General features: G+C 66.8%; 49 protein-coding genes and 1 pseudogene (2 of these 50 cut by a window edge). 29 read left to right on the top strand and 21 right to left on the bottom strand.

Annotated features, from left to right (window positions below; all coding sequences use genetic code 11):
- A protein-coding gene (locus GGC47_RS18150; protein ID WP_142023194.1) for an FAD-binding oxidoreductase crosses the window boundary here: on the top strand, positions 1 to 387 show its 3' end. 1035 nt of this gene lie to the left of the window's left edge; 387 of the gene's 1422 nt are visible here — the last part of the coding sequence; the start codon falls outside the window, past its left edge; the stop codon is at positions 385 to 387.
- Positions 388 to 461: 74 nt separating this feature from the next.
- On the opposite strand, the gene GGC47_RS18145 is transcribed toward GGC47_RS18150, so the two are convergent.
- From GGC47_RS18145 to GGC47_RS18120, 6 genes are all read right to left on the bottom strand, one after another.
- Positions 462 to 1745 (bottom strand): cytochrome c, encoded by a 1284-nt coding sequence (locus GGC47_RS18145; RefSeq protein ID WP_142023193.1) that lies wholly within the window; start codon positions 1743 to 1745, stop codon positions 462 to 464.
- An 11-nt stretch (positions 1746 to 1756) separates the two neighbouring features.
- Positions 1757 to 2299, bottom strand: coding sequence for a (2Fe-2S)-binding protein (locus tag GGC47_RS18140; RefSeq protein WP_038363401.1), 543 nt, complete (start codon positions 2297 to 2299; stop codon positions 1757 to 1759).
- Complete coding sequence (locus GGC47_RS18135; RefSeq protein ID WP_113252944.1) at positions 2296 to 5121, bottom strand: xanthine dehydrogenase family protein molybdopterin-binding subunit; 2826 nt, start codon at positions 5119 to 5121, stop codon at positions 2296 to 2298. The genes GGC47_RS18140 and GGC47_RS18135 overlap by 4 nt, the downstream gene beginning before the upstream one ends.
- A gap of 87 nt (positions 5122 to 5208) precedes the next feature.
- Positions 5209 to 6399, bottom strand: coding sequence for a hypothetical protein (locus GGC47_RS18130; RefSeq protein WP_142023192.1), 1191 nt, complete (start codon positions 6397 to 6399; stop codon positions 5209 to 5211).
- A 43-nt stretch (positions 6400 to 6442) separates the two neighbouring features.
- Complete coding sequence (locus GGC47_RS18125) at positions 6443 to 7342, bottom strand: DUF1989 domain-containing protein (RefSeq protein ID WP_142023191.1); 900 nt, start codon at positions 7340 to 7342, stop codon at positions 6443 to 6445.
- 14 nt (positions 7343 to 7356) lie between these two features.
- A complete protein-coding gene (locus GGC47_RS18120; RefSeq protein WP_038363396.1) occupies positions 7357 to 7539 on the bottom strand; it encodes a ribbon-helix-helix domain-containing protein in 183 nt (60 codons plus the stop codon).
- Positions 7540 to 7691: 152 nt separating this feature from the next.
- On the opposite strand from GGC47_RS18120, the gene GGC47_RS18115 reads away from it, so the two are divergent.
- The 6 genes from GGC47_RS18115 to GGC47_RS18090 all read left to right on the top strand — a co-directional run bounded on the left by GGC47_RS18115 (position 7692) and on the right by GGC47_RS18090 (position 14313).
- Positions 7692 to 8381: a GntR family transcriptional regulator gene (locus tag GGC47_RS18115; protein WP_038363394.1), complete on the top strand. Its 690-nt coding sequence runs from the start codon at positions 7692 to 7694 to the stop codon at positions 8379 to 8381.
- A 320-nt stretch (positions 8382 to 8701) separates the two neighbouring features.
- A complete protein-coding gene (locus GGC47_RS18110) occupies positions 8702 to 9376 on the top strand; it encodes a flavin reductase family protein (protein ID WP_142023190.1) in 675 nt (224 codons plus the stop codon).
- Between the two features lie 126 nt (positions 9377 to 9502).
- Positions 9503 to 10621, top strand: a complete 1119-nt coding sequence (locus tag GGC47_RS18105) for a BMP family ABC transporter substrate-binding protein (protein ID WP_142023189.1) — start codon at positions 9503 to 9505, stop codon at positions 10619 to 10621.
- 134 nt (positions 10622 to 10755) lie between these two features.
- Complete coding sequence (locus GGC47_RS18100) at positions 10756 to 11826, top strand: ABC transporter permease (RefSeq protein ID WP_248311171.1); 1071 nt, start codon at positions 10756 to 10758, stop codon at positions 11824 to 11826.
- Complete coding sequence (locus GGC47_RS18095) at positions 11823 to 12743, top strand: ABC transporter permease (RefSeq protein WP_142023188.1); 921 nt, start codon at positions 11823 to 11825, stop codon at positions 12741 to 12743. The genes GGC47_RS18100 and GGC47_RS18095 overlap by 4 nt, the downstream gene beginning before the upstream one ends.
- Before the next feature lie 7 nt (positions 12744 to 12750).
- Complete coding sequence (locus tag GGC47_RS18090) at positions 12751 to 14313, top strand: ABC transporter ATP-binding protein (RefSeq protein ID WP_429068583.1); 1563 nt, start codon at positions 12751 to 12753, stop codon at positions 14311 to 14313.
- 93 nt (positions 14314 to 14406) lie between these two features.
- Here GGC47_RS18090 and GGC47_RS18085 read toward each other — a convergent pair whose 3' ends face one another.
- Positions 14407 to 15312 carry a LysR family transcriptional regulator gene (locus GGC47_RS18085; protein WP_429068582.1) on the bottom strand — a complete coding sequence of 302 codons (906 nt, stop codon included), beginning with the start codon at positions 15310 to 15312 and terminating at the stop codon, positions 14407 to 14409.
- A 132-nt stretch (positions 15313 to 15444) separates the two neighbouring features.
- Here GGC47_RS18085 and GGC47_RS18080 point away from each other — a divergent pair, with 132 nt between their 5' ends.
- Both GGC47_RS18080 and GGC47_RS18075 read left to right on the top strand, forming a co-directional pair.
- The gene (locus tag GGC47_RS18080) at positions 15445 to 16632 is read left to right on the top strand and encodes an MFS transporter (RefSeq protein WP_142023186.1); all 1188 of its coding nucleotides are present in this window, start codon (positions 15445 to 15447) and stop codon (positions 16630 to 16632) included.
- Positions 16633 to 16655: 23 nt separating this feature from the next.
- Complete coding sequence (locus tag GGC47_RS18075; RefSeq protein ID WP_142023185.1) at positions 16656 to 17744, top strand: alpha/beta hydrolase; 1089 nt, start codon at positions 16656 to 16658, stop codon at positions 17742 to 17744.
- Between the two features lie 210 nt (positions 17745 to 17954).
- Here GGC47_RS18075 and GGC47_RS18070 read toward each other — a convergent pair whose 3' ends face one another.
- The 5 genes from GGC47_RS18070 to GGC47_RS18050 all read right to left on the bottom strand — a co-directional run bounded on the left by GGC47_RS18070 (position 17955) and on the right by GGC47_RS18050 (position 22696).
- On the bottom strand, positions 17955 to 18686 hold the full coding sequence (locus tag GGC47_RS18070; protein ID WP_142023184.1) for a DUF108 domain-containing protein: 732 nt from the start codon (positions 18684 to 18686) through the stop codon (positions 17955 to 17957).
- Between the two features lie 91 nt (positions 18687 to 18777).
- Complete coding sequence (locus tag GGC47_RS18065; RefSeq protein WP_038363377.1) at positions 18778 to 19173, bottom strand: carboxymuconolactone decarboxylase family protein; 396 nt, start codon at positions 19171 to 19173, stop codon at positions 18778 to 18780.
- Positions 19174 to 19219: 46 nt separating this feature from the next.
- Positions 19220 to 19567: a RidA family protein gene (locus tag GGC47_RS18060; protein ID WP_133560792.1), complete on the bottom strand. Its 348-nt coding sequence runs from the start codon at positions 19565 to 19567 to the stop codon at positions 19220 to 19222.
- Between the two features lie 26 nt (positions 19568 to 19593).
- Entirely contained in the window at positions 19594 to 21915 is a 2322-nt protein-coding gene (locus GGC47_RS18055; RefSeq protein WP_142023183.1) for a molybdopterin-dependent oxidoreductase, read from the bottom strand.
- Positions 21916 to 21949: 34 nt separating this feature from the next.
- Positions 21950 to 22696, bottom strand: a complete 747-nt coding sequence (locus GGC47_RS18050; protein ID WP_185748055.1) for a GntR family transcriptional regulator — start codon at positions 22694 to 22696, stop codon at positions 21950 to 21952.
- A gap of 607 nt (positions 22697 to 23303) precedes the next feature.
- Here GGC47_RS18050 and GGC47_RS18045 point away from each other — a divergent pair.
- The 7 genes from GGC47_RS18045 (at position 23304) to GGC47_RS18015 (ending at position 30889) form a co-directional block, all read left to right on the top strand.
- Positions 23304 to 24368, top strand: a complete 1065-nt coding sequence (locus tag GGC47_RS18045) for an ABC transporter substrate-binding protein (protein ID WP_142023181.1) — start codon at positions 23304 to 23306, stop codon at positions 24366 to 24368.
- A gap of 12 nt (positions 24369 to 24380) precedes the next feature.
- A complete protein-coding gene (locus tag GGC47_RS18040; protein ID WP_142023180.1) occupies positions 24381 to 25457 on the top strand; it encodes an ABC transporter ATP-binding protein in 1077 nt (358 codons plus the stop codon).
- A gap of 1 nt (position 25458) precedes the next feature.
- Positions 25459 to 27285 (top strand): ABC transporter permease subunit, encoded by a 1827-nt coding sequence (locus GGC47_RS18035; protein ID WP_429068581.1) that lies wholly within the window; start codon positions 25459 to 25461, stop codon positions 27283 to 27285.
- 30 nt (positions 27286 to 27315) lie between these two features.
- Positions 27316 to 28038 carry an aspartate/glutamate racemase family protein gene (locus GGC47_RS18030; protein ID WP_142023179.1) on the top strand — a complete coding sequence of 241 codons (723 nt, stop codon included), beginning with the start codon at positions 27316 to 27318 and terminating at the stop codon, positions 28036 to 28038.
- Between the two features lie 64 nt (positions 28039 to 28102).
- The gene (locus GGC47_RS18025) at positions 28103 to 29218 is read left to right on the top strand and encodes an NAD(P)/FAD-dependent oxidoreductase (protein ID WP_142023178.1); all 1116 of its coding nucleotides are present in this window, start codon (positions 28103 to 28105) and stop codon (positions 29216 to 29218) included.
- The gene (locus tag GGC47_RS18020) at positions 29202 to 29495 is read left to right on the top strand and encodes a (2Fe-2S)-binding protein (protein ID WP_112763725.1); all 294 of its coding nucleotides are present in this window, start codon (positions 29202 to 29204) and stop codon (positions 29493 to 29495) included. The genes GGC47_RS18025 and GGC47_RS18020 overlap by 17 nt, the downstream gene beginning before the upstream one ends.
- Positions 29492 to 30889 carry an FAD/NAD(P)-dependent oxidoreductase gene (locus tag GGC47_RS18015; RefSeq protein WP_370955028.1) on the top strand — a complete coding sequence of 466 codons (1398 nt, stop codon included), beginning with the start codon at positions 29492 to 29494 and terminating at the stop codon, positions 30887 to 30889. The genes GGC47_RS18020 and GGC47_RS18015 overlap by 4 nt, the downstream gene beginning before the upstream one ends.
- Before the next feature lie 319 nt (positions 30890 to 31208).
- Here the strand turns inward: GGC47_RS18015 and GGC47_RS18010 are convergent, their stop codons facing one another.
- Complete coding sequence (locus tag GGC47_RS18010; protein ID WP_429068585.1) at positions 31209 to 31523, bottom strand: MarR family winged helix-turn-helix transcriptional regulator; 315 nt, start codon at positions 31521 to 31523, stop codon at positions 31209 to 31211.
- Positions 31524 to 31654: 131 nt separating this feature from the next.
- Between GGC47_RS18010 and GGC47_RS18005 the strand changes: the two genes are divergently transcribed.
- Positions 31655 to 32851 (top strand): FUSC family protein, encoded by a 1197-nt coding sequence (locus tag GGC47_RS18005; RefSeq protein WP_142023175.1) that lies wholly within the window; start codon positions 31655 to 31657, stop codon positions 32849 to 32851.
- On the opposite strand, the pseudogene GGC47_RS18000 reads toward GGC47_RS18005, so the two are convergent.
- From GGC47_RS18000 to GGC47_RS17970, 7 genes and pseudogenes are all read right to left on the bottom strand, one after another.
- A pseudogene (locus tag GGC47_RS18000) lies at positions 32842 to 33508 on the bottom strand (transposase); the annotation flags it as partial. The gene GGC47_RS18005 and the pseudogene GGC47_RS18000 sit on opposite strands and share 10 nt — an antisense overlap.
- 11 nt (positions 33509 to 33519) lie before the next feature.
- Entirely contained in the window at positions 33520 to 34482 is a 963-nt protein-coding gene (locus GGC47_RS17995; protein ID WP_185748052.1) for a M14 family metallopeptidase, read from the bottom strand.
- 73 nt (positions 34483 to 34555) lie between these two features.
- Positions 34556 to 35761, bottom strand: a complete 1206-nt coding sequence (locus tag GGC47_RS17990) for an NAD(P)/FAD-dependent oxidoreductase (RefSeq protein ID WP_142023173.1) — start codon at positions 35759 to 35761, stop codon at positions 34556 to 34558.
- Between the two features lie 19 nt (positions 35762 to 35780).
- Positions 35781 to 36881, bottom strand: a complete 1101-nt coding sequence (locus GGC47_RS17985) for an ABC transporter ATP-binding protein (RefSeq protein ID WP_142023172.1) — start codon at positions 36879 to 36881, stop codon at positions 35781 to 35783.
- Positions 36878 to 38836, bottom strand: a complete 1959-nt coding sequence (locus tag GGC47_RS17980) for a dipeptide/oligopeptide/nickel ABC transporter permease/ATP-binding protein (protein WP_429068580.1) — start codon at positions 38834 to 38836, stop codon at positions 36878 to 36880. Before GGC47_RS17980 ends, GGC47_RS17985 begins: the two co-directional genes overlap by 4 nt.
- A complete protein-coding gene (locus GGC47_RS17975) occupies positions 38833 to 39759 on the bottom strand; it encodes an ABC transporter permease (RefSeq protein ID WP_038363357.1) in 927 nt (308 codons plus the stop codon). The genes GGC47_RS17980 and GGC47_RS17975 overlap by 4 nt, the downstream gene beginning before the upstream one ends.
- 127 nt (positions 39760 to 39886) lie before the next feature.
- Entirely contained in the window at positions 39887 to 41419 is a 1533-nt protein-coding gene (locus GGC47_RS17970; RefSeq protein WP_038363356.1) for an ABC transporter substrate-binding protein, read from the bottom strand.
- 231 nt (positions 41420 to 41650) lie between these two features.
- Between GGC47_RS17970 and GGC47_RS17965 the strand changes: the two genes are divergently transcribed.
- The 10 genes from GGC47_RS17965 (at position 41651) to GGC47_RS17920 (ending at position 53095) form a co-directional block, all read left to right on the top strand.
- Complete coding sequence (locus GGC47_RS17965; protein ID WP_038363354.1) at positions 41651 to 42547, top strand: LysR family transcriptional regulator; 897 nt, start codon at positions 41651 to 41653, stop codon at positions 42545 to 42547.
- A gap of 150 nt (positions 42548 to 42697) precedes the next feature.
- Entirely contained in the window at positions 42698 to 43603 is a 906-nt protein-coding gene (locus tag GGC47_RS17960; protein WP_429068579.1) for a LysR substrate-binding domain-containing protein, read from the top strand.
- Between the two features lie 219 nt (positions 43604 to 43822).
- On the top strand, positions 43823 to 44791 hold the full coding sequence (locus GGC47_RS17955) for an ABC transporter permease (RefSeq protein ID WP_370955032.1): 969 nt from the start codon (positions 43823 to 43825) through the stop codon (positions 44789 to 44791).
- Between the two features lie 5 nt (positions 44792 to 44796).
- Positions 44797 to 45741 carry an ABC transporter permease gene (locus GGC47_RS17950; protein WP_142023167.1) on the top strand — a complete coding sequence of 315 codons (945 nt, stop codon included), beginning with the start codon at positions 44797 to 44799 and terminating at the stop codon, positions 45739 to 45741.
- Positions 45741 to 46823, top strand: coding sequence for an ABC transporter ATP-binding protein (locus tag GGC47_RS17945; RefSeq protein WP_370955033.1), 1083 nt, complete (start codon positions 45741 to 45743; stop codon positions 46821 to 46823). The genes GGC47_RS17950 and GGC47_RS17945 overlap by 1 nt, the downstream gene beginning before the upstream one ends.
- Positions 46816 to 47850 carry an ABC transporter ATP-binding protein gene (locus GGC47_RS17940; protein ID WP_370955034.1) on the top strand — a complete coding sequence of 345 codons (1035 nt, stop codon included), beginning with the start codon at positions 46816 to 46818 and terminating at the stop codon, positions 47848 to 47850. The genes GGC47_RS17945 and GGC47_RS17940 overlap by 8 nt, the downstream gene beginning before the upstream one ends.
- A gap of 26 nt (positions 47851 to 47876) precedes the next feature.
- Positions 47877 to 48989 carry an NAD(P)/FAD-dependent oxidoreductase gene (locus tag GGC47_RS17935; protein ID WP_185748049.1) on the top strand — a complete coding sequence of 371 codons (1113 nt, stop codon included), beginning with the start codon at positions 47877 to 47879 and terminating at the stop codon, positions 48987 to 48989.
- A 47-nt stretch (positions 48990 to 49036) separates the two neighbouring features.
- Positions 49037 to 50779 (top strand): ABC transporter substrate-binding protein, encoded by a 1743-nt coding sequence (locus tag GGC47_RS17930; RefSeq protein WP_038363347.1) that lies wholly within the window; start codon positions 49037 to 49039, stop codon positions 50777 to 50779.
- An 84-nt stretch (positions 50780 to 50863) separates the two neighbouring features.
- Positions 50864 to 51952: an NAD/NADP octopine/nopaline dehydrogenase family protein gene (locus GGC47_RS17925; protein WP_142023163.1), complete on the top strand. Its 1089-nt coding sequence runs from the start codon at positions 50864 to 50866 to the stop codon at positions 51950 to 51952.
- A gap of 39 nt (positions 51953 to 51991) precedes the next feature.
- Complete coding sequence (locus GGC47_RS17920) at positions 51992 to 53095, top strand: NAD(P)/FAD-dependent oxidoreductase (protein WP_133560831.1); 1104 nt, start codon at positions 51992 to 51994, stop codon at positions 53093 to 53095.
- Between the two features lie 477 nt (positions 53096 to 53572).
- Here GGC47_RS17920 and GGC47_RS17915 read toward each other — a convergent pair whose 3' ends face one another.
- Positions 53573 to 54622 carry a LacI family DNA-binding transcriptional regulator gene (locus GGC47_RS17915; protein ID WP_370955035.1) on the bottom strand — a complete coding sequence of 350 codons (1050 nt, stop codon included), beginning with the start codon at positions 54620 to 54622 and terminating at the stop codon, positions 53573 to 53575.
- A gap of 141 nt (positions 54623 to 54763) precedes the next feature.
- On the opposite strand from GGC47_RS17915, the gene GGC47_RS17910 reads away from it, so the two are divergent.
- Positions 54764 to 55780, top strand: coding sequence for a TRAP transporter substrate-binding protein (locus tag GGC47_RS17910; RefSeq protein WP_142023161.1), 1017 nt, complete (start codon positions 54764 to 54766; stop codon positions 55778 to 55780).
- 29 nt (positions 55781 to 55809) lie between these two features.
- Positions 55810 to 56995, top strand: partial view of a TRAP transporter large permease gene (locus GGC47_RS17905; protein WP_142023160.1) — the 5' portion only. It continues 701 nt past the right edge of the window; the window shows 1186 of its 1887 coding nt (coding positions 1–1186); its start codon is at positions 55810 to 55812; its stop codon lies beyond the right edge, outside the window.

The following is a 56995-nucleotide window of genomic DNA, read 5'->3' as shown; positions in this document are numbered from 1 at the left end:
AGCGTGAAGCATGACGTATCCGTGCCGATCAACCGCATCCCCGATTTCATTCGCGATGCCACGAGCGCCCTGCACAATGCCTTCGACGGGCTACAGCTCGTCGTGTTCGGCCATGTCGGGGACGGGAACGTCCATTTCAACGTGCTTGGCGCTGCAGTCGAAGCCAAGGCGGCCATCAACCGTACCGTCCATGACGTCGTGGCCGGACATCAGGGCAGCATTTCCGCCGAACACGGAATTGGCAGCTACCGGGTTTCCGAACTTGCTCACTACAAGCAACCGAGCCAGCTCACATTGATGAGGACGTTGAAGCGCGCGCTAGATCCCTTCAACGTCTTCAATCCCGGAAAAGTCCTCAATGACGGAAGGTCGTTTTCCGAGAAGTGATGCTTGCCGTCGACCTCGATGACGATGCGCCGACGGCTGGGAAGGAGATTACCGGGCCGCGAGGCGAGCTGACCTCACCGCAACTTCGCAATCTCCTCATCCGTCACGATCGGCTGCCGCCCGCCCCAGCGAGCCCGCATCCAGTTCGTCAGGTCGGCGAGCGCCTTGTCATCGAGCAGCTCGGTGAAGGCCGGCATCGCCTCCATGCGCTCCAGCCCAGGAAAGCGCTGGGCGGGAATGCCGTGGAGCACGGCGCGGACGAAGTTCCGCGGGCTCGCGAGCCGCAGCGAGGCGTTGGTCGACAGCGGGATTGCGACATGCGGGATGCCCTGGCCGTCGGCGCCGTGGCAGCCAGCGCAAAGGTTGAGATAGGTGCCGCGCCCCGCCGCAGCGACGGGTGCCGGAACCTCCACGGGCGCGGGAGCCGGCGGCGGAACCGGCGTTGCGGGCAAAGCGTCGAGGTCGAAGAGATAGGCGGCCATCGCCTGGAGATCGCCCTCACTCATGTACTGCGTGGAGAAATGGACGACCTCGAACATCTGGTGCGTCATCGAGCCCTGTGCCGACAGGCCCGACTTCATGAAACGGGCGAGCGTCAACGGGTCGAACCCCATCCGCGCGAGGCCTTCCTTCGTGATGTCAGGCGCCTCGACCCCTTCGATCACGGCGCCCTTCAGATAGGCGCCGGATTCCATCCCCTGGAGCAGGTTGCGCGGCGTGTGGCATTCACCGCAATGACCCAGCGCATCGACGACGTAGCGGCCGCGGTTCCAGGCTTCGGATCGCGCGGCGTTCGCGGCGAAGCCCTCTCGCCGCAGGTTGAAGAGGTTCCAGAAGGTGAGGGACTGGCGGATGTTGAACGGGAAGGAGAGCTCATTCTCCCGGCTCGGCACCCGCATCGGCTCGCGGGTCATCAGATAGGCGTAGACGGCGTCGACGTCCTCCTCGCTCATCTCGCGATAGGAGGCATAGGGCATGGCCGGGTAGAGGTGCCGCCCGCCCTTGCCGACGCCGTCCCTGACCGAGCGATGGAACTCCGCCCGGGTCCAGGCGCCGATGCCGAATTCCTTGTCCGGCGAGATGTTGGTGGCGTAGAGCGTGCCGAAAGGCGTCTCGAAGGGCAGCCCGCCCGCCCAGGCGGCGCCGTCCTTGGCGGTATGGCAGGCATAGCAGTCGGCGGCGACCGCGACATAGGCGCCGCGCTCGGCGAGCCGCTTCATCTCGTCGGCGCCGAGAGGGCGCTCGACGGCCTTGGAGACCACGCTGGTCTCGAGCGCGCCGAAGAACACGCTGCCGGCGACGGCAGCCCCGGCGAGGATCACGGCTGCGGCGGCGAGCAGGAGAGTCCGTTTCTTCATCGCCGGCCCCGTCACCCGCTGACCAGGCCGGGCGTGGCGAGGATGAGGTCGCGTACGGCCGTATGGTAGCGCACATAGCCGGTACACCGGCAGATGTGCTTGTCGAGCGCTTCGGTCACGACCTGTTCCAGTTCCGCACGGGCGACCGGCTTGCGCTTCAGCCGGTCGATCAGGACGGTCGCGCCCGTGACGAAGCCCGGCGTGCAATAGCCGCACTGGAAGGCGAAGTGCTCGATGAAGGCCTGCTGGACCGGCGACAGGACGATCTCGCCCTTCGCGTCATGCCTGGCGTGCCCCTCGACGGTCACGACCGTCCTGCCGGCGAACCAGTGCGCGCCGGTGATACAGGTGCGCATCTCCCTGAGCGCGCCGCCCTCGCCTTCGACGATGACGGTGCAGGCGTGGCAGATACCTTGGCCGCAGCCCATGCGGGAGCCGGTGAGGTTCAGGTACTCGTGCAGGAAGTCCTGCATCATCAGCCCTTCCGGCACGTCGACGGGGCCGACCGGCCTGCCGTTGACGGTGAGGGCGAGCGGTTTCGTCTCGGTCGTCATGACAGGGCCTCCCGGATCTTCTCGGGCGTGATCGGCAGGTCGTGGAAGCGCTTGCCGATCGCATGCGTGACGGCATTGGCGATGGCCGGCACCACGGCGATCATCACCACCTCGGCGATGCCCTTCGGCGGGTCGCTGTCGGAAAGCGGGGGCAGCACCTCCGCCGTCTGCGACCAGAGGGCGACGTCCTTCGCGCGTGGCAGCTCGTAGCGGTTCCAGTTCCAGGTACCGTCGCCGGGACCGTCCTCGTAGAGCGGCAGATACTCCTTGAGGGCGTGCCCGATGCCCATGGCGATGCCGCCCTGGATCTGGCCGGAGACCAGCTCGGGCACGACCTGCCGGCCGCATTCGAGGATGGAGTGGTGGGAAAGCAGGGTAACGGTGCCGCTGCCGATATCGACCGAGACTTCGGCGAGGGTCGCCATCGGCGCGTAATAGGTGACGCCGGCATTGTTGCGTTGGGCAGGCGGATAGGACACTGCGGCCCGCTCGATGAAATGCCAGCCACCCGTCGTCATCGACCGCTTGTGCTCCTCCGGCGCCCCTTCGCCGTAGCGCAGGGCGAGCGCATCGATCGACAGCCGCAGGCGGCCGCGCTCGGGCACGTCGAACTCGGCTTCCGTCCATTGCCAGCGGTTGAAGGTATGAACCGTCACGCCGGTCGGCAGGCCGAGGCGATGCGCTTCCGCCGCCACCGCCTCGAAGGCGAGCGGGGGCATACCGCCTGCGTTGATCATGCCGCCCCCGAGCCGCAGATCCTCGCGGCGCACGTCGTAGGGCGCGAGCGCGCCGCCGCCGGTCCCGCGTGACCAGAGCGACCTGGCCGCCGGCCAGAGCGCGAGGTCGACCAGGATTCGGGCCGCCTCGCGCGTCGCATGGCCGAGATAGTAAACGCTGTTGGTCGCGCTCATCGGCGAGGTGATGCGGGGTGTCCAGCGCGGGTTCTGCTTGCGCCGGTCTTCCTCGTCCTGGCTCAGCGTATAGGGCTCGTCCGTCGTCTCGAGCGGCATCTGCGGCCAGCGCACGACGCCGTACTCGGTCTCGTCCGGCACGCGTCCCAGAATCTCGCCGACCATGATCGCCTGCGAGGTCGTGACGCCGGGCCCCATCTCGTGGGCGACGTGGCGGAAGCTGATCCGGCCGCGCGGGTCGAATTCGAGCGAGGCGAGCGCGGCTTCCGCGCCGGTGCCGTAGTCCTTCTGCACATGGCCATAGCCGACACCGTATTTCTTGCCCGGATTGGCCGCCTCGAACGTCTTCTTCTTCTGCGCGCGCTCGCTCCAGAGCGGATGCGCCCTGGCCTTGAGCAGGATCTCCTCATTACGCAGCGCGCCCGCCGGAATGGCGCCCTGGGTGTTCTTCATGCCGGAGCGGAAGACGTTCCTCAGCCGGAGCTCGATCGGATCGATCCCGAGCAGCTCCGCCGCCTCGTCGACCATCATTTCGGTCGCCGACATCGACTGGAGCGTGCCGTAGCCGCGCGTGGAACCGGCCTCGACCGCCCGCGACGCGAAGGCGGCGGCCGAGAAGTCGCTCTGCGGCAGATAGTAGATCGACTGTGCTGCCGTGGCGCCGACGAAGGCGACGGAGAAGGAGTAGTTCGCCCGCCCGCCGCCATCGGTCCTGAAATGCCCGGTCATGATGCGGAATTTGCCGGTGCCGCGGTCGACGACCAGCGTGTTGTCCATCCAGAAGGCATGCCGCTTGAGGCCCGTCTGGAACTGCTCGAAGCGGTCGTTGGCGAGCCGCACCGGCCGTCCCTCGCCATAGAGGCCGGCGAGCACGCAGAAGAGCGGGAAGATGTAGTGGTCCTTCGTCCCGTAGCCGACGGTGTAGCCGACCTTGAGGTCGACCTCCTTCAGCGGGAATTTCGACGTCGACACCAGCTCGGCCGAGACCTCCGCCACCTCATAGGGCGACTGCGAGGCGGCCATGACGTGGAGCACGCCGGTCGCGGCGTCGTACCAGACATTGCCGTTGTCGGCCTCCATGGCGGAGGCGTCGATCGACTGCGAGAAATAGCTCCGCTTCAGGACGAGCGCGTCGCTGCCGGCTGCGGCGATGTCCTGCTCGATCTGCGCTGCGGCGGCCATGCCGCGCGCCATGGCATCGCCCTCGCCGGGGCTCGGCCAGACGGCCTTGTCGCCGGAGAACTTGCCGAAGATGACGCTGTCCTTGAACGGCGAATAGCGGTCCTCGGCCTCGGGCGAGCCGCCGTCGATGCGCACATAGCGCGAGGCGCCGTAATGCGGCGGCTGGTTGTAGGGGGTCGCCGCGCCGTAGCGCACGACGCTGTCGTCGAAGCGGACCTTGCGCTTGGCGGCGTCGTAGCGGGCGAAATCGCGATAGATCAGCAGCGCGACCGGCTGGCCGAGCAGGCGCGGCGTCTCGCCCTTCGGCACCAGGAAGACGTCGCCGAAGAAGTCGGGATGGGGCACCTTGATGCCGTCCGCGACGAGATCCTCGTGCAGCACGATCCGGTCGGGCTTCAGCGCCTCGCCGAGAACCGTCAGGTCGATGCCCTCGAAGCTCCTGTCGGCCTTGGTCGCGTGGAGAAGGAAGGCGTGCGACTGCTCGCGCGGCCAGCCGGGAAGGTCCGCGGCGCGATAGTCGCGCGCGAAGGTCTTGGCTCCGGTGACCTTGGCGATGGCATCGAGGCGATAGCGCGGCCGGCCGGCGGGCGTGAGCCAGTCCGGGCCGGGCCGCGGCGGCGTCTCGATCAGCCGGGCCCCGGCCGGCGGCGCGAGGAAGGAGACGTTGAGCGCGACGCCCGCCGCCGCTCCAGCCCGCAGGAACCCTCTGCGTGAAATGCCGGCTCCCATTCTTCTCCTCCCGCCCTGCGTATCCGCGCTAACGGCGCCGCCCGCCGATCTGCGCCTGTCGTTGAGTCGAGGGCGCCAACGCGCCCGTCACTTCCAGTCGATCTGGCTCGGGCCCTGCGCGTACTCGGTGCTCGTCTGCCACGGCCAGGCATTGCTCAGGAACGGCGCGAGAGGCGGCAGCATCACCTGTTCGCCGGCTTGGGCCGCCAGATCGGCCATCGCCTTGCGCGTGCCGTCGGTGAGCAGCTCGGAATCCATCAGGTAGTAGTCGTTGAAGAACACCTTGCCGAGCGCGCGATCCGCCACGATGCGGGCGAGCAACTCCAGCATCTGCTGCGGCTTCGTCGTGAAGGCGGAGGTCTCCAGCAGCAGCAGGCGGGTGTTGATCGCCTCCCGTCCCATCTGCTGGGCGAGCAGCGTGAACAGGATGTTGTTGCGCCGGGTGACGTAGAGGGTGTTGGTGGCGGCATAGGTCCGCTCCCAATCGGCCCCCAGCATGCGCCGCCAGTCCTTCAGAACCGTGGTCCAGTGCTGGACCTGGGCAAGGCCGGCGATCTCGGTGGTCTTGCCGATCAGCGGGCGCAGCCCCTGCGCGAAGGCTTCCAGCTCCGGATAGGTGAAGCTGCCCTTGGAGAGGCAGGCGTCGAGGAAGGCGATGTTGCGCGTGATGAGATCGCGCAGCACCGTGCGCTGCTCCGGCGTAAGCTCGATGGCATCGAGGCTGCCGAGCGCCTCGTTCAGACTGGCCCGATAGGCCGTCGCCGGAGCGCGCCAGGACGTGTCCCCGGCCGGATCGCGCACGGCGGTCGCGACGAGCTGGAAGATCGCCATGGAGCTGTGCGAGACCGACTTGACCAGCCGGTAGACCGGCGCCACCGGCGGCGCGACGATCGGCGCCTTCCCCGGCGGGTACAGGATCATCGAGCCGCCATCGCCGTTGAAGAGACCGATGATGATCGGGCTCTGCTCCCGCAGGTTGCGGATGAACTTCCTGAGATTGTTGTCGTAGATGCCGAACATGACGTTGTTCAGCTCTATGACCTTCCTTTCGGCGGCCGTCGCCTCCCGGCGCACCATGCCGTCGCCCAGAGCCTCGTCCAGCCGGCCGACATCGCCGGCCTGTGGCTGGCTGGGAGCGCCGGCCACGACGTCCATGAATCCCGGGACCTCCTGCGCGACCGCCGCGCCGGGGGCCGACGCGGAGAGCAGCGCCGCAAGCAGCATGGCCGGATAATGGCGCGCACGGAGCGCTTTCGCAGCGCATGTCATCTCGGTCATCCCCTCTTCGACTTGGTATCATGAAGGTTATTAAGATTCGAAATCAGCGGGCGAGCTGTTCTTCCTCCCACCAGCTGAAGAGGATGTCGCGCAGCGCTGCGCCATCGTCGTCATAGAGATCGCTGCGCTTGAGCTGGTCGAGCAGGGCCTGCTCGTCTTCGTCGAGCGGCACTTCGACGGTGGTGGTCCGGATCGGAGCGTTCACGAACTCGGCGACATAGGTGGAATCGCGCCGCAATTCCCTGTCGGCCTTGATCCTCTGCTGCCTGAAGTCCGCGACGGTCCGTTGCGTGCGCCAGACGGGCAGGACGGGGACCGCGTCGAGATCGGCCTCCGTCGCCTGAAGAATGCTGATCCTGGCCGGCTTCAGCGAGAAATTGCTGGTGCGCATCACGTCGGCCCCGCAAATATTGGGCACGGCCAGCACGTCCATCAGGGCGAGGAAGTCGACATGGTCACCCGGCTTCGACGTCTGCCGGGTGATGTAGGGCCGCCCAGCGTCGTCAACGCCCGTCTCCATGAAGAGGTTGAAGGAGTCGTGGACGTCGTCTGGGGTCAAGCCGTATTCGCGCTGCGCCTCCGCCTGGATATCCTGACAGTTGGTGTGCGTGCAGTACCCGTAGACGGACTCGTAGAGATTGGCGCTGCAGCGCGGGAAGAGCACGTCGTTGGCCCCGGCCGTGTCCGCGGCGATGAACATCATCGCCCGTTCGCGCGGCGGCGCGGACCACAGGAAGTCGCCCTTCGTCGGATGCAGCCCGTGCAGCGTGCGGGTCCGACCGGCGTGGAAATATTCCTTGTAGTCGTGCAGATTGAAGCAGTTGAAATCGAGGCATTGGCCGCCGTCGATCTGCTCCAGGCGCAGGATCTGGCCCTTGCGGACCTCGAGCGCCTTGCCCGTGCCCGGCTCAAGGACGAAGTCGAGAAGAATCTCTCGCGTCATCGGCTGCCCTCTGCTCAACCGACGGCCAGGCTCGGGCGAGTTGCCGCGCCCTGCTCCGGCAGGTGGCGGGCCGCATAGCGCCTCAGCGCATGCCGGATGAGGGCGGCACGATCCTCCGCGAGGCCTTTGGCCAGGGTCCGATCGACGAGTTCGAGCTGCTGCTGGTTCAGCGCGATTGTGACAATGCGTGTTGCCATCCGGGATGCTCCTGCCTGCCTCGCGTTGAGGACCTATTCATGTATACGTGATTAAGGATCAGATTGGCAATCATGAATTCGTTGCATGCGCGCGGACGGCGATGCTGCGCATACTTGCGCCTCGAGCGACTCTTGCGATATCCCCGTGACCCATGGAAATCTCGTCGCGGTCCGACATTGCCTATCAGGCGCTCAGGCGCGCCATCATCGAGCAGGCGCTCGCGCCGGGAACCAAGCTGCGCGAGGACGAGATCGGCGCGCATTTCGGGATCAGCCGGACGCTGGTCAGGGCGGCCCTGATGCGGCTCAGCCAGGAGGGGCTGGTTGAGATCAAGCGCAAGCGGACGGCAACCGTCGCCATCCCGAGCCTCGACGAGGCGCGGGAAATCTTCGAAGTCCGGCATTGCCTGGAGCAACAGATCGTCCAGCGCCTGACCGCCCATTGGCGGCCCGAGATGGGCGAGACGCTCGAGGCCCATGTGAACGAGGAGGAGGCCGCGGCCCAGCGCGGCGACACCGCCTCGGCAAGCCGGCTCGCGGGCGAATTCCATATCGTCCTCGCGCGCCTCGCCGGCAATGCGCTGCTTGCGCGCTATCTTTCCGAGGTGGTCTCGCGCTGCTCCCTGATCCTCGCCGTCTATGGGCGACCGCATGTCGCCGAATGCGCGACCGCCGAGCACAGGAACGTGATCGCGGCGCTGCGCGCGCGCGATGCTGCGGCGTCCATCAGCATCATGAACGAGCATCTTCACGCCGTTGAGGCGCGGGCGCTGCCCAGGCCTCAGGAGGCCGAGGACGTCAGGATCTCCGATATTCTGGCGCGCTACAGCACGGCCGGGTGAGGCGCCCTTCCCTGGCTCGACGCCGGCGAGATGACGCGTCGCCGGGCTTCTCGCCGCCTTTCATGCCTCTCTCCTGATCTCACCGAAGCTCGGGCGGCGCATGGCGCCTCTCCGCATCCGGCCGACGATGCTCCCGGTCGCACTCCCGGCGTGTTTCGTGCATCGACGCGAAATCGGTGCCGATGCTTTTATGTGCATTTTCGGCAACGCGATGCACATATTGTATTCTTGAATATCAGAATCATGCATACGAGAATGTTCGTCATTCAACGGAAGTTGTGCGCGACATCGCGGGCATCTTCCCGTCCAATCGAGGGGCAATGACCAGCTCGCACACCCTCTTCGATTTCGCGGCGCTTACCGCCCGCCAACGTTACAAGCTGCTGATCGGCACCGTCGTGCCGCGCCCGATCGCGCTCGTCACCACGGTCGACGAGGAGGGGCGGGTGAACGCCGCGCCCTACAGCTTCTTCAATTGCCTCTCGGCCGATCCCGCGATCGTCGCGCTCGGGGTCGAGAACAAGCCGGACATGGCGTTCAAGGACACGGCGCGAAATATCCGGATGACCGAGGAATTCACGGTCAACATCGTGTCGGATGCCCTGGTCGAGCGCATGAACGTCTGCGCGGTCCCGTTTCCCGCGACGGTGGACGAACTCGCGCAGGCGGGCCTCACCGCCGTTCCCGGCTCACAGATCAAATGTCCGCGGATCGGCGAGGCGCCGGCAAGCCTGGAATGCCGCCGCTACGTCACGCTCGAACTCGGCCGCTCCCGCGAGATCATTCTCGGTCAGGTGGTCGCGGCCCATATCCGCGAGGACGCCGTCGATCCCGAGAACCATTACGTGGATCAGGCGGCGATCGACGCGATCGGCCGCATGGGTGGGCACGGCTATGTACGGACCCGCGACTATTTCGACCTCCGCACGATGACGGCGGAGGATTGGGACAAGGCGCCGCCGCCGGTGCGGACGCCCGTCCCCGCGGAAGCCTGATGGATACGGCTCGCGCGGCGCATGGCCGCTTCCGGGGAGGGCCCGGCGATGCCGAAACGCAAGAATGACTCGCAAGGCGAAGAGCCAGCGAGGGCGGCGGTTTCCGGTCAGAGGGGAGTGACGAACATGACGGCAGCAGGGATCTCGCGGCGGAGCCTCGTCTTGGGGGCCACGACGGGCGCTGCGGCGCTCGCCTCGGCCGGATGGCCCGGCGCGGCCGGCGCGGCAGACAAGCTCGTCGTCGGCGTCATCTATGTCGGCACGCGCGGCGATTTCGGCTGGAACCAGTCGCACGCCACGGCGGTCGAGGCCCTGAAGACGGTTCCGGGCGTTTCCGTCGTCGAAGAGGAGAACGTGCCCGAGACGCTCGCCGTGGCGAACACCATGAAGTCGATGATCGAGCTCGACGGCGCGAAGCTGATCTTCGGCACCTCATTCGGCTATTTCAATCCGTTCATGGTCGATATCGCCAGGCAGTACCCGGATGTGCAGCTCCGCCATCCCACGACGCTCTGGTCGGCCGACAAGCATCCCGCCAATCTCGGCGGCTATTTCGCCTATATGGACCAGGCGCATTACGTGAACGGCGTCGCCGCCGGGCTGTCCTCCAAGACCGGCAAGATCGGCTACGTGGCGGCGAAGCCCATCAGTCTCGTCCTGCGGACCATCAACAGCTTCATGCTGGGCGTGCGCAAGGGAAACCCTGGCGCGACCGTCAAGCTCATCTTCACCGGCGACTGGTCCCTGCCGGTGCGGGAGGCCGAGGCCGCGAACGCGCTCGCGAGCGCGGGCTGCGACGTCGTCGCCTGCCATGTCGACAGCCCCAAGGTCATCGTCGAGACGCTGGAGCGGCGCGGCGTGAAGAGCTGCGGCCACAACACCTCGCAGGCTGCCCTCGCACCCAAGGGCTTCATCACCGGCGCCGAAACCAAGTACGAGACGATCTACAAGGGCTTCGCGGAGCTGCTCGCCAGAGGCGAACCGCTGCCGAACGTCGCGATCGGCGGGTACGACAAGGACATGGTGACCAGCACGCCCTTCGGCGCGGGCGCGAGCGAGGAGGCACGCCGTGCCGCCACGGAAGCGATCGCGGGCCTGAGGGCGGGGCAGCCGATGTTTGCCGGCCCGATCAGGGACAACAAGGGCAACGTGATCGTCGCCCCAGGCAGCGCGCTGGGCAATTACGCGCCCGAGCTCGAGACCGCGAATTATCTCGTCGAGGGCATCGAGGGATCGGTCACCTGAGGTCAGCCGGACCGGAAGGCGGCCCGCTCTGCCTCCGCCCGGCTCCGCAAGGCAACGTCTGGAGCTATGGCGGCGAGATGGAAAGACCTGCGGTTTCCGGAGATCAAGCGACGCATGGCTCGGCGGGCTTCGCGATGCGGGGAGCGGACGAGCTCCGCCGGGCTGCCGAGTTCGTCGTCGTTCCCGCGCTCGCGCTCGCCATCTCGGCCGCGATCTTCTCGGCGATCCTGCTCGCCATGGGACAGTCGCCCGCCGCCTTCTTCCAGCTGCTCTGGCGGGGCGCATTCGGCACGGCCTTTTCCTGGCAGAACACGCTTCAGCGCGCAGCGCCACTGATCCTGACCGCGCTCTGCGTTGCGCTTCCCGCCCGCGCCGGTCTCATGATCATCGGTGGGGAGGGAGCTTTCGTCATGGGCGGGCTCGCCGCCGCAACCGCCGCCCTGCCGCTCCTCGGCTGGGCGCCCGCCCCTCTCGTCCTCCTGCTGATGGCGATCGCCGGAACGGCGGCCGGCGCGCTCTGGATCGGGCTGGTGGGCGTGCTCCGCCATCGGCGCGGCGTCAACGAGACCATCGCGAGCCTGCTCCTCGCCTATATCGCGGTCGCCGTGCTCTCCTTCCTGGTCGAAGGTCCGCTGCGCGATCCAGCCTCGCCCAACAAGCCGTCGACCCATCCGATCGGGGCAGAAACCATGCTCGGTCCGATCCCGGGCACCTCGGTGCACTGGGGTCTGGTGGCCGGCCTCATCGCGTGCCTAGCGGCCCATGTGCTGATCAGCCGGACGACAACCGGCTTCGCCATCCGGATCGCGGGCGGCAATCCGCACGCCGCGCTCGGCCAGGGACTGCCGGTCGGGCGCCTGCTCGTGCTCTGCTGCCTGCTCGCGGGGGCGGCCGCCGGCCTTGCCGGCTTCTTCGACGTGGCGACGGTCCACGGTGCCGCCAATGTCTCTCTGGTGGCGGGCTACGGCTTCACCGGCATCCTCGTCTCGTTCCTCGCCCGCCACAACGCGCTCGCAATCCCGCCGGTCGCGATCCTCTTCGGCGGGCTCAGCGCCGCAGGAGGCCTGATCCAGCGGCGGCTCGGCCTCCCCGACGCGACGGTCGCGCTCCTCGAAGGCGTGATCTTCGTGACCCTCCTGACCAGCGAGACGCTCTATGGGCGCTTTGCGATCTTCCAGCCTCGCGGCGCGAGGCAGCGGCCATGACCGATGCCGGCCTTTTCGCGGTCCTCGTGGCCATGGTCGCCGGCGCGATCCGCGTGTCGACGCCCTTTCTCTTCGTCTCGCTCGGCGAATGCCTCACCGAGAAGTCGGGACGTGTGAATCTCGGGCTCGAGGGAACCCTCGTGCTCGGCGCGATGGTCGCCTTCGCCGTCTCCTACCATAGCGGCAATCCCTGGCTGGGCGTGGCTGCCGCTGCGGCGGCCGGCTTCGCCCTTGGTGCGCTCCACGGCGCGATCTGCCGCCTGCCGCGCGTCAACGATGTCGCAATCGGCATCGCGATGATGTCGTTCGGCACCGGTCTCGCCGTCTTCCTGGGCAAGCCCTACATCCAGCCGACTGCGCCCCGGCTTCCCTCACTCCCGCTTGGCGATTGGCTGGGCATCCCGTCGCTCGCTCTCGCGCTCGACGTCAGCCCGCTCTTTCTCCTGGGCATCGCGCTGGCCTTTCTGCTCGACTGGGCGTTTCGCAACACCCGCGCCGGCCTCGTCGTCAGGGTCACGGGGGACGACGCGGCCGCGGCCCGCGCACTCGGCATCGCCGTCGACCGCGTGCGCCTCATCGCGACTGCGCTGGGCGGGGCGAGTGCCGGCATCGGCGGGGCCTTCCTGTCGCTCTTCTATCCCGGAAGCTGGAACGAGGGGCTGTCGTCGGGACAGGGGCTGATGGCGGTCGCGCTCGTGATCTTCGCCCGCTGGCAGCCGCGGCGCTGCCTCGCCGCCTCGCTTCTCTTCGGCGCGGCCGGCGCGCTCGGACCGGCGCTCCAGTCGATCGGCGTCACCGCGGGCTATTATTTCTTCAACGCAGCTCCCTACATCCTGACCCTCCTCGTCATGGCCGGCACGGGCAGTGCCCGTCGCGCCGCCCGGCACGCGCCGGGCGAGCTCTCGATCACCCGGTGAGGGAGGCATGATGCCCGAGGCGCTCACCATTCCAGCCGCAAGGGGCGCAGCCCTCGAAGCCATCGGCCTTTCGAAGCGGTTCGGCGCGTTCCAGGCGCTCGACCGCGTCTCGCTCAAGGTCCCGGCCGGCGAGTTCCATGCGCTTTTGGGCGAGAACGGCGCCGGCAAGTCGACGCTCGTCAAATGCCTGATGGGCTTCCACCGCGCCGATGAAGGGGAGGTGCTGCTCGACGGCCGCGAGGCCCGGATCCGCAATCCGCGCGAGGCGCAGGCGCTCGGCCTCGGCATGGTCTACCAGCACTTCACGCTGGTGCCCTCGCTGACGGGTGCCGAGAATCTCGTCATCGCGCGGCGCAACGCGCCCGCCGTCATCGACTGGGCAGCGGAGAGGCAACGGCTCGATGCCTTTCTCGACCGCACGCCGTTCCGCGTGCCGCTCGATCGGAACGTGGGCGCACTCTCGGCCGGGGAACGGCAGAAGCTCGAAATCCTGAAGCTGCTCTACCTCGACCAGCGCTTCATGATCCTGGACGAACCGACATCGGTGCTGACCCCGGCCGAGGCCGACGAGATGCTCGGGCATCTCAAGGCGATGGCCGAGCGCGGCGAGATCACCGTGCTGATGATCACCCACAAGTTTCGCGAGGTGAAGGCGTTCGCCGACGCCGTCACGATATTGCGGCATGGGCGGATCGCCGGCTCGGGGCGCGGGCTGACGACCCGGGAAATGGCCGCGATGATGGTCGGCGAAGCGCCCGGGCCGGACAAGGGCAAGGCGGTGCAGCCGCTCAGGCGCGAGATGCCGCGGTCGCACGAGCCTGCGCTGGAGCTCGCCGGGCTCTTCGCCGAGGACGGGGACGGCAGACCGGCCTTGCGCGGCGTGAGCCTTAAAGTCGCTGCGGGCGAGATCGTGGGCTTGGCCGGGGTCTCCGGGAACGGACAGAACGCGTTGGTCGAGGCCTGCTGCGGACAGCGGCCGCTGACGGATGGGCAGATCTTCGTGAACGGGCGCGATTTCGTGCCGACGCGGCGCGCCTTCGACGAAGCCGGCATGTTCGTCGTGCCGGAGGAGCCGCTGCGGAACGCTGCCGTCTTCGGAATGTCGATCGCCGACAACATCGCCTTTCGGCGTTTCGAGAAGCCGCCCCTGAGCCGGCGCGGCTGGTGGCTCGATCGTCGCGCGATCAGCGCGGCCGGCCGCGAGCTGATGGCGCGCTTCCGTGTCGCCGGCCCCTCGCCCGACGCTCCGATCGGAGCGCTGTCGGGCGGCAATGTGCAGAGAGCGGTGCTCGCGCGCGAACTCTCCTCCGAGCGGATCTCCGTGCTCGTCGTCGCCAATCCCTGCTTCGGCCTCGACTTCGCCTCGGCCGCGGACATCCGTGCGCGCATCGTCGAGGCACGGAACAACGGTGCGGCGGTCCTCCTCGTCTCCGAGGATCTCGACGAGGTGCTCGAGCTTGCCGACACGGTCGCAGTGATCTCGAACGGCCGGATCACCTACAAGGCGCCGATCGCCCATGTCGATCGCGGCAGCCTGGGAGTGTATTTGGCCGGTGGATCCGACGGCTAGGCTTGCTCTCGGGATCGCCGGAAAATCACCGGCGTGTCGGGGTCGCGCCGCGAGCTGACCTTGGCGCATTGCCCGAAAGCGGACCCCAACGATTCAGGGACCTGCCGGACGTCGGTGGCGCAATGCCTCGACGATCACCTTGAAGGCCGGGAGGTTCTGGCGGCGGCTGGGATAATAGAGGAAATAGCCGTCGAAGAAGGGCGACCAGTCGTCCAGCACCTGGACCAGTTCGCCCGATGCGACCTGACGCCCCACGATATCGTTCGGTACGTAGGCGATGCCGTAGCCGTTCACCGCCGCATCGATCATGGCGTAGGAATTGTTGAAGGTGAGCTGACCGCCGACCCGGACGCGCAGCTCCTGTCCATCCTTCTCGAATTCCCAGGCATAGAGTCCGCCGGCTGTCTCGTGGCGCATGTTGATGCAGACGTGCCGGACCAGATTCTGCGGATGTTGCGGTACGCCGTGCATGTCGAGATACGCAGGCGATGCCACGGCCACCAGCCGCCAGTCCGGGCCGATCCGCACGGCGATCATGTCCTTCTCGACGCTCTCGCCCAGCCGGACACCGGCGTCGAAGCCCTCCTCGACGATGTTGCGGAAGGTGCTGTCGAGGATCAGCTCGACATGGATGTCGGGATAGTCCCGGAGAATCGGCTTCAGCTTCGGCCACACGACGCTTTCGAGGGCGTGGTCGGAGAGCGTCAGCCTGATCGAGCCCGACGGCTTGTCACCCAGCGCCGTCAGCGCCGCGATCTCGTCCTCGATTTCGGCGATCCGCGGCGTGATGGTCTGGAGCAGGCGCTCGCCGGCGACGGTCGTCGCGACGTTGCGCGTGGTGCGGCTTAGAAGGCGAACGCCGATGCGCTCTTCGAGTTGCTTGATGGCGTAGCTGATCGTCGACTGCGCGACGCCGATCTTCGCCGCCGCCCGGGTGAAGCTGTGCTCCTCGGCGACGACCTGAAACCACTTGAGCTGGTTGAGATCGGTCTTGTCCATAAGGCTTCCCGGTCCTGGCGCAGGCGAGATTAATCGACTTCATCGATTAGTTCATTCAAATTCAGACGGGTAATCGTTCGAAGGTTGAACCGCTATTTTGCACTGCAGCAACGGATGCAGGAGCGAAGCAACATGGCGGTCACCGCCGTATCGCATGAAGGAACCAAGTCGATCGCCTCCTGGGGCGCCGTCTTCTCGATGGCGCTCTGCGTGGCGATGCTGATCGCCTCGGAGTTCATGCCGGTCAGCCTGCTGACGCCGATGGCCGAAGGGCTGAGCGCGACCGAGGGGCAGACCGGACAGGCGATCTCGATCAGCGGCCTCTTCGCGGTGGCGGCGAGCCTGGTCATCACCACCGCTGGCGGGACGCTGAACCGGAAAGGGATCCTGGTCGCGATGACGGCATTCATGCTGATCTCGCTGGCGCTGGTCGCGGCCGCCCCGAACTTCGCCGTCCTGATGCTCGGTCGCGCCCTGCTCGGGATCTGCATCGGCGGCTTCTGGGCCCTGGCGACCGCCGTGATCATGCGGCTGGTTCCCGAGAGCGAGGTGCCCCGCGCGCTGGCCCTGATGTATGGCGGCCAGGCTATCGCGGCGGCCTTCGCCGCGCCCGTCGGCAGCTATCTCGGTGAAATGTTCGGCTGGCGCGCGGTGTTCTGGGCGCTGACGCCGATCGTCGCCGTCAACCTCGTCTGGCATCTGCTCGCGTTGCCCTCACTCCCGGCGCGCCAGCGGCAGGATGTCCGGACCATGCTCGGCCTGCTGAAGCGCCCGTATTTCCTGCGCGGCCTCGTCGCCTCGATGCTGTCCTGGGGCTCGGCCTTCACGATGTTCACCTATCTGCGCCCGTTCCTGGAGCTGGTGACGGGGGCGGATGTGACGACGCTCTCCATCCTGCTGCTGGTGCTCGGTTGCGCCGGCTTCGTCGGAACCTGGGCTTCCGGTCGGTTTCTGAGCGGCAGCGTGGCGCCTCTCCTCAGGCTTCCCGCGCTGCTGATGGGCGGCTGCACGCTCGGCCTCCTGCTGCTTGGCGGCTCGGTCGTCGCGGCCGGGGTTTTCCTGGCGGTTTGGGGCGCCATGAACACCGCCATGTCGGTAATCTGGATGACCTGGATGTCGCAGAACGCGGACGATGCGCCGGAGGCCGCCGGCAGCCTGATGGTCGCCGCGATCCAGGCCTCGATCCTGCTCGGGGCCGTCGTCGGCGGGATGCTGCTCGATGGCCTGTCGATCTTCGCGACCTTCATGGGGAGCCTGATCCTGGCCGCCATCGGCATCGCGCTGATCGGCAACGGTCGACGCCTGCTGAAGCCCGAATAGTCACGGAAGAACAGGAGATATCGATGGATACCAATACAGCCCCGGCGTCGACCCCACACCTGGATCGTCGCGATCTGATGAAACTGACCGGTGCGGGCGCCGCCGTCTTGGCAGCCACCCCTCTCTTCAACCTCTCCCACGCAAAGGCTCAGAGCATGCCAGCGGACTGGGACAAGACCTTCCCGAAGAGCGAGAAGGTCGATCACCAGAAGGTCTCCTTCAGGAATCGCTACGGCATCACCCTGGCGGGCGATCTGTACCTGCCCAAGGACCGGGCCGGCCGGCGGCTGGCGGCGCTGGCCGTCGGCGGTCCATTCGGCGCGGTGAAGGAACAGTCATCGGGGTTGTATGCGCAGACGATGGCGGAGCGCGGATTTGTCACGCTGGCCTTCGATGCATCCTTCACCGGCGAAAGCGGTGGCGAGCCCCGCAACGTTGCCTCGCCGGATATCAACACCGAGGATTTCAGTGCCGCCGTCGACTATCTCGGGCTTCATCCCTCCGTGGACCGCGAGCGGATCGGCGTCATCGGCATTTGCGGCTGGGGTGGCATGGCCTTGAATGCGGTCGCCGTGGACAAGCGGGTGCAGGCCGTCGTCGCCAGCACCATGTATGACATGACCCGCGTCATGTCGAAGGGCTACAACGACAGCGTGACGCTCGAGCAGCGCACGCAGGCGCTGGAGCACCTAAGCCGGCAGCGTTGGGACGACGCCGCGAACGGAACCCCGACCTACCAGCCGCCCTACAACGATCTGAAGGGCGGCGAGGCGCAGTTCCTGGTCGACTACCACGACTATTACCGGACGCCGCGCGGATACCACCCGCGTGCGGTCAACTCGGGCCATTCCTGGACCCGGACGACGCCGCTCTCGTTCATGAACATGCCGCTCCTGACCTACATCAAGGAGATCTCGCCACGCCCGGTCCTGCTGATCCACGGCGAAAAGGCCCATTCGCGCTACTTCAGCGAAACCGCCTATGCGGCCGCAGCCGAACCCAAGGAACTGATGATCATCCCGGGCGCCAGCCACGTCGATCTCTATGACAAGGTCGACGCGATCCCGTTCGACAAGTTGACCAGTTTCTTCAACCGGCACCTCGCCGCCTGACGAAAGCCGGGATCGAAGGAAGTGGCGGCGACCCGAGCGCAACCGCTTCCCTTGGCAAGGGTGCATCGAATGACACCGGGCACAAACCTTCGTCGCGCCTTGGGCGGCTTGACTTCCGGGTCTTCGCCCATTTCGGCCCTGGCAAATATCCGTTCAAGCTGGCATCGCCCGCGGTGCGTTCCGCGAGCGAGCGTTTCAACGAAGACAGCGTCAGCCGACCCAAATCGGGCGGTAGCCATTCCGCAGGGCAGCGATGGCACTGGCGGCCACAAGCACGGTACCGCGCTCCGCGTCCGTCACCGGATCGATGCAGACACGAAATGACCCGTAGGCGCCGTCGGCCTCGATGGCGAATCTGCGCTGCTCCCCGTCGCCAACCGCGACGTGATCGACCGGCGTCCGGTCCAGGCCGCGCGAGGCGAAGGCGGCGGTGGCAATGACGTTCACGCCACGGCTCCTGCCAACGACGGAGCGCGCATTATCGATCACCCCCGACGCGACCGGATTCGACGCCGTGCAGGCCAAGATCGAAACAGTCGAGTCGGGGTCGACCGCCATGGCGGAAAGCGCGTCCAACCCGCCGATCGCGCCCGGCAGCAATCGCAGGCGATGCCCCGTCTGCCCCGCGACCTCGCGCAGATCCCGTTCGAGCGCCGTGGAGACGAGGGCCGCGGCGCCGACCGTCCAGACGTCGGCAAGACGGAGAAGATCGGCTCCGTAAGCGTTGAGTGCGCTCGGCCCGGTGAAGTCAATCAGAAGATCCGGCGCCAATGCGCCGATGCCGGCAAGCGTGTCGACAACAGGGAAACCCACCTTGTCGGCCGCCGCGACATTCCGCTTGAGGACACCGACGACTTGCCAGTGCGCATCATCCTCCGCCGTCCGCAGGCTCAGGAATGTCCTGGCGATACGACCCAGCCCGACAAGACCCACACGAAGCATCGCTCCATCCTCGCGCTCGGAGGAAAATTCCCCGGAGGCGCGACACGCCGCCGGGTGCCTGCGATCGGCCGATCGCTGACGACCGCCGCGGCTATCTCTCGAAGGCCGGGTCGATCGGCACGCGATACCCGTTCACCAGTCGGTTGGTTTCATTCGCCATGCCGACGACCGCAATCAGTTCCTGGAACTGTTCAGGCGTCATGCCCGCCTTGGCGGCGGCAGCGCTGTGGCTCGCGATGCAGTAGCCGCAATTATTGGTCACGCTGACGGCGACGTAGATCATTTCCTTGACGAGTGGGTCGAGCGCGCCCGGCGCCATTACCTCGCGGACGCTGTCCCACGTCCGGCGCAGGGTCTTCTCGTCATTGGCGAGGTATTTCCAGAAATTGTTGACGTCGTCGAGCTTCCGCGCCGACTTGATCTCGTCATAGACGGCTTTCACCGCATCGCTGGCTTCGCTGTATTCGATCGCTTTCGGGCGAGGCATCGGCTGTCTCCCAGGGTTCATGCGGCCGGATTGCTTTCGGGGGCCTTCACGCGGCCGCGACGACCATGATCTCGACGAGGATATCGGGGTAGGCCATGTCGCCCGTGACGCAGGCGCGCGCCGGCGCGTGATCAGGGTTGACCCAACCATCCCAGACCTCGTTCATGGCCTTGTAGTCGTCCATCGACTTCAGCCAGATGATGCTCGACAGGATCTTGGTGCGGTCACTGCCGCATTGCGCGAGCATGTCGTCGACCTTCGCCAGCGCCTGGGCGGTCTGGCCGGCCACGGAGACCGAGCGGTCATCCGCCACCTGCCCCGCGAGATAGACCGTGCCGTTATGCACCACGGCACGGCTGCGGCGCCCGTTCGAATCGGCTCTCTTGATCAGCATGGATATCTCCGCGCGGGTTGGCGTCTTCAGGAGCGGTTGACGATCAGGGGCGGATCGAAGGCTGTCACGGGCGGCACATCGCCGTCGTGGCGCTCGATCTCGACGAGGCAGGATTGCGCGCTCGGCCCCTGCCCCAGGCGCGACGTCCCCAGATCATGGGTCAGGACGTTGGGGTTGCCGTGCTTTTCGAGGCTCCCGGAGACACCCGGCATCGCTGGGTCGAACCAGGCGCCCGTGGCGAGCTGCAGGACGCCGGGGCGAACCGCCTCGGACAGCACCGCCGCCGCAAGGCAGGCGCCGCGATCGTTGAACAGGCGGACGATATCGCCATCGCCGATCCCGCGGGCCTGGGCATCGGCCGGATGAATCCGGACCGGCTCGCGCCCCCGGATCTTGGCGGCGCGGGAATGCGAGCCCTGATCGTATTGGCTGTGGAGCTTGGTCTTGGGCTGGTTGGAGATCAGATGCAGGGGGAAGCGCGCCGCCTTGCCGGCGCCGAGCCATTCCCGCGGCTCGAGCCAGGCCGGGTGGCCCAGGCAATCGTCGTAGCCGAATGAGGCGATCCTGTCGGACCAGATCTCGATCCGGCCGGACGGCGTTGGCAGGGCGTTGGAGGCAGGGTCCTGCCGGAACGCCTCGAACAGGGATGGCTGCCGTTCCGGCTCCGGGAAGAGCAGCGCCCCCTCCTCCCAGAAGGTCTCGAAATCGGGCGGGTTGAAACCCAGCCCCGCGAGACGCTCCTGCGCCGTCTCGTAGAGGAAGCGCAGCCAATCCTCCTCGGCCCGCCCCTCGGTGAAGGTCGCTTCCGCGCCCAGCACGGCAGCCAGCGCACCGAAGATATCGTAGTCGTTCCGGGCCTGCCCGAACGGCGCGGCGACCCGGTGCGAGGCCGCGAGAAGGCGATCGCGGCTGGAGCAGACGATATCGTTGCGTTCGAGCTGGGTGGTCACCGGCAGGACGATATCGGCATGGCGGGCGAGTGGATTCCACCAGCTCTCATGGACGATCGTCACCTCCGGCCGCTTCCAGGCTTCGAGGAAGCGGTTGAGATCCTGATGGTGGTGGAAGGGGTTGCCACCCGCCCAGTAGACGAGGCGGATATCGGCATAGCGCCGCTCCTGCCCGTTGAACTGATAGGGTTCTCCCGGCTTCAGCAGCAGGTCCGAGATCCGCGCCACCGGGATGTAGTCGTCGACGCCGTTGCTCCCCTGCGAGAAGGACGGCCAGGCGAGGTCGAGGATCGGGTTGCCGATGCCGTTGACCGAACCGTAGCCGATGCCGAAGCCCCCGCCGGGCAGGCCGATCTGGCCGAGCATCGCGGCAAGCGTGATCGCCATCCAGCAGGGCTGCTCGCCATGATCCGCACGCTGCACCGCCCAGGCCAGCATGATCATGGTCCGCTGGGCCGCCATCCTGCGGGCGAGGCCCCTGATCGCTCCGGCATCGATGCCGCAGATCGCGGCCGCCCACTCCGCCGTCTTGGCGATGCCGTCGCTCTCGCCCGAGAGATAGGGCAGGAATTTGTCGAAACCGGTGGTGCAGCGCGCGAGGAAGGCCTTGTCGTGCAGCCCCTCGCTCCAGAGCGTGTGGGCGAGGCCGAGCATCAGCGCGGTATCGGTATTGGGCGCGATCGGCAGCCAGGTGGCACCGAAACGCTCCTCGACATCGTCCCGGATCGGCGTGACCGATATAAGCTCGCCTCCGTTCGCCGCGAAGGCTTCCAGGCTCTCGGCCAGGATATGGCGGCCGATCCCGCCCGAGCTCACCTGCGAATTCTTCAGCGGCAGGCCACCGAACATCACCAGCATCCGGGCGTGGCGGATGATGACGGGCCATGAGGTGTGATCGGTGACGAGCCCGCGGCGGTCGCCGACGACATGCGGTACGATCGCATCGGCGGCGGCATAGCTGTAATTGCCGACGGAGCGGGTATAGCCGCCGATGGCGTTGAGGAAGCGGTGGATCTGGCTCTGGGCGTGATGGAAGCGCCCCGCGCTGGCCCAGCCATAGGAGCCGCCGAAGATCGCGCCGTTGCCGTGCTCCTTGCGGACCCGGTCGAGCTCGCCGGCCGCGATGGCGATGGCTTCGGGCCAGTCCACGGCGACGAAGGGCTCCGCGCCGCGCCCTGCCCCTATCGCGCGATGGCCCTTTTCGAGGAAGGAGGCCCGGATCATCGGCTTCTCGATCCGCGTGGGATCATCGAGCGCGCCGATCATCGAGCGGGCGATGGGAGACGGCGCCGGGTCCTGCTCGAAGCCTTCCAGCTCGGCGGGCCGGCCCTCGGACATCCGCACGCGATAGGTGCCCCAATGGGTGGCGACGGTCGGTCGTGCAGGTGTCTTCAACATCGTCGTCGCCCCGGATCGGGAGGTCAGCGGATAGTCAGGCGGTCCTTGCCAGATCGACCGGCGTCGCTGCCGCATTCGCAACTTCGTCGGACGAAACCATGCGCCAGGCGAAGCCGAGATGCTCCGAGACCAGCCGGGCGAGCTCGGGCGCATTGCGGCTGAGGAAAGCCTCGGCGATCGGCTCGTGCTCGTTGAAGGCCTTCGCCCAGTTCTCGGCCTGCAGAACCCCGAGATAGCGGGTGCGGTAGAGGCGCAGATTGAGCTGCGCGTGCATCTCGATCAGCACGGGATTGTGCGATGCCGCGGCAATCGCGAGATGGAAGGCCTGGTTGGCGTCGAAATAGGTATAGCGGTCGCCGGCATGATAGGCCTCCGCCATGGTCGCGAGATGCCGGCGGATTGCCTCGTCGTCCAGCGGCGTCGCCTTTTCGCAGGCGAGTTCGGCCGCGAAGACGTCGAGGCGGACATAGACCTCGAGCAGATGGCGGATCTCGTCATCCGACAATGCGACCACGACGGCGCCGCGGTTCGGGATGATCTCGATCAGCCGCTGCGTCGCCAGGATCTGCAGGGCCTCACGCAGCGGCGTCCGCGATATCCCGAACTGCTCGGTCAGCGCCTTCTCCCGGATCCACTCGCCCGGCTTGATGTTGTCGTGGATGATCTCGGAGCGGATATGGTCCGAAATCTGCTGGGTCAGCGATTTCGGCGCCACGACGATCGCCGGCCGCCGGGCGCTCACCGCCGTCACGGCACCACCGGGCATTGCCGGCTTGTTCATGCGCGTCTCCCCGTCGAACCGCTGGTCGATGCGAAATCGAATGCGGCGCAAATTTGATGTTGTAAACCTACATGCCTTGCGTATTGTCGACAACATGAAATCGACAATGACCATGTGATGGAGTCGATGGCCGCATCCTCGCTCCTCAGCCGAAGGACAGTGGCGGAGCCCATTTCGTCCGCCCCGGCCTCGGGCCGGCGCGATCGGCGGCTCGATCGACGTTCTCTCGCACCGCATGTCGAACCCCGCATGCGATGCGGCGGCCCGGGCATAGCGGCGGTCGTTCCCGGGATTCGAGATGCCGGTGCTGGCATGCCGTCCATCGGGACAGCGATCATCCAGCTAAACTTTTCCCAACCCCGCCGTAACGAGCGTATCGCTTTCCTGAAAGCGCCCGGACACGACGTATTCGTAGATTATTCTACCACAAACGGACGCGAATTCAGTCATTCCATCCCTCGCGGAAGCAGAGAATCGAGCGTAGATGGATCCGTCCGCTTTGAAAAACAGATTGACCTGTTTGAAGAACAGTCTCCAATTTCGACGCAGGCATAGATGACCATCGAAGACCATTTCTCCACCTGACTCCAAGAAAAAGGGGAATGTCATGCCGGATCACTCGTTCGTTCGTAATGGAATTTCGCGGCGCGGCCTTCTCGGCGGTGGCGCCGGCCTGATCGCCGCGCCCTTCATCATCCGCCCGGCTTCCGCCGCCGAGCGGATCACCGTGGCAGATCCCGGCGGCGTCTACGTCACCGGCTTCACCCCCGCCTTCTATGCGCCCTTCCGCAAGACCGGCGTCGAGCTCGTCAACGTCTCCCGCGACTCCGAGCCGACCAGCCAGGTGAAGGCGCAGGTCGACGCCAAGTCCTATGTCTGGGACGTCGTCTCGATCACCCTGTCGTCACGCAAGCTGCTCTCGGATGCCGGGCTGCTCGAGCCATTGCAGTTCTCGGGCGCGGATTACGACGAGCTTCTGCCGCTGGCGAAGCAGCCGGACTGGCTGGGCACCAACGTCTATGGCAGCGTGCTGGGCTACCGCACCGACAACATGAAGGCCCGCCCCTCGAACTGGGCCGATTTCTACGACGTCGCCAGGTTCCCCGGCCGCCGCGCCCTGCCGAAGAGTCCGATCCATACGCTCGAAGGAGCGCTGCTGGCGGATGGCGTCGACCCGAAAAAGCTCTACCCGCTCGATGTCGACCGGGCCTTCAAGAAGCTCGACACGATCAAGCCGCATATCGCGGTCTGGTGGACGAGCTTCACCCAGACGACGCAGCTCCTGCAGAGCGGCGAGGTCGATTTCCTGCCCTCCAGCAATGCGCGCATCCAGGCGGCGATCGACAATGGCGCGCCGGTCGAGATCATCTGGGATGGCGGGCTTTACGGCATGGAAGGCTGGGCGATTCCGAAGGGCTGCCCGCGGGCGGAGCTCGCCAAGAAGTTCATCGCCTCCTGCGCCAATGGCGAGCGGCAGGCGCTCTACACCAAGGCGCTGGCCTATGGCCCGACCAACCAGACGGCGTTCAAGTTCATCGACCCCGCCCGCGCCAAGCAATTGCCGACGGAGCCGGCCAACTTCAGCAAGCTGATCCCGAGCAACGACGAATGGTGGGGCGCGAACAAGGACAAGATGTTCGAGCGCTTCAACGCCTGGCTGCTCCGTAGCTGAGGCGCAGGCCCGATGTCGGAGAAGCTGCGAACCGAACAGGTCACCAAGCGCTACAACGAGGTGGCGGCGCTGCAGCCGACGACGCTCTCGATGCGCGACGGGGAGTTCCTGACGCTGCTCGGGCCATCCGGCTCGGGCAAGACCACGCTCCTGTCGCTGATCGCCGGGCTGACCGAGCCGACGGGTGGCGACATCTGGATCGACGGGCGGCGCGTCACCGACGAGCCCTCGGCGAAGCGCGGGCTGGGCATGGTCTTCCAGAACTATGCCCTGTTCCCGCATCTCTCGATCTACGAGAACATCGCCTTTCCGCTGCGCATGCGCCGGATGGGCGCGGCCGAGATCGACGCGGCGGTGCGCCGGGTGCTCGACCTCATCCATCTGCCCCATGTCGCGGAGCGCCTGCCGCGCGAATTGTCCGGTGGCCAGCAGCAGCGGATCGCGTTGGCGCGCTGCATCGTCTACGAGCCCTCGATCATCCTGATGGACGAGCCGCTCGGCGCCCTCGACAAGAACCTGCGCGAGCACATGCAGACCGAGATCAAGCGTCTGCATGTCGAGCTCGGCATCACCATCCTCTACGTCACGCATGATCAGGAGGAGGCGCTGTCGATGTCCGACCGCATCTGCCTGATGAACAATGCCCGGGTCGAGCAGATCGGCACGCCGGCGGAATTGTATTTTAAGCCGGCCTCGGTGTTCGCGGCCGGATTCCTCGGCGAATCCAACATCGCCCCTGCGAAGGTGCTTTCGACCGGAACGGAGACCCTGCTCGGTTCTGCCAACGGCTCGACGATCAAGGTGGCGGCCGATGCCGGCCACCGCACCGATGCCGAGGTCAACTGGATGGTGCGGCCGGAACGGCTGAAGCTCATCCGCGACGGCGAGGCGCATGAGAACATCCGGCACGGCCAATTGCTCGACGCCGTCTTCGTCGGCGGCTTCACCAAGATCAATGTCCGGCTCGACGACGGCACGACCCTTCTCGCGAAGGAGCTGACATCCGGGCAGCCGCTGCCGGAGCGCGGGCAGAGCGTGACGCTCGGCTGGTCCGCCGCCGACGCCATCGTGCTGCCGCCGGGCGCCTGACATGACGGCCATGTCCGCGCGCGATTACGAACCCGCCCCCGTCGCCGAGCCCGCGATGTCAGCGCCTCAGCCGCGGCTGCGCCGCGCAAGGCCGCTCCTGCCACTGCTCCCGCTCTTCGCCTTCCTGGCGCTCTTCTTCTTTTTCCCGGTCGGGCAGATCCTGTCGCTGTCGCTATTCGACCAGGGCGGAGCGATCACCTCCGCCAACTTCGCCAAGGCCTTCTCCGATCCGCTCTATTTCGACGTCCTGCTGATCACCTTCAAGATCGCCGGCTGGACCACGGTGATCTCGGTCGTCGGCGGCTTCCCGGTCGCCTATTATCTGGCGAACGCCGCGCCCCGCAGCCGCAATGCGCTGGTCATCTGGGTGCTGCTGCCGTTCTGGACCAGCTTCCTGGTGCGGACCTTCGCCTGGATGATCCTCCTGGGACGGAACGGCGCGGTCAACCAGCTCCTGCTCGCGCTCGGCATCGTCGATGCACCGGCCTCGCTCATCTTCAACCTCACGGGCACGCTGATCGGCATGTCGCATGCGATGCTGCCGCTCGCGGTCATGACGATGCTGCCGGTGATGCAGACGATCGACGGCAACCTGTCGCGTGCTGCGGAGACGCTCGGCGCCGGACGCGCCCAGATCTTCTGGCGCATCTATATCCCGCAATGCATGCCAGGCATCAGCGCCGCCGCGATGATGGTCTTCATCAGCTCGCTCGGCTTCTTCATCACCCCTGCCCTGCTCGGCGGCGCACGCGAGACCATGCTGACGCAGGTGATCATCACCCAGATCCAGGAGTTGCTGAACTGGCCGGCGGCCAGCACGCTCTCGGTCCTGCTGCTCGCAGCCTCGATCTTGGTCTTCGTCGCCTATGACCGGGTCGTCGGACTGTCGAGCCTGGCCGGCGGCTCCGCCGACCGCTCGGCGCGGACGGTTTCGGCCTGGTCGCGCATTCTCGACGTGATCGGCCGGGCGATCGTCAACGGCCTCGGCAGCCTCTGTGCCGGCATCGGCGCGGTCTTCGCCTGGCTGCTTCCCGCACGCGCCTTCCGCGGGCTCGGCCGGGGCAGCAGCCTCGCGCTATTCCTCATCGTCGTCGCCTTCCTGCTGATCCCGACGCTCTTCGTGATCCCGGCCTCCTTCACGCCGGGCAATGCGGTGCAGGCCAATCCGGGCGGCTTCTCGCTGCGCTGGTACGAGGCCGTCTTCGCTTCCTCCGACTGGACCAGCGCCGCCTGGAATTCGCTCGTCGTCGGGCTGGCTTCGGGCGCCGTGGCGCTGGTGCTGGGCACGATGGCGGCCTTCGCGATGGCCTGGAACCGCTTTCCGGGCAAGACCGCCGCGCTCGCGGTGATCCTCTCGCCGCTCATCGTGCCGCGCATCGTCATCGCGGTCGCCCTGTTCTTCCTCTATTCGAAGCTCGAACTGGTCGGGACGGTGACCGGGCTGGTCATCGCCCATGCCGTGCTGGCCGTGCCCTATGTCGTCATCACCGTGATGGCGGTGCTCGCAACCTATGACCGGCGGCTCGACCAGGCGGCGGCGGTGATGGGCGCGAGCCGGTGGCAGACGCTGCGCCGGATCACCTTGCCGATCATCAAGCCGGGATTGCTCTCCGCCTTCCTCTTCGCCTTCGTCACCTCCTTCGACGAATTGACGGTGGCGCTGTTCCTGACCGGCGGCTCCTTCAACACGCTGCCGCGCCAGATGTGGTCGGACCTGCTGCTCCAGATCAATCCGACGCTCGCGGCCGTCGCGACCTTGCTGCTGGTGCTGATGACCGGCCTCCTGTTCCTCAACGAGCGGTTCCGGCGTTCGGCCGGCCGCCACTGACGCCCACGCGGCACGATCCGGAAGGGTTCCATGCGCAACAACCTTCGCCAGAAGACCTATTACGGCGTCACCGTCGGCATCCTGATGGTCAACAGCCGCTTCCGGCGCTGGCCGGGCGATATCGGCCACGCCGGCACCTGGGATTTTCCGGTGCAGTACAAGATCGTCCACGACGCCGTGCCCTCGCGCATGACGGAGCTGCACCAGTCCAGCCTGCTCGAACCGTTCAAGCGCGCGGCGCAGGAGCTGATCGATGCCGGCGTCGACGGCATCACCACGACCTGCGGCTTCCTCTCGATCTACCAGCGCGAGCTCGCGGATTTCTGCTCCGTGCCGGTCGCGACCAGCGCGCTGCTGCAGGTGCCGATGGTCGAGCGCATGCTGCCGACTGGCAAGAAGGTCGGCATCCTCACCTACAATGCCGAGGTGCTGAACGGCCCCTATCTGCGCGCCGTCGGCATCGCCGAGGACACACCCGTCGTCGGCCTGCCGCAGAGCTCCGAATTCGTCCGCAGCATCCGCGAGGGCGACGACACCGTTCCCTATGACATGCTGCGCAACGAGGTGCTCGCCGCCGCGGGCGATCTCCTGAGCCGGCATCCCGATGTCGGTGCCATCGTCGGGGAGTGCACCAACCTGACGCCGTTCAGCGCCGATATCGCCGAACGCTTCGGCCTGCCGGTCTTCGACGCGGTCACGATGGTCAACACCTTCCATGCGGCGCTGAAGCCGCGGCGCTTCGGCACGGACTGACCATCGACGCTGCCATGAAACGCGCTCGGACCTATTCGCCCTGTCACGACATGGGCAGGGCCGCATGAGGAGCCCGCACAAGACGGGAATCGCCGTCATCGGCGGCGGCATCGTCGGCGCGAGCGTCGCCTATGGTCTCGCCGCCCGCGGTGAAAAGGTGACGCTGTTCGACGAGGGCGACATCGCCTTTCGGGCGGCACGCGGCAATCTCGGCAATGTCTGGGTGCAGGGCAAGGGCGCGGGCGGCCCGGCCTATGCCGACCTGACCCGGCGGGCGGCGAAGGATTGGGACGATTTCGCCCACGATCTCGGCGCCGAGAGCGGGATCGACCTGCATTTCCGGCGGCCCGGGGCGTTCTTCTTCTGCTTCACGGAAGCGGAACTGGAACGCCGCAGCAAGACGCTGACCGATCTGGATGCCCAGGCCACGGTGCCGAGCCGATTCGAGGTCATGGACAATGCCGGCATTCGCAGGTTGCTGCCCGAGGTCGGCTCCGCGGTGGTCGGGGCGACGTTCTGCAGCGACGACGGCACGACGAACCCGTTCCATCTGCTGCGCGCCCTGCTGTCGGTGTTCGAACGGCGCGGCGACTACCGGCCCGGCCACCCCGTAACGCGCCTTGCGCCGGACGGCTCGGGTTTTCGGGTGGAGACGCCTCAGGGCGACTGGCTCGCCGATCGGGTGATCCTGACCGCCGGGCTCGGCAACAAGGTACTCGCACCCGGGCTGGGCCTGTTCGCTCCGATCCGTCCCGTCCGGGGCCAGATTCTGGTCACGGAGAAACTGAAGCCTTTCCTGCGCTACGGGATCAGCTTCATCCGCCAGACGGTGGAGGGCGGCGTCATCTTCGGGGAATCCTCGGAAGAGGCCGGGCTGGACGATCGCACCACGCCCGATGTCATCCAGACGACGGCCCAACGCGCCGTCGCCGCCTTGCCGCTGCTCGCCAATGCGCAGGTCGTGCGCAGTTGGGCGGCGCTGCGCGTGATGTCGCCGGACGGCATGCCAGTCTATGCCGAGTCGGCGGCCCATCCGGGCGCCTTCCTGGTCACGGTCCATAGCGGCGTCACGCTCGCGCCGTTCCATGCCGGCCCCCTTGCCACCGCATTGTCCGCCGGCCGGCTGGATCCGGCCTGGCAGCCTTTCTCATCGGATCGCTTCAGTGTTCCAGCGTCTTGACCTCCGGGAATTCGATACCTCGTTCACCTTCGCGGGCAGAGCCATTCCCGCCCGCGAAGGGGAGAATCTCGCTGCGGCCATTCTGCGTGCCGACATCAAGGCCTTCCGCAGCACACCGCGATCAGGGGCCCCGCGCGGCCCCTATTGCATGATGGGGGTGTGCTTCGAATGCCTCGTCACGGTCGATGGCGAGCCCAATCGGCAGGCCTGCCTGGAGATCGTGCATGGCGGCATGGTCGTCGAGCCGCAGGCGGGTGCCGCGGAGATCAACCGGTGATCGCCCCGTTCGACGTCGCGATCATCGGCGCGGGGCCGGCCGGCATGGCGGCTGCCGTCATGGCCCGGAAGCAGGGGCTGAGCTGCGTGGTGTTCGACGAGGCCGGCCGACCCGGTGGCCAGATCTATCGCGCCGTTACCGAGCGGCCGGAACGGGATCGCCAGGACATCCTGGGACCGGACTATTATGCGGGTCTCGACCTGGTCGAGGCCTTCCAGCGCTCCGGCGCGGAGCATCGCGCCGGGACGATGGTCTGGTCCATCGCAGAGGGAGAGATCCATTGGCGCTCGCGCAGCGGCTCGGGCGTGACCTTCGCGCGCCGGATCGTCGCGGCGGCCGGTGCGATGGAGCGTCCCTTTCCGCTCCGCGGCTGGACCTTGCCCGGCGTGATGACCGCCGGCGCGGCCCAGATCCTGCTGAAATCCGCCGGGCTGGTGGAGGACGACATTGTCTTCGTCGGTTGCGGGCCGCTGCTCTACCTCGTCGCGGCGCAATATTGTCGCGCCGGCCATCCGCCGCGGCTGATCATCGAGACGACACCGCGGAGGAACCTCGGCGCGGCACTCCCGCATCTCCCGCGAGCCCTTCTCGCCGCCCGCTATCTGTTCAAGGGGCTCGGTCTGATCCGCGAGCTGCGGGCCGCGGGCGTTCGGATCGAGCGCGGCGTGGAGCAGGTGGAGCTCGAAGGCGAGGACGCCATACGCGGCGTGAGATGGCGTAGCGGCGGGCGCTGGCAGCGCGCCGATACGGGCCGTGTCGCGCTCCATCAGGGCGTCGTGCCCAATGTGAATCTCGCCATGGCTCTGCGCTGCCGGCACCTCTGGGACGAGCGCCAGCGCTGCTGGCGGCCCGCGCTCGACGAGTGGAACCGCTCCAGCCAGCCCTGGCTCTGGATCGCCGGCGACGAAGCCGGAATCGCCGGCGCCGTTTCGGCGCGGCTGAGCGGCGCGCTCGCCGCACTCGACATCGCCCGCGACCTCGGCGCGATCGACGAGCGGGAGCGCAACAGGGCCGGCACTCCTTTGCGGGCGGCGCTCGGGCGCGACCGCGCCGTCAGGCCGTTCCTGGAGACGCTCTACCGGCCGAGCGACGCCTTCGTCGTGCCGCAGGCGGACGACGTCATCATCTGCCGCTGCGAGGAGGTGACGCGCGGCGAGATCGCGCGCGTCGTGAAGGAGGGCGCGGCAGGCCCTAACCAGGCGAAGGGATTCCTGCGCTGCGGGATGGGGCCCTGCCAGGGCCGAATGTGCGGGCATACGGTCACGGAGACGATGTCCGCGCTGAGCGGGAAAGGCCAGGAGGAGATCGGCTACTTCAGGCAGCGCATGCCGATCAAGCCGATCACTACAGGCGAGATCGCAGCCGCAGCCCCATTCGACGGGGAAGGCGCGTGAAGCGGCTCGAAGAACCTCATGCGCGGGGCGATACGCATGAGTTCTATGAGCCGATCGATAGACGCCGAAGGGAACGAACGGATGAGGCGCCGGTTGATGCGCCGTGGCCCATCTCGTCATCCGCGATGAGCAGGAGCTGACCGCTGCGCTGGAGCGGGCGGAGGAACTGCTGGGCTGTACCACCGCTAGCGACGAAGAACGCGAGCGCGCGGCAGTCGCCGATGCTGTCGAGACCTATCGGCAATCCAAGCGCCGGGCCGAGTCCCGCCTGGTCATTCGCCTTCGGCAGGAGCCGCCGAAATCCGAACCCTGGGGGCTGTCATTCTGCAGCCTCTTCATCACCAGGGCCGCGGTGGAGGGCAAGCTTGAGCATGGCCTCGGACGAAGCGAACAGCAGATCGCGCTCCTTCTCGTTCAGCACGGCTGCGATGGCGTTCTCCAACCAGACCCGCCGCGCATGAATATCGTCGGCCAACACGCGCCGCCCTCGATCGTTGAGGGCAATGAGGATTTCGCGCCGATCGGCATCGCTTCGGGCTCTGACAATGAGGCCCTCCTGCTCCAGACCCGCGAGGATGCGAGTCAGCGACTGGGGCTGAAGACGTTCCTCGGTAGCGAGCTGGGTGGCGGCCATAGGGCCAAGCCGGCTTAGGGTTCCGAGGATGCTGACAGCGGACAGGGTGACCGAACCCTTCGGACGCTCTGCTCGCAGCCGGCGGCCGAGCGCCAGAACGGCCCGCAGAACCGATATGGCTTCCTCACGGGATGAACTTTCCATATGCTACGCATAGCGTATTATATCGGGAGGCACCAGGACATCCGGAGCGAATGCCGAACCTGAGCACAAGAGCGCATCTGCGGGAGGCTCTTCGCTGGTCCCCAGACGGGAAAATCGAGGTCGCCGCGATTCTTGCGGCGGGGCTGGGCATGGCCTGCCCGGTGCTTCTCGCCATGCAGAGAGGGCACCTCGAGCTGGGCCTTGCTGCGGCCATCGGCGGCCTCGCGGTGGGGCGCGTGGAGATTGGCGCAGGCTTGCAGGCACATGCAAAGAGCGAGCTCGATGCGCTCGTTCCCATAGTTCTCGCTGCGCTTTGTGCAGCCCTTCTTGGAGGATATGGCTGGCTGAGCAATGTCGGGCTGCTCCTGCTTTCGGGCATCGCTGCGGTGATCAGCGGCTTCAGTCGCTTCATGGTCGTAGCGGCGACCCGTTTTGTCCTCTTCCTGATGATTGTGAGCGCCGTGCCGCCGGCTGCGGAACCCGTGCGCGCATTGACCTCGCTGGGGTTCGTGGGGCTGATTTCCGCGGGTGCGTTTTGGACCTCAGGGCTCAACCTGCTTTTCGGCGCCCTCGCCCGCCGAACCCGGCAAGCAGCGCCGGAGCCCGCCGATGCGCCGGTCCGGGTCCCGACGGCACGACAGAAATTCGTCCGCTGGCGACGCTCGCTCGCCGCGCCGGCCGGCTGGAGCTACCCTGCAAGGCTGGTCACTTGCCTGGCGATTGCTACGGGGCTGGATATCGCCTGGCCCAACCATCATTTTCACTGGATCGGGCTGACCGTGGCGATCCTGACTCCGCGGCACGTGGAGACTGTGCCGATCAAGGCAACACAGAGGGCGCTTGGCACGGCACTCGGGGTTGCCGCGGCAGGGATCTTCCTGCGGCTGGGACTGCCCGCGTGGGCTCTCGTGGTCGCCATCGGGCTTCTGGCCGCTGTGCGCCCTGTGCTGCGGGGCGGCAATTATCTTGCCTACTCGGCTGTGATGACGCCGCTGATCATCCTGCTCATCGACGCCGGTCGGACGTTGGAGAACGATCTGCTGCTCGATCGTCTCGTCGCCACGCTGATCGGCGCATCACTCGTGGTTGGCGCCAACTTGTTGTTCGTCCAATTCACTGCACGACGAAACGAAAACACGTCCCCGCCCGCAATCGCCCGGTCCCTCGACGACGGTGAGCCGTAGGCGCCGTCGGCGGCGAGCTTGGCCGGCCACAGGCCGAAGCGCTCTTGCGTCCAGTCCGAGCATGGTCCGGGTCGAGCCGACCTCGGCCTGCCGGATCGCGCGGCTGGCCTCGACCTCGACGATGACGGCGTGATCGAGATCGATCAGATCGTTGGGGGCATAGGCGAAGAAGGCCTGGCCCTTCAGGGCTCCGGTCCATTGCGCCGCCGGATCGGAGCGGGAGACGAACTTCGGCTTGGCCTCGCTGGCCGCGCCCCAGGCGGCCTCGTCGAGCGTGTCGAGATACTCGCGCACCGAGCAGCGGGTCCGGGCGAGATCGTCCCAGTCGACCGGCTCGGAGGCTTCGGCCGAACGCTGCTTGTTGGCATCAGCCTTGATCAGGCTGGCATCGACCGCAAAGCCTTCGCCGCCGACCAGCCCCTCCGCGATGCAGAGCCGCACGGGCGTCTCGAACAGCTCGCGCAACAGATCGCTCTCGCGGAAGCGGCCCTGCCGGTTCTTCGAGAAGGTCGAGTGATCAGGCGCGCCGCCGTCGAGCCCGAGCCGACAGAACCAGCGGTAGGCCAGGTTCAGACGCACCTCCTCGCACAGGCGACGCTCGGAGCGGATGCCGAAGCAATAGCCGATCAACAGCATCCGGATCATTCGCTCCGGATCGCTCACTTTGCCTAGATCAGGCTGCCTATGTTTCCAACGAGCTGCCCCTTGGCCACAAAAGCATGCTCGGTTTGCCGCAGGACGAAGCCGGACACCGGCGCCTTGATCTCAAGCGCATTCGCGGAAACGCCACCAATCGGGTGCAGTCGCGCTACGAGTTGCCCACTTTCAACCTTGTCGCCGAGCTCAATGCAATGTTCCACCAGTGCAGGCGCAGGAGCGAGATATTGCCCGTCCGCCCCGGCGCTGAAATGCACGCCGGCAAAGGGCACGGGCTCTAGCTGCGGCTTGATCGCGCCGAAATCGGCGAGCGCGCGCAGGAGGCCGTCCTCCATGATCGTCAGCTCTTCGGATTTCATCCGGCCGCCGCCGCCCTCGACCTCGATCGAGGCGAGATCGGCGAGCTTGGCGGCACCGCAGGCCGTCTCGTCGATGCCGTCGACATGCTGGACGAAACGGTAGCCCCAGGCTTCCATCAGCCGATTCAGGCGGGCATCGTCGACCACGCTCTTCTGCGTCGCGAAGCCGAAGACCATCGGCACCACCGAGACGTCGCTGCCGCCGGCATGAACGTCGATCAGCAGATCGACGGCGGGGAAGAGCCGCTCCGTCACGAAGGCGCAGAGCCGTTCCGTCGGCGTGCCGTCCGCCTTGCCGGGGAAGCGGCGGTTCATGTTCTGGCCGTCGAAGGGAGAGAGGCGCTTGCCCTTCTGCGAGGCCGGGAAATTGAGCGAGGGGATGATGATGACGCGCCCGGTGACATCGGCCGGCGTCAGCCGCTCGGCCAGGCGGCGCAGCACGATCTGCGCCTCGTACTCGTCGCCATGGATGCCGCCGAGCAGCAGCACCGAGGGGCCTTCGCCATTATTGATGCAGCAGAGGATCTCCCCTGCGATCCCCTCAGGCGGCCCCACGATCGGGCCGAGGTCGTGGACGGTCTTGCCGGGGCGGGCGGGGTCGAAATCGGTCAGCATGAATCCAGATCCTGTCCTGCGGCGGATGCGGGCAGGGCCGCATCCGCCGGCTGGCGTCGATGGTGTGGAGGGGTCAGGCCGCGGCGCGCCCGAGCGCGGCGGCCTTGAGCATCTCGGCCGGCTTGTGGAAACGCAGCGGCGAGAACGGCTCCAGCGCCTCCGGCTTCTCGCCGGTCGCGATCCATTCGCTGAACAGCCTGGTGAAGCCGAGCGAAATGGCGAAGCCGTGGCCGGACCAGCCATAGCCGTAAATCAGGTTCGGCAACGCCTCGGCCTGTCCGATCAGCGGAATCTGGTCGGCCGCGACAGCCTCCACCCGCGAGGCGTCGACGCTGAGCAGGCTGGAGTTGTCGATGAAGGGCATGGTCAGGAGGCCGTCGGTGACGTTCTGCGTCATCGAGCTGAGGGAGCCCTTCCACAGCCCTTCCGGCGTGTAGCCGACATGGGCTCCGCCCGAGAGCATGATCGTGCCGTCCGGGAGCTGCTTCACCGCCAGCCGGCGATGCGCATGGGAGAGCAGGTGGTTGATCGTCCTGTTCAGCGGGTTCGAGACGAAATGCATCTGCGGCATCAAGTTCCAGACCGGGCCGAGCTCATGCGGTTTCAGCACGGGCTTGAGCAGCGCCTCGGCGCCGGCATTGGCGACGACGACGAGGCGCGAGCCGACCGGGACCGTCTCGCCGCTGGCGAGCTTGACCGCCGTCACCGCCCCGCGCGTCTGCACGATCTCGGCGACCTTGGCGCCCGTGCGGATGACGGCGCCGGCCTTAGCCGCCTCCTTGGCGAATTGGCGCGTCGCGAAGCTGTGGTCGCCGACGCCGTCATGCGGGCACCAGATCGCGCCGAGGATGCCGGGAGCAAGTTCAGGCTCGCGGGCGAGCGCCTCGTCGCGCGAGAGCACCTCGGAGGGTGTGCCGAGGCTCGCCTGGACCATCGCGGTCGCTTCCATGCGGCCGCGCACCTCGTGCTCGCGATGGCCGTAGGAGACGTCGTAGATCTTGAGGCCGCCGACGCGGCGGTAGCCGACGCCGCCCTCGATCCTGGCCTGGTATTCGGCCCAGAGTTGCTGGGCCAGCGCGCAGACCGGCAATTCGCGCAGGTCGCGGCCGCTGGCGCGCACACCACGCTCGCCGGGCCCGCCCGAGGCACCGCCGGCGATCTCGCCAGCCTCGAGCAGGGTGACGCTGCGGCCCGCCTTGGCGAGCTGATAGGCCAGGCTCGTCCCGTAGATGCCGCCGCCGACGATGACGACTTCGGAGGCGCTGTTGTGATCGGACATCGATCGAATCCTTCGTCTTTCAACTCTCTTGGATGTGGGGGCGTTCAACCGCGAAATGACAGCTCGCGGCGCTGCGGCCCCCGGGCGCAGGGTGGAGAACGGGCGTTTCCTCAACGCAGCGGCGCGGCAAGCGTCCGTCGGGCGTGTTGACGCCCGGCAGGCCCTCGGCGGCGAGCTCGCGAGCGAGCGGGCAGCGCGTGTGGAAGCTGCAGCCGCTGGGTATGGCGAGCGGGCTCGGGATCGAGCCTTCGAGCAAAGCGGGGCGCCCGGCGCGCTGCGGCGGCACCGCAGGCGCGGCAATCGCCATCAGGCTGCGCGTATAGGGATGACGCGGCGCGCCGCAGACCTCCTCGACATCGCCCTGCTCGACGAAGCGGCCGAGATACATGACACCAACCGCGTCAGCCATGTGGGCGACCAGGGCAAGGTCATGGGTGATGACGATATAGGTCAGGGCGAGGCGGGCCTGCAGCTCGGCGAGCAGGTTGATGATCTGCGCCTGTACGGAAACGTCTAGCGCGCTCACCGGCTCGTCGAGGACGAGGATATCCGGCTCGCAGATGATGGCGCGGGCAATGGCGACGCGCTGGCGCTGGCCGCCCGAGAGCTCGTGTGGATAGCGGACCAGATGCGCCGGGTTCAGCCCGACCATGGCGATCACGGCATCGATGCGCGCGGCGCGGGCTGTGCGCTCGCGATGCAGGCCATGCACGGTCAGCGCCTCAGACAGGGTGTCGAATACGGTCATGCGCGGATCGAGCGAGGCGCGCGGATCCTGCAGGACGAGCTGGACCTTGCGGCGCAGCGCGCGCAGGCCGGTCTTGTCGAGCGTCGAGAGCCGAGTGCCGTCGATCGTGACCTCGCCGGCAGTGGGCTTGAGCAAGCCGACGACGAGCCGGGCGAGCGAGCTCTTGCCGGAGCCGGATTCGCCAACGATGGCGAAGCAGGTCCCGCGCCGGACGCTGAACGAGACGCCGTCGACGGCGCGCACCACCGGCGCCGCGACGCGGCTCAACAGCGTCTTCCGGCCGCCGAAATGCCGGCTGATCCGATCCACGACGACGATGTCGTCGCTCTCGGTGTCCGGATGTCGGGGTGGCAGGCGGAAGGGCGCGTTCACGACAGGCCCTCCTCGGCGAAGAGGCAGGCGACCTGCCGGCCGGAGACGGTCCGCGGCTCGGGCTCCCGCTCGGCGCAGTCCGGGCGCCCTTGCGTGCGCGGGCAACGCGGGCGGAAGGTACAGCCCGCCGGGAACTGGCCGATGAGCGGCGGCTCGCCCGGAATGCTGCGCAGCGGCCGGCCGCGCCCCTCGCCGGCACCGGGCGCGGAGGCGCTGAGCGCCAGCGTGTAGGGATGCAGCGGCCGCTCCAGCACGGTCGCGACCTCGCCGCTCTCCACGATGCGGCCGGCATACATCACCGCGACGTCGTCGGCGAAGCGGGCGACAAGGCCCAGGTCATGGGTGACGAGCAGCACCGCCATGCCGCGCTTCGCCTGGATCTCGCGCAGCAAGACCAGGATCTGCTGCTGGATCGTGACGTCGAGCGCGCTGGTCGGCTCGTCGGCGAGCAGCACCTGCGGGTCCTGGGCGAGCGCGATCGCGATGACGATGCGCTGTTTCATCCCGCCCGAGAACTGGTGCGGATACATGGCCAGGCGCCGCTCGGGATCGGCGATCCTGACATCCTTCAAGAGGGCGATGCAGCGCTGCCGGACGGCTTCCTTGTCGAGGCTCGATCCGGCGCTCACCGCCTCGGCGAGCTGGGCGCCGACCGTCAGGACCGGGTTGAGGGCGCTCGCCGCGTCCTGGAAGACGACGCCGATCTTGCGTCGGCGCAGCTCGCGCAGGGCCGTCGCGGAAAGCCCGAGCGCGGATTGCCCGCCGATGCCGATCGCTCCTTCCGTGATCGCGACCTCCTGTGGATTGGCGAGCGTGCCGATGGCCCGCAGCAAGGTCGATTTGCCGGAACCGGATTCGCCGACCAGCGCCAGCGTCCGGCCCGGACGGATCGCGAGATCGACCCCGCGCACGACATCGAGCAGGCCGTCGCGGGTCCGGAAGGCCATGCGCAGGGCCTTGACCGAAACGGCGTTCACAGCGTCGGGAGCAGTGGCGGGAATTGTCGGGGAACCGCGGCGCAGGAAGGCGAAGAGCGGCGCCCTCCCGGCACTACGCCGGCTGGTCGGGTCGTAGATCACACGCAACGCTTCGCCCAGCAGGTTGAAGGCAAGCGCGGAGACGGCCAGGAACAGGCCGGGGAAGGTCGCGAGATAAGGGTGGCTGCGGATGTAGGAGCGGCTTTCGCCAAGCATCGTGCCCCATTCCGGGAAGGGCGGCTGCGTGCCCAGCCCGAGGAAGCCGAGGCCGGAGGCCGAGAGCAGCGTCGAGGCGAAGAGCAGGGTCGAGAGCGTCAGGAGCGTGCCCGAGATGTTCGGCAGCACATGGCGCAGGATGATGCGGGCCGGGCTCGCGCCGAGCGCGGCCGAGCCCTCGATATAGGGTTCGGCCAGGATGCTCAGCGTCACGGCGCGGGCCGTGCGAGCGAAGACCGGCACCGCGACCACGCCGACCGCGATGATGACATTCTGGGTATTGGCGCCGAGGATCGCCACCACCGCTAGCGCGAAGACGATGTCGGGAAAGCTCAGCATGATGTCGATGGCGCGCATCAGCACCGCCTCGATCCAGCCGCGCCGCCAGGCGGCGAGGATGCCGAGCGGCACGCCGATGAGGAACGCCACGGCGACACCGCCGACACCGATGCCGAGCGTCGCGCGCGCACCCACCAGCACGCGGCTGAAGACGTCGCGGCCGAGCTGGTCGGTGCCGAACCAGTGGGCGGCGGAAGGCGGACGCAGGGTCTGGGCGAAGTTCTGGCGGAAGGCGTCCTGCGGCGCGAGCATCGGCCCGAAGACTGCGAGCAGCAGATAGAGCACGACCAGCGTCAGCCCGATCGCGCCCTTGGGCTGGGAGAGGATGCGCCACAGCAGGGTCCAGCGCCGGCGCGGAGGGGCAGCGTCGGATTTCGCGGCGAGAGGAGGAGCGCCAGCGGCCATGTCCTGCACCAGGCTCATGCCGGCCTCTCCTGCTCGCGGGTGCGCGGGTCGAGCCATTGCGTCAGCAGGTCGGTGACGAGGTTGATGACGACGAAGAAGACCGCGAACATCAGGATCGCGTACTGGATCACGGGATAGTCGGCGCGCGAGACCGCATCGACGAGCAGCCGGCCGACGCCGGGGATGCCGAACACAGTCTCGGTGACGACCGAGCCGCCGAGCATGCCGCCGAACTGCACGCCGGCGACGCTCACCGCCGCGATCAGCGAGTTGCGCAAGGCATGGGCGAGCACGACACGGGTTTCGCTCAGCCCCTTGGCGCGGGCGGTGTCGAGATAGTCCTTGCCCATCGTCTCGGTCAGGCTGGCCGCGACGAGGCGGCTGAACATCGCGGCCGGCCGCGTGGCGATGACGAGGATCGGCAGGACGAAATGCGCCGGTGTCGAGGCCCCGGCCGCCGGCAGCCAGCCGAGATGGACCGCGAAGAGCCAGATGCAGAGCAGGCCGAGCCAGTAGATCGGCATCGAGATCCCCGCGAGTGTCAGCACGGTGATCGCCGCATCGGCGAAGCCGCCCGGGCGCATCGCGCTGACAATGCCGGCGAGCGTGCCGACGACGACGCCGATGACGAGCCCGCCAATCGAGACGATCAGCGTGTTCGGCAGCCGCTCCGCCAGTTCGACGACGACGGGGCGATGGGTGCGGAAGGAGGTCGCGACGGCCGGGTCCCAGATGCCGCGCAGGAAATGGCCGTAGCGCGTGAGCAAAGGCTCGTTCAGGCCGAGGAACTGACGGATGCTCTCGATCTCCTCGTTCGAGGCGGTCGGCCCGGCGAGAATCTGCGCCGGGTCGCCTGGGATCAGGTCGACGAAGAGAAAGACGAGCAGCGAGACCGCGAACAGCGTCGGCAGCGCTCCGCCCAGGCGTCTCAGAACGAACATCGTCCGGCCCTCCGCTTGCGTGGCGCCGGAGCATTTCCGCGTTTTGCAGAAACGCCGAAATGCTCCAACTCTTTGTTTGATCGCATTTTCTTCACGCGAACCCGTGCCCACTTCGCTCGAAAATGCGCTAGTTCAGGGTCACCTTGTCGAAGACCAGCGTCTCGTTGGGCTGGACGGCGAAGCCCTGGACGCGGTTGGCGACGCCGATCGCCTGGGTTTGGTACCAGAGGAAGAGGAAGGGCTGGTCCTTCCAGACGATCTCCTGGACCTCGCCATAGATCGCCTTCTGCTTCGCCGGATCGGTCGTGGCCCGGCCTTCCTTCAGCAGGGCGTCGACGCGCGGATTGGAATAGCCGGTGCGGTTGGCGCCGACGCCGGTGTAGAACAGGCGGTAGAGCGTGTAGTCCATGCCCGCCGTGGCGCGCCCGACCATGCCCATATTGTCGGTGCGCTGGGCCGGCTCCATGCCGACCACCTTGGTCCAGGTTCCGCGATCGACGACGAGCGGCGTCGCCTTGATGCCGACATCCTCGAAGGAGCCGGCCAGGGCCTGGCAGACCTGCACGTCCTTGATGTAGCGCCCGGTCGGGCAGGTGAAGCTGAGCGCGAGCTGGCCGGGCTTGTAGCCGGCTTCCGCGAGCAGCTTTTTGGCGCCGGCCGGATCGAACGGGATCGGCGGGAAGGTCTTGCGCAATTCGTCCTGCGTGCCGGGGCCGACCATGCCGACCGAGGGCGTGCCCAGCCCGCCGAGGACACCCTTGGCGATGCCCTCGCGATCGACGGCGAGGTTCAGCGCCTGGCGCACCCGCGGATCGGCCAGCGGGCCGCGCAGCACCATCTCCATGTTGATCGAGAACATGCTCGGCGGGGTGACGACCTTGGCGCTCTTGAGCGCATTGATCGCGGCGATCGATTCGGGCGGCACGCGCTCGACGATGTCGGCGGCGCCGGTCTCCATCAGCGCCATGCGCGAGCCGTCCTCCGGCACCACGGTGAACTCGATCGCCTTCAGCGTGGCCGGATAATCGCCCGCATATTTCGGATTGGGCACGAGGCGGAAGCCTTCGCCGCCGACATAGCGCTCGACCATATAGGGGCCCGAGCCGACAGGCTTGCGGCCGTACTCGGCGCCCATCTCCTTGAGCGCCTTGACGTTGACGATGCTGGCTGCGGTGCTGGCGAGCAGCATCAGCACGTGGCCGTTGGGCTCGGCCATGTGGAACTCGACCGTATCCTCGCCGACCGCCTTCACCGTGCCGAGCGAAGCGTAGAGCCCGCGATAGATCGAGCCGGTCTTCTCGTCGAGCATGCGGTTGAAGCTCGCGGCCACCGCCTCCGCGTTCAGCGGGTCACCGTTGCTGAAGGTTTTCCCCGCCCTGATCTTGACGGAGAAGACCTTGCCGTCCGGCGAGAAGGAGGAGTCCGTCGCGAGGCTCTTCTGGACATTGTTCTGCGGATCGAGACGGAAGAGCCCCTCCAGCACCGCGAGATCGACCGCATTGCCGACCGGCAGGTCGTTGAAGGCCGGGTCGAAGGTCGCCGGATCGGCACCCACGGCGACGCGCAGGACCCCGGCGGGCTGCGCGAAGGCCTGGGCGGCGAGGAAAGAGAGGCCCGTGGCCAACGCCGCCACGGTGCAGGAATGACGAAGGCTGCGCATGTTCTGCTGTTCCCCAAGCTGGCAATTTCGTCGGTCCGGGCAAGCGTCATGGCGCGCGCGAGCGCCCCACCGCCGGCCCGGTGCGAAGTCAGTCTCTGGTTTTTTGGCCGCCTTCCCGGTCATCCGGTCGAAAGTGCGGATAACGGCGACATCGGTCAGCAGATCACAGCATTCGATCTGCCTCAAATTCATAAATTTACGATCTATATGAACTCAGGTTATGGTCATGCCATGCATTACCGCCAGGTCGAAGTCTTCAAGGCGATCATGGATTCCGGCTCGATCACCGAGGCGGCCAACATCCTGCGCATCTCGCAGCCCGCGGTCAGCAAGGCCCTCAAATTGCTGGAGGCCGAGCTGGGCTTGCGGCTTTTCGCGCGCACGACCAAGGGCATCGCCGCGACCGAGGAGGCGCGGCTGCTCTATACCGAGGTCGAGCGCACCTATTTCGGCATGCAGAATCTGGCGCGCTTCGCCGCCGGTCTCAGCGACCGCAAACAGGGGCGCATCGTCGTCAGCACCATTCCCGCGCTGGGCATCGCCTGGCTTCCGGCGATGGTCGCCCGCTTCTCCGAAGCGCATCCCGACGTAACGATCTCGCTGCATTCGAGCAATTCGGCCGACGCCGCGCGGCTGGTCGGCAGCGGCGAGATCGATCTCGGCATCGCCCAGCTCCGCAGCGAGGAGTACAATCTCTCCCGTCGCAAGCTGTTCGACCTCGAAGGGGTCATCGCCTTGCCGGAAGGGCATCGGCTCGCGGGCAAGCCCTTCATCGAGGCATCCGATCTCGCGAATGAGAGGATCATCGCGCTCGGCCCCGAGGACGAGTTCCGCCGCAAGCTGACCCAGGCTCTGGAAAGCGACGGCCAGCATCCCCGGACGATCATCGATGCAAGTCTCGGCCTGACCATTTGCGCGCTCGCGGCCGCCGACTGCGGCGTCGGCATCGTCGACAGCGAGGCGGCGCGGATGCGTGACGGCCATGGCCTCGTCTTTCGCAGCTTCCGGCCGGCGATACGGGTTCCGATCTTCCTGTTCCGCCAGCGCGGCCGGCCGACGAGCAAGCTGGTCGAAACTTTCATCGCCAGCCTCAAGCCGCCGCCGCCTTTCCGGAGCGCGGCGGGCTGAGTCTGACCGCGGCCGACCCAGCTCTCTGCCCGGGGCCTTCCCTCAATGTCTCAGGCGCTTCCCCGCAGGACGCCATTGGGGGAGTATCGCTCCGCGAACTGCGCAGCCACGGGCACAGGACGCAGCGGTCGCATGTCTGCGAGGGGACGGATGACGGTGAATCTCAGGCATGTCGAGCTCTTCCGCCACATCATGCATCTCGGCACGCTGACCCAGGCGGCCGAGACGATGTCGGTCTCGCAGCCGGCCGCCAGCAAGATGCTGAACCAGCTCGAGCGCAGCACCGGCATCATCCTGTTCCAGCGCATGAAGGGACGCCTCAAGCCGACACGGGACGGCGAGCTGTATTTCGCGGAGGTTCAGCGGACCTGGGAAAGCGTCGAACGTCTCGAGCGGATGACAAAGGACATTCGCGAGCTGCAGTTCGGGCGGCTCAATCTCGGCGTCATGCCGATGCTGGCAGGGACGCTCATCCCGCCTTTGCTGACGCGCTTTTGCCGGCAACACGAGAAAACCTCGGTCAAGCTGCATTCGCGCAGCTCCGACCGCATCATCGAATGGGTCATCGCCGGGCAGATCGATGTCGGGATCACCGAACATTTCACCCCGCATCCCAATGTCATCTGCCGCCTGATCGCGCGCATCCCCAATGTCTGTGCCGTGCCCGAAGGCCATCGCCTCGCGGGGCTGAAGACGATCCGGCCCGAGGATCTCGACGGCGAGAACTTCGTCTCGATCGGATCGCCGGATCGTCGCATCTTCGTCGAGAAGGTCTTCGAGCAGGCGGGCGTGCTGCCACGCATGTTCATCGACGCGCCAATGGCCAACGTCGCCAGCGCCCTGGTCGCCAATGGCGCCGGGATCGCGCTCGTCGACGAGCTCAACGCGCACAGCTTCATCGGACGCGGCCTCGTCGCGAAGCCCTTCGCGCCGGAAATCTTCTCTCCGGTCTGGCATCTGCGTCCGAACACCCTGACGGGCTCCTCGCTGGCCGACGCACTGATCCGGGATATCGAGGACGAGCTGAAACGGCTCGGCTACAGCGCGGATTCGTGAGGAGCGGGAGGGCGCCGCAAAGGTCCAGGTCGGCACGAACGCCATAACCTGCAGGAATGAACTGGCAAAATCATATTCTTTGACGCCTCGATTTCCGGTCCATACCTTCGCTGTCATTGACATAGATCAAACAAACGGGACCCGGTCCTGGCTGCGCCGCACAGCGCATCCAGAACACGGGAGATCTATGGCCAATCTGAACGGGAGATACTGGCCGCAATGCGGGTTTTCGTCTTTCTGACGAGGAGGCTGATCTTTGCGATCATCCTGATGATCGGCGTCAGCGCAGCGATCTTCTTCCTGATCAACGCGATCGGCAATCCGATCGAGCTGATGATGGCAGAGACGCCCGGCATGACCGGCGAGGTGATCGAGCGCATGAAGTCCTATTACGGGCTCGATCAGCCGCCGCTCACCCGCTACCTGCTCTGGCTCGGGCGGCTGCTCCACCTCGATTTCGGCACCAGCATTGTCTATAATCAGCCGGTCGGTTCGCTGATCCTGACCTGGGGCTGGCAGACCCTCAAGATTCAGGTCCCCGCCATCCTGATCGCGCTGGCAATCGCGATCCTCTTCGGCGTCACGGCCGCCCGCCGCCAGCATTCTCGCTCGGATTTCGCGGTAATGGGCACGGCGCTGCTTGGCCAGTCCCTGCCGGCCTTCTTCCTCGGCATCCTGCTGATCTTCCTGTTCTCCTACACGCTCGACTGGCTGCCGAGCTACGGCGCCTATTCGACCCGCAACCCGCTCGGCGGCAGCCCGACGCTCGACGCGCTCTGGCACATGGTGCTGCCCGTCGCGATGCTGACCTTCTTCAACACCGCGACGCTGACGCTGCTGATGCGCTCGAACATGGTCGACGTGCTGAAGAGCGACTTCATCGCCGCGATGCGCGCCAGCGGCATCCCCGAGCGGCGCGTCATTTACGTTCACGCACTGCGCGCCGCCTTCATCCCGATGCTGACCTATCTCGGGCTGCTGATCGGCCTGATGCTCGGCACCGCGCCGGTGACAGAATCCGTCTTCACCTGGCCGGGGCTGGGCTCCCTCTATGTCGCTGCGATCCACCAGCTCGACTACCCCGTCATCATGGGCGCGAGTGCGGTCATCGCCTTCATGCTGATCTGCACGACCCTGCTGACGGACGTGATCTACGTCCTCATCGATCCCCGCATCAGCCTGGAGTGAGCGGCGTGACCGACCAGACGATCGCGAGCCACGCATCCCTGCCAAAGCCGCTGCCCAAGCCCGCAAAGGGGATCTGGCGGCAAGGTTGGCAGCGCTTCACGAAGAGCCGCACCGGCATGCTCGGCCTCGTGCTCGTCATGCTCGTCGTCGCGACAGCGGTGATCGGCCCCTTCCTCGCGCCCTTCGATGCGCATGACCAGAGCCCGATGCTCGACCCCGGCGCCAAGGCGCCGCCGAGCTGGACGCATTGGCTCGGCACCGACCGCATGGGCTACGACGTGCTCAGCCGCCTGATCTACGGCGCGCCGACGGCGCTCGCCGTCGGGCTCGGCGCGATGTCGATCGCCTCCGTGATCGGCGTGCTGGTCGGAGGCTTTGCCGGCTATCGCGGCGGAACCACCGACGAGGTGCTGATGCGCTTCACCGATTTCTTCCTGGTCATCCCGATGTTCGTCGTCATTCTCGCCGTGGTGCGGTTGCTCGGCGTCGCCATCGTCAACACGCCCTTCGAAAGCGTGCCCTATCTCAATCTCGGCGTGATCATCCTGCTGATCGGCGTCTTCTCCTGGGCGCCGATCGCGCGGATGACGCGGGCCGAGTTCCTGCGGCTCAAGAACCAGGAATTCGTCGAGGCGGCACGCTGCATCGGCGCGACCTCGGGCGACATCCTGTTCCGCCACATCCTGCCGAACGCCTTGCCCTCGCTGATCGTCATCATCGCGCTCGGCATCGGCGGGGCCGTGCTGGCGGAGGCGATGATCGGCTTCCTCGGCTTCGGCGATCCGGCCGCAGTGAGCTGGGGCCAGCTCCTCTACTTCAACTACGAGGCGCTCAAGGTCGCGCCCTGGGCTTCGCTGAGCCCCGGCCTCGCGATCTTCGTCACCGTGCTCGGCTTCAACCTCCTGGCGGACGGGCTGACCGACGCCTTCAACCCGCGGGCCAAAGCCTGATGACGAGCCTCACCGCTGAAAGACAGGCCGCATCTGCTGAGCCGGAACAGTCCGAAGCCGCGGGCATCGAGGCGCCCGTGCTGGTCTCGGTCGAGAATCTGCGCATCCAGTTCCCGCCTTGGAACGCGCCGATCCGGGTTATTGAGGACGTTAGCTACCAAGTGCGTGCCGGCGAGACGATGGGCATCGTCGGCGAATCCGGCAGCGGCAAGACGCTGTCGAGCCTGGCGATCCTCAACCTCCTGCCGCCGCCAGCGCGGATCGCGGGCGGGCGCATCCTGTTCGAGGGCGAGGACCTCGCGGTGAAATCGCAGCGCGAGATGCAGAAGCTGCGCGGGCGACGCCTCACCATGATCTTCCAGAACCCCGGCTATTCGCTCAATCCGCTGCTGACCGTCGGCGCCCAGCTTGCCGAGATCCTGAAGGTTCACGAGAAGCTGCCGCGCGCGGCTGCACTGCAGCGCGTCGAGGAGCTGTTCCGTCTCGTCGGCATCACCGATCCCGGCCCGCGCCTGTCGCAATACCCGCATGAGATGAGCGGGGGCATGAAGCAGCGGGTCTGCATCGCGCGGGCGCTGCTGTGCAATCCGGCGCTGGTGCTTGCCGACGAGCCAACCACGGCGCTCGACGTCACCATCCAGGCGCAGATCCTCGACCTGCTCGAGGAGCTGAAGCAGCGGCTCGGCATGTCGATGATCTTCGTCACCCACGATATGGGCGTGGTGGCGCGCATAGCCGACCGGATCACCGTGATGTATGCCGGCCAGGTCTGCGAGACCGGCGACAAGCACGCCGTCTTTGCCCGGCCGTCGCACCCCTATACGCAAGCCCTGCTCGCCTCGACGCCGCGGATCGACAAGCGCTACGCCGCCGATGCCGAAGGGAGGCGCGAGCGCCTGCCGACGGTCGGGCTCGCGGCAACGCCGGGCCAGCCGCTCGGCGGCGGTTGCCGCTTCGCCGGGCGTTGTCCGGAGGCTGCGCCGGACTGCACGCAGCTCGTGCCGCAGGCCGCCGCAATCGAGCCCGGCCGCGTCGTCCATTGCCTGAAGCGCGGCAGCGCCGGAGTGCCCGGCCATGGCTGAGACCGCGATCGCTCCCGTGCCCGAGCCCCGCCAGCGTACGAGCCGTAAGCCGCTGCTCAGCGTCGACGGGCTGGTGAAGAGCTATCCGCTGCACCGGCGCGGCCTGTTCCGCCAGAAGGTCATGGGCGAGATCCGCGCCGTCAACGACATCAGCTTCAGCCTGGACGAGGGCGAGACGCTGAGCATCGTCGGCGAGAGCGGCTGCGGCAAGACCACCGCCGCTCGCTCGATCCTGCATCTCGTCCCGCCGAGCTCCGGCGCGATCAGGCTCGGCGATACCGATGTCTGCGCGACCTTCTCACGCGACCGCCGGCCGGAGGTGCTCGCGCTGCGCCGGCAGATGCAATACGTCTTTCAGGATCCCTATCTCTCGCTCAACCCGCGCTGGAGCGTCCGGCAGATCCTGTCGGAGCCGCTCAGGGTTCACGGCCTCGTTCCCCCGGCGCAATGGGACGGCGCGGCCGAGGCGCTGCTGGAGCGCGTCGGGCTGCCGGCCGAGCATGCCGACCGCTACCCGCATGAATTCTCCGGCGGCCAGCGCCAGCGCATCGGCATCGCACGCGCGCTCGCCGTCGAGCCGCGCCTGCTGATCTGCGACGAGCCGGTGTCGTCGCTCGACGTCTCCGTGCGCGCCCAGATCCTCAACTTGCTCGCCGAATTGCAGGAGGAGCTGAAGCTCTCCTATCTCTACATCTCGCACGATCTGAGCTCGGTGCGCTTCCTCAGCAACCGCATCGCGGTGATGTATCTCGGCAATCTCGTCGAGATCGGCGAGGTCGACGAGATCTTCGCCCGGCCGCGCCATCATTATACCGCGGCCCTCATCTCCGCGATTCCGGTGCCCGATCCGGCCCGGCAGAAGCCGCGCGACGCGATCAGCGGCGAGATTCCCAGCGTGGTGAAGCGGCCTTCCGGCTGCGTCTTCCACACCCGCTGCCCGGCGGCGCTGCCGATCTGCTCCCGACAGGTTCCGCCGCTCGCCGCCCCGGACGGCGCCCACGCCTTCGCTTGCCACAACCCGCGCTAATGCGGACCAGACCCACAGGACATGCCATGATGAACATCATCGTCGTCGGAGCCGGAATCGTCGGCAGCTCGGTCGCCTACCGGGTGGCGCAGGGCGGGGCGAAGGTCACCGTGCTGGAGGCCGACCGTATCGGCGGCGGCACCTCGGGCGTCAGCTTCGCCTGGACCAACTCCAACAACAAGACGCCGCGCCCCTATCACGACCTCAACGTCGCCGGCATGCGGGCCCATGCGGCGCTGAAGGAGGAATTCGGCGCCACGCCCTGGTTCCACCAGAGCGGCAGCCTGGAATGGCGCGTCGATCCGGCGGAGGTCGCTGCGCAGGCCGAAAAGGTCAAGCGGCTGCGCGAATGGGGCTACGCGGCCGAGTTCATCGACAAGAAGCGCCTCGGCGAGCTTGAGCCGGAAATCGCCCTCGATGCGGTTCCGGACGATGCCCAGATCGTGTTCTGCCCGGAGGAGGGCTGGGTCGATCCTGTGCTCTATGCCGGCACCATGCTGCGTGCCGCGCGCCAGCGCTACGGTGCCGCGCTCAAGACCGGCGTCAAGATCACCGGGCTGGAAACGCGCAATGGCCGCGTCGTCGGCGCGCGGGACGAAAGCGGCGCGCTCCACGAGGCCGATCTCGTGATCAACTGCACCGGCCGCTGGTCGAACGAGACGGTGAGCCAGACCGCGCCGAACGTGCCGCTCGCGCCGACGATCGGCTTCCTGGTGTTCACGCCGCCGGTCGGCGTCGCATTGCGCCGACCTTTCCACGCCCCCGATGTCGATGTCCGGCCGGACGGTGCCGGGCGGCTGATGGTGCGCAAGGATTCGCTCGACGACCGCTTCGCCGCACTGGAAAGCCGCACGCCGGATTGCGAGGAGGCGCGGATCGCCATCGCCAGCGCCGCCGAGATCCTGCCGGGGCTGAAGGGCGTCAAGGCCGAGGCCGTGCGCACCACGATGCGGCCGATTCCGGCGGACGGGCTCTCGACGGTGGGGCCGGCGCGCGGGGTCGACGGCTACTACGTCGTCGTCACCCATAGCGGCGTCACGCTCTCGCCCTTCCTCGGCCAGGTCGTGGCAGACGAGGTACTGCATGGCCGCCAGCGGCCGGAGCTGGAGGCGTTCCGCCCGGCGCGCTTCCAGGCCTGAGCGACACCGTCACTTCCGTTTCCAATCAACCAGAAGAGGGGACAACGATGTCTGAGAAATCGACGCGACGTGACGTTCTGAAATGGACCGGCGCGGGGGCCGCTGCGCTCGCAGCCGGCGGCCTGCCCGAGCCCGCTCTGGCAAAGCCGCCCCACTTCAAGCTCTATCTGATGATCTTCAACAACCTGCAGTCGCGCATGATCTGGACCGACCTGATCGGCAAGCAGTTCGCGCGGCTCGGCATCGACGTCAATGCGAGCTACCAACCGCCTTCCGTGGTCATCGCGCGGCGCGCCAACGACAGCGGCAAGACCCATGTCGAGGGTGGCTTCGACATGTATTCGGAGCGGATCTACTATAACGGGCTGGCGCCGAGCCCCGAGGCGCTGTTCCACAGCAAGAACGTGCCTCCGAACGGGCAGAACTACTATCGCGTCGCCGACCAGCAGATCGACGCGGCCATCGAGACATATTCACGCGCGATCACGCCCGAGGACCGCAAGACGGCGATGGCCGCCTTCGTGAAGCGCTGGTACGAGATCGAGCCGCTGCACATCGTCTTCTATCCGGAAGAGGTGATCATCACCAATCCGAAGCTAAAGGGGATGGAATCGACGACCTATAACCCGGTCTTCTATCCGCGGCCGGAGGACTGGTCGATCGAGGGCGCGACCGGTGATGTCACCGCGACTTTCGCCTCCTGGCAGCCGCCGAGCCAGCTCATCCCGATGTATGGCAGCGGCTATAATGAATCCAACATCTTCGGCCCGGTCTACAACGCGCTGATGGAATATGACAGCTGGGCCAACAAGAAGCTTGTCCCGGCGCTGGCTGAAACGGTCAAAGGCTCGGAGGATGGCAAGAGCTGGGTCATCAGCCTGCGCAAGGGCGTGAAATGGCATTCCGGCGAGGAGTTCACCGCCGAGGACGTCAAGTTCACCTGGGACACGATCATCGACAAGACCTATGCGAGCCTGTTCCAGGCGACGCTGTCAGCGGTGATGGGCTCGCGCGACGCCTACAAGGTCACCGGCACGCATGAGATCACGGTGACGCTGCCGCAACCGAACATGTTGTTCTACGACTTCCTGCTGCCGGTCATCGCGATCATGCCGAAGCATGCCTACAAGGACATCAAGCCGGAGGAATTGCGCGGCCACGTCATCTCGACCTGGCTCGGCACCTTCCCGGTCAAGACCTCGGATGGCAAGGTCTTCGCGGCGAAGGGCGGCGTCGGCACCGGGCCCTGGATCCCGCAGGGCTTCGACCCCTCGCGCAAGGCCTACAAATACAGCAAGAACGAGAACTACTGGCGAAAGACCGATGGCAACGTCAAGACCTTCTACGTGGTCAATATCGAGGGCGCCGATGCCTTGCTCAGCGCCATCAAATCCGGCGCCATCGACGCGCATGACCCGATGTACGATGTCGGCGGCCTGCTCAGCACCGTCGATCCGTCATGGGGCAAGGTCAATCGCTTCGACTCGTTCAAGTGGATGCAGACCTGCCTCAACCTGAACCATCCGGTCTTCGGCACCGGCGTCGAGACGCCGCTCGGCAAGAAGGACCCCAGCCGCGCCGCGGAAGCGGCGATGTATGTCCGCAAGGCGATGAGCCACATGATCCCGCGTGAGCAGATCATCAAGAACGTCGTTGCCGGCTTCGGCAAGCCCGGCACGGTGCCGATGCCGTTCACCTCGGAATTCTACGACCAAGACCTGCTGAAGCCGATCGCCTACGACTTCAACCTGGCGAAGCAGTACATGGAAAAGGCCGGTTACACCTACTGACGTCCCGGGCCTCGTTGCGACGGACCGGGCGCTCTTGCCCGGTCCACCCAGACCACCCCAACAAAACTCCCAAGGATCAAGACGATGCGTGTCGCTGTGCTCGGTGCGGGCTCGATTGCCTATGGCAATGCCGCCCTTCTTTCCTCCCTCGGCCACGAGCCGGTGCTGTGGTCGCCATCCGGCAAGAGCGGCCGGAGCCTCGCCAAGGGCGAACCTCTGACGGCGACCGGCAGCCTGACCGGCAGCTTCAAGGTCGCGGTCGCCGCGAGCGCCGCCGAGGCGGTCGCCGGGGCCGGGGCGGTGCTCTTCGCCCTGCCGGCCAATGGCCACCGCGCGGCGATGGACGCCGCCGCCCCGCATCTCGCGGTCGGGCAGGTCGTCATCATAAGCTCCCACACCTCGTTCAGCGGCCTCTATATCGCCCGCAAGATCGCCGAGCGCGGGCTCGACGTGCCGGTCGTCGTCTGGGGCACGACGGTGACCGCCGGCCGCAGGACCGGCGATGCCAGCGTCAACGTCTCGACCGTCCGCTCGAAGGTCGACATCGCGACGATTCCCGTCTCGGCCTCCAAGCGGGGGCTGACAATCTGCCAGCAGCTGTTCGGCGATCGCTTCGTCCAGCGCGACGACGCGCTGGCGATTTCGCTGTCCAATCTTAACCCGCAGAACCATCTCGGCATCGCGCTGTGCAACTTCACCCGCATGGAGCATGGCGAGACCTGGGGGCAGAACGAAAACAACACCAATTCCGTCGGCCGCCTGCTCGAAGCCCTCGACGCCGAGCGCCTCGCCATCGCGGAAGCCGCCGGCTACAAGGTCCGCACCATCCGCGAGCACTACAATCTCTCCTTCCATGTCGAGCCCGGACCGGTCGGCGAGATGGCGCGCCAGCTCGCTGCCCGCGGCAATGGCGGCAACGGACCGAGCAGTATCGACACGCGCTATGTCCTGGAGGACGCCCCCTTCGGCCTGCATCCGACAGTTCTGCTCGGCAAGCTCGCCGGCCGGCCCGCGACGCTGCACCAGGCCGGCGTCGACATCTTCTCGGCGCTCTATGGCCGGGATTTCGCGGCGGAAAACGATCTGCTCGGCGAGATCGGCCTCGAAGCGATGTCGCTCGCCGAACTGAAATCGCTGGTGCGCGACGGCTGGGCTGCGAAGCGCGCGGCGTAAGCCTATTCGAACCTCCCCCTTCTCTAGCGGATATGGATCATGACTGAGATCATTGTCGTCGGCGCCGGCGTCCTCGGGACGTCGGTCGCCTACCGGCTGGCGCGCGCCGGCGCCAAGGTCACCGTGCTCGAGGCGACACGCGTCGGCGGCGGGACATCCGGCATCTCCTTCGCCTGGACGAACTCCTCGAACAAGACGCCGCGTGCCTATCACGACCTCAACGTGGCCGGCATGCGGGCCCATGCGGCGCTGAAGGACGAGTTCGGCGCGACGCCCTGGTGGCACGGCGGCGGACGCATCGAGTGGCGGGCGGAATCCGAGCAAGCCGCGCTGAAGGCCAAGGTCGAGCGGCTGCGGAGCTGGGACTATGCGGCCGAATGGATCGACCGCAAGCAGTTGCTGGAGCTGGAGCCGGACATCGCGCCCGAGGCCGTCGGCGACGCGCCGATCGCCTGGTACCCAAACGATGGCTGGCTCGACCCGGTGGTCTATGCCCATGCGATGATGAGTGCGGCGCGGCGCCATGGCGCGACATTGCGGACGCAGACCAGGGTGGCCGGCCTGATCGTCGAGGGAGGCCGGGCGAAGGGCGTGCGCAGCGAAGGCGGCGAGACCTTCCATGCCGACATCGTCGTCAACTGCACCGGGCGCTGGTCCAACGACACGGTTGGAGCCGCAGCGCCGAACGTGCCATTGGCACCCACGATCGGTTTCCTCGTCTTCACGCCGCCCGTTCCGGCCAGCATCCAGCGCGTCATCGCCAGCCCCATCTGCGACTTCCGGCCGGATGGAGCCGGGCGCCTGATGCTGCACTGGGGCGCAGCCGACGCCACGGTGACGCCGGAGATCGGCGTCAATCCCGGCATGGAGCAGGCGCAGGATCTCGTCGACCGCCTGCTGCGCATTCTGCCCGGCCTCGCCCCGCTCAAGCCGGAAGCCGCGCGCGTCACCGTGCGGCCGATTCCGCAGGACGGTCTATCGGCCATCGGCCCGGTGCCGGGTGTCGAGAACTACTACGTCATGGTCACCCATAGCGGCGCGACGCTGTCGCCGGTCTTAGGGGCGATGGCCGCCGATGAGATCGTTAATGGAAGGACGCGACCAGAGCTTTCGAGCTTTAGGCCGGCGCGCTTTTTTCCATGATTGAGCCCCTTCCCGGTCGTCGTCCACAGCGCGCCTGTGAACGCGTTCAGGAGAAATGGCATGAATGGAGGGCATCGATGCGATTGCCCTCCGGCAAACGAGCGAGCGAAGATGGCCATGGAAGGTTGCACAATCGCCTGAACCCGATCCAGGATGGCCTATTCGAGCTGACAAAGCCAACCAAGGTTGCTTCGCTGATGGCAGTTCCAGGCGGCTAGCTTGCCGCAGAAGCGTCGATCGCGAAAGCTCGCCGTCAGCCGCAAGCTTCGTGCATTGACTGGAGGCCAGGAGGTTGAGAATGAGCCAACTTTGCCAATCGTATCGCCGCGCAAACTGGATTGCCGGAAAGCAGACGCTCCACGAGTCAGCAAGGGGCCAACTGCAGACATCCGATAGCTGCCATCTGGCGGGCGTAGCATGCCAGCTGCATTGTGATCTCTGAGCGCCAAGCGGAGCGCCACGAGCAATGGCTGCTTATCACGGCAGGTTCTCGCGCAGCACGATCTCGATATTAGGCCGTGCCGTCCCCTCCGGCGGGTGGCGGCCCGCCCGGATGTTGGCGAAGATGGAGACGCAATCCATCAGCGCCACCTGCGGATTCTGGTTGATGACGGCATCCATCACCCCGTCGATCAGGAGGCTACGCGTCTCCGGCGTCAGCCCGTGGCCGACGAAGACCACGTCGTTCTGCCGGCCAGCCTCCTTCAGGGCGCGTGCAATTCCCTCCGGCCCGCCACCGATGTTGTAGATGCCCGCCAGATCGGGATGCCGGGCGAGCAGCATCTTGGTCTGACGGTAGTTGCGCGCCTCCTCGTCATGGCCCTCGCGCAGCCCGACGACCTCTATCGCTGGGTAACGTTCCCGAAAGAGGTAGAGAAAGCCCATTTCGCGCTCTTCATGGGCGCGGTAGCTCAGGCTGCCGGCGATCATCGCCACCTTCGCGGGCCGTGATCCGATGAAGCGCGCGATGAGCTGCCCGGCCGTCCGCCCGGCTGCGCGATTGTCCAGCCCGACATAGGCGACGCGGCGCGTATTGGCGATATCGGAGATCAGCGTCACAGTTGGCACGCCGCGCTCCGCGAGCCAGTCGACGGCCTCGCGCACCATGGGATGCTCGATCGCCATGAAGGCGATGCCTTCAACCTCGCGACCGACCGTCCGAAGATGCTGTGCGAGCAGCTCGGGATTGAAGCTGTCGATGTGGTCAAGCCGCGCGCGGATATTGAAGGACGCGAGTCGCTCGCGCGATTCCACCACGAGCCGGCCGAGCCCGGCGAGAAAGCGGTTACTGCCAGCCGGCAACAGGAAGGCGAGGCGCAGCGGTTTCAGCGCACCGGCAGGCAAGGCCGCATCCAGTACATAACCGAGATCGGCGGCCGCCCTGAGGACCCTCTCGGTCGTGACCGGCCGGACGCCCGGACGCCGGTTCAGCACACGGTCCACGGTCGCGGTCGAGACGCCAGCGAGCCGCGCCACATCGACGACCGTGGCCAGCTGACGCCGCCGATGCGGATCGACCACGGTCACAGTCGGTTCGGGTGGATGCTTAGCGACATCCGAATCCATCAAAAACCATCAGTATTTGAGTTTGACGACGATCATTCTGCCTTTCTATCGTTCCCCCCAAGATCAAGACAAGGCTCATCGAGGGCCATTCGGGAGGATGACATGACCAAAGTGACTCGTCGGACGATTCTGCGCGGCGCCACCATCGGCGCGGCTTTGCCGCTGATTGGAGCGCCCCTCGTCGCCCGGGCCGCCGAGATCGAGCTGAAGTATGGCAACAACCTGCCCCTGAGCCACCCGCTCAACATCCGCTCGCAGGAAGCCGCTGACCGCATCGCCAAGGAGACGAACGGGCGCGTCGAGATCAAGATCTTCCCGAACAATCAGCTGGGCGGCGACACCGACATGCTGAGCCAGGTCCGCAGTGGCGGCATCACCTTCTTCACCCCCTCGGCGCTTGTCATCGCGACGCTGGTGCCGGTCGCGGCGATCAATGCCGTGGGCTTCGCTTTCTCCGACTATGATCAGGTCTGGAAGGCGATGGACGGCCCCGTCGGCGCCCATGTCCGCCAGGCGATCGAAAAGGTGAACCTCTACGCTTTCGAGAAGATGTGGGATAACGGCTTCCGCCAGATGACGACCTCGGGTCGCCCGATCGAGAGCGCCAAGGACATGGCCGGCCTCAAGATCCGCGTGCCTGTCAGCCCGCTGTCGATCGCGATGTTCAAGGCGCTCGACGCGTCGCCGGCGAGCCTCCAGTTTTCCGAGGTTTATTCCTCGCTTCAGACGAAGATCGTCGATGCGCAGGAAAACCCGCTGCCGATCATTCAGGTCGCCAAGCTCTACGAGGTGCAGAAGAGCTGCGCAGTCTCCAACCACATCTGGGACGGCTTCTGGTTCATCGCCAATGGCCGCGCCTGGCGCGGCCTGCCGCCGGACGTGCAGAAGATCGTGGCCGCCGCGATCAACGATGCCGGCGTGGCCCAACGCAACGACATCAAGAAGCTCAACGAGACCGTCCAGGCCGATCTGCAGTCGAAGGGTCTCGCGTTCAACAAGACCGACCCAAACTCCTTCCGCGCCAAGCTGCGCGACTCTGGCTTCTACAAGGATTGGCAGGAGCGCTTCGGCAAGGAGGCCTGGGACCTGCTTGAAGGCTCCGTCGGCAAGCTCGCCTGAGCACCGCGACCCGATCGGGAGGCTGACGAATGGATGTGCACGGCGCAACGCTGCAAGAGCCTGCGTGCCTGCCCCTGACGGGACTGGCGCGAGCGGCCGACAGGTTCGAGCGCGGCCTCGGCGGACTGGTCGAGTTCGTCGCGGCGGTGATCGTGCTCGCCGAGATCGTCATTCTTGGTGCCGGCGTGACCGCCCGCTACGTCTTCCACGCGCCGCTGGTCTGGGCGGACGAGCTCGCCTCGATCCTGTTCCTGTGGCTGTCGATGCTCGGCGCGGTGATCGCATTGCGCCGTGGCGAGCATATGCGGATGACCGGGCTCGTCAGCCGCGTCTCGCCCGGCACCCGTGCGGTGCTGGAGGCGCTCGCCATCACCGCCGCGATCGCCTTCCTGCTGATGATCCTGCCGCATGCGCTGGAATATGCCGAGGAAGAGCATTTCATTGTCACGCCGGCGCTTGAGGTGAGCAATGCCTGGCGCGCCGCCGCCTTGCCGCTCGGCACGAGTTTGATGCTGATCGTCGCCTGCCTGCGCCTGATGCGCCTAGGCGCGCTCAAGCCCATTCTTCTGGCCATTGCGATCACGGCGGCGTTCGTCGCCCTGTTCTGGTTCGCCGGCCCAATGCTGAAGCCGCTGGGCAAGCTCAACCTGATCGTCTTCTTCGTCGGGGTCGTCGCCCTCAACGTCTTCTCCGGCGTGCCGATCGCGTTTTCCTTCGCCCTCGCCACCTTCGGCTATCTCGCCTGCACGACCTCGACCCCGATGCTCGTCATGGTCGGGCGCCTCGACGAGGGCATGAGCCATCTCATCCTGCTCGCCGTCCCCCTCTTCATCTTCCTCGGCGCCCTGATCGAGATGACCGGCATGGCGCGCGCCATGATCCAGTTCCTCGCCTCGCTGCTCGGCCATGTCCGCGGCGGGCTGTCCTATGTGCTGATCGGCGCGATGTATCTGGTCTCCGGCATCTCCGGCTCGAAGATCGCCGACATGGCCGCGATCGCCCCGGTCCTCTTCCCGGAAATGCAGAAGCGCGGCGCCAAGCCCGGCGACCTCGTCGCGCTGCTCTCCGCCACCGGCGCCCAGACCGAGACCATCCCACCCTCGATCGTGCTGATCACCATCGGCTCGGTCACCGGCGTCTCGATCGCCGCGCTGTTCACCGGCGGCATGCTGCCGGCGCTGGTACTGGGCATCGCGCTCTGCTTCGTCGTCTGGT

It is taken from the genome of Allobosea sp. OAE752 (assembly GCF_050433265.1).
Lineage (GTDB): Bacteria > Pseudomonadota > Alphaproteobacteria > Rhizobiales > Beijerinckiaceae > Allobosea > Allobosea spartocytisi.
Note: the sequence above shows the minus strand (reverse complement) of the source record. Positions and strands in the feature narration are given on the sequence as shown.

Bases quoted from the DNA above. Each gene is read 5' to 3' on its own strand.
- GGC47_RS18145 (WP_142023193.1), bottom strand. From the start codon at position 1,745: ATGAAGAAACGGACTCTCCTGCTCGCCGCCGCAGCCGTGATCCTCGCC.
- GGC47_RS18140 (WP_038363401.1), bottom strand. From the start codon at position 2,299: ATGACGACCGAGACGAAACCGCTCGCCCTCACCGTCAACGGCAGGCCG.
- GGC47_RS18135 (WP_113252944.1), bottom strand. From the start codon at position 5,121: ATGGGAGCCGGCATTTCACGCAGAGGGTTCCTGCGGGCTGGAGCGGCG.
- GGC47_RS18130 (WP_142023192.1), bottom strand. From the start codon at position 6,399: ATGACCGAGATGACATGCGCTGCGAAAGCGCTCCGTGCGCGCCATTAT.
- GGC47_RS18125 (WP_142023191.1), bottom strand. From the start codon at position 7,342: ATGACGCGAGAGATTCTTCTCGACTTCGTCCTTGAGCCGGGCACGGGC.
- GGC47_RS18120 (WP_038363396.1), bottom strand. From the start codon at position 7,539: ATGGCAACACGCATTGTCACAATCGCGCTGAACCAGCAGCAGCTCGAA.
- GGC47_RS18115 (WP_038363394.1), top strand. From the start codon at position 7,692: ATGGAAATCTCGTCGCGGTCCGACATTGCCTATCAGGCGCTCAGGCGC.
- GGC47_RS18110 (WP_142023190.1), top strand. From the start codon at position 8,702: ATGACCAGCTCGCACACCCTCTTCGATTTCGCGGCGCTTACCGCCCGC.
- GGC47_RS18105 (WP_142023189.1), top strand. From the start codon at position 9,503: ATGACGGCAGCAGGGATCTCGCGGCGGAGCCTCGTCTTGGGGGCCACG.
- GGC47_RS18100 (WP_248311171.1), top strand. From the start codon at position 10,756: ATGCGGGGAGCGGACGAGCTCCGCCGGGCTGCCGAGTTCGTCGTCGTT.
- GGC47_RS18095 (WP_142023188.1), top strand. From the start codon at position 11,823: ATGACCGATGCCGGCCTTTTCGCGGTCCTCGTGGCCATGGTCGCCGGC.
- GGC47_RS18090 (WP_429068583.1), top strand. From the start codon at position 12,751: ATGATGCCCGAGGCGCTCACCATTCCAGCCGCAAGGGGCGCAGCCCTC.
- GGC47_RS18085 (WP_429068582.1), bottom strand. From the start codon at position 15,312: ATGGACAAGACCGATCTCAACCAGCTCAAGTGGTTTCAGGTCGTCGCC.
- GGC47_RS18080 (WP_142023186.1), top strand. From the start codon at position 15,445: ATGGCGGTCACCGCCGTATCGCATGAAGGAACCAAGTCGATCGCCTCC.
- GGC47_RS18075 (WP_142023185.1), top strand. From the start codon at position 16,656: ATGGATACCAATACAGCCCCGGCGTCGACCCCACACCTGGATCGTCGC.
- GGC47_RS18070 (WP_142023184.1), bottom strand. From the start codon at position 18,686: ATGCTTCGTGTGGGTCTTGTCGGGCTGGGTCGTATCGCCAGGACATTC.
- GGC47_RS18065 (WP_038363377.1), bottom strand. From the start codon at position 19,173: ATGCCTCGCCCGAAAGCGATCGAATACAGCGAAGCCAGCGATGCGGTG.
- GGC47_RS18060 (WP_133560792.1), bottom strand. From the start codon at position 19,567: ATGCTGATCAAGAGAGCCGATTCGAACGGGCGCCGCAGCCGTGCCGTG.
- GGC47_RS18055 (WP_142023183.1), bottom strand. From the start codon at position 21,915: ATGTTGAAGACACCTGCACGACCGACCGTCGCCACCCATTGGGGCACC.
- GGC47_RS18050 (WP_185748055.1), bottom strand. From the start codon at position 22,696: ATGAACAAGCCGGCAATGCCCGGTGGTGCCGTGACGGCGGTGAGCGCC.
- GGC47_RS18045 (WP_142023181.1), top strand. From the start codon at position 23,304: ATGCCGGATCACTCGTTCGTTCGTAATGGAATTTCGCGGCGCGGCCTT.
- GGC47_RS18040 (WP_142023180.1), top strand. From the start codon at position 24,381: ATGTCGGAGAAGCTGCGAACCGAACAGGTCACCAAGCGCTACAACGAG.
- GGC47_RS18035 (WP_429068581.1), top strand. From the start codon at position 25,459: ATGACGGCCATGTCCGCGCGCGATTACGAACCCGCCCCCGTCGCCGAG.
- GGC47_RS18030 (WP_142023179.1), top strand. From the start codon at position 27,316: ATGCGCAACAACCTTCGCCAGAAGACCTATTACGGCGTCACCGTCGGC.
- GGC47_RS18025 (WP_142023178.1), top strand. From the start codon at position 28,103: ATGAGGAGCCCGCACAAGACGGGAATCGCCGTCATCGGCGGCGGCATC.
- GGC47_RS18010 (WP_429068585.1), bottom strand. From the start codon at position 31,523: ATGGCCGCCACCCAGCTCGCTACCGAGGAACGTCTTCAGCCCCAGTCG.
- GGC47_RS18005 (WP_142023175.1), top strand. From the start codon at position 31,655: ATGAACTTTCCATATGCTACGCATAGCGTATTATATCGGGAGGCACCA.
- GGC47_RS17995 (WP_185748052.1), bottom strand. From the start codon at position 34,482: ATGCTGACCGATTTCGACCCCGCCCGCCCCGGCAAGACCGTCCACGAC.
- GGC47_RS17990 (WP_142023173.1), bottom strand. From the start codon at position 35,761: ATGTCCGATCACAACAGCGCCTCCGAAGTCGTCATCGTCGGCGGCGGC.
- GGC47_RS17980 (WP_429068580.1), bottom strand. From the start codon at position 38,836: ATGAGCCTGGTGCAGGACATGGCCGCTGGCGCTCCTCCTCTCGCCGCG.
- GGC47_RS17975 (WP_038363357.1), bottom strand. From the start codon at position 39,759: ATGTTCGTTCTGAGACGCCTGGGCGGAGCGCTGCCGACGCTGTTCGCG.
- GGC47_RS17970 (WP_038363356.1), bottom strand. From the start codon at position 41,419: ATGCGCAGCCTTCGTCATTCCTGCACCGTGGCGGCGTTGGCCACGGGC.
- GGC47_RS17965 (WP_038363354.1), top strand. From the start codon at position 41,651: ATGCATTACCGCCAGGTCGAAGTCTTCAAGGCGATCATGGATTCCGGC.
- GGC47_RS17960 (WP_429068579.1), top strand. From the start codon at position 42,698: ATGACGGTGAATCTCAGGCATGTCGAGCTCTTCCGCCACATCATGCAT.
- GGC47_RS17955 (WP_370955032.1), top strand. From the start codon at position 43,823: ATGCGGGTTTTCGTCTTTCTGACGAGGAGGCTGATCTTTGCGATCATC.
- GGC47_RS17945 (WP_370955033.1), top strand. From the start codon at position 45,741: ATGACGAGCCTCACCGCTGAAAGACAGGCCGCATCTGCTGAGCCGGAA.
- GGC47_RS17940 (WP_370955034.1), top strand. From the start codon at position 46,816: ATGGCTGAGACCGCGATCGCTCCCGTGCCCGAGCCCCGCCAGCGTACG.
- GGC47_RS17935 (WP_185748049.1), top strand. From the start codon at position 47,877: ATGATGAACATCATCGTCGTCGGAGCCGGAATCGTCGGCAGCTCGGTC.
- GGC47_RS17930 (WP_038363347.1), top strand. From the start codon at position 49,037: ATGTCTGAGAAATCGACGCGACGTGACGTTCTGAAATGGACCGGCGCG.
- GGC47_RS17925 (WP_142023163.1), top strand. From the start codon at position 50,864: ATGCGTGTCGCTGTGCTCGGTGCGGGCTCGATTGCCTATGGCAATGCC.
- GGC47_RS17920 (WP_133560831.1), top strand. From the start codon at position 51,992: ATGACTGAGATCATTGTCGTCGGCGCCGGCGTCCTCGGGACGTCGGTC.
- GGC47_RS17910 (WP_142023161.1), top strand. From the start codon at position 54,764: ATGACCAAAGTGACTCGTCGGACGATTCTGCGCGGCGCCACCATCGGC.